Source organism: Tautonia sp. JC769 (genome assembly GCF_040717455.1).
Taxonomy (GTDB): Bacteria; Planctomycetota; Planctomycetia; order Isosphaerales; family Isosphaeraceae; genus Tautonia.
In genome coordinates, this window is record NZ_JBFEFH010000016.1 from 115,343 (window position 1) to 159,165 (window position 43,823).

33 protein-coding genes and 1 pseudogene (1 of these 34 cut by a window edge) are annotated in these 43,823 nt (G+C 69.6%); 12 read left to right on the plus strand and 22 right to left on the minus strand.

All coding sequences use genetic code 11. The features are described from left to right. From AB1L88_RS16430 to AB1L88_RS16460, 7 genes are all read left to right on the plus strand, one after another. Positions 1-839 carry the 3' portion of a hypothetical protein gene (locus tag AB1L88_RS16430; protein ID WP_367097762.1) on the plus strand. It extends 391 nt beyond the left edge of the window, so the window shows 839 of its 1,230 coding nt (coding positions 392-1,230); its start codon lies off the left edge, out of view; the stop codon is at positions 837-839. A 152-nt stretch (positions 840-991) separates the two neighbouring features. Next, a complete protein-coding gene (locus AB1L88_RS16435) occupies positions 992-2,365 on the plus strand; it encodes a hypothetical protein (protein WP_367097763.1) in 1,374 nt (457 codons plus the stop codon). A 388-nt stretch (positions 2,366-2,753) separates the two neighbouring features. Continuing rightward, positions 2,754-3,182 (plus strand): hypothetical protein, encoded by a 429-nt coding sequence (locus tag AB1L88_RS16440; protein WP_367097764.1) that lies wholly within the window; start codon positions 2,754-2,756, stop codon positions 3,180-3,182. A gap of 93 nt (positions 3,183-3,275) precedes the next feature. Continuing rightward, entirely contained in the window at positions 3,276-4,646 is a 1,371-nt protein-coding gene (locus AB1L88_RS16445; protein WP_367097765.1) for a DUF1501 domain-containing protein, read from the plus strand. A gap of 76 nt (positions 4,647-4,722) precedes the next feature. Then, the gene (locus AB1L88_RS16450) at positions 4,723-4,953 is read left to right on the plus strand and encodes a hypothetical protein (protein WP_367097766.1); all 231 of its coding nucleotides are present in this window, start codon (positions 4,723-4,725) and stop codon (positions 4,951-4,953) included. A 121-nt stretch (positions 4,954-5,074) separates the two neighbouring features. After that, a complete protein-coding gene (locus AB1L88_RS16455; protein WP_367097767.1) occupies positions 5,075-5,896 on the plus strand; it encodes a restriction endonuclease in 822 nt (273 codons plus the stop codon). A gap of 140 nt (positions 5,897-6,036) precedes the next feature. Further along, entirely contained in the window at positions 6,037-6,549 is a 513-nt protein-coding gene (locus AB1L88_RS16460; RefSeq protein ID WP_367097768.1) for a cysteine hydrolase family protein, read from the plus strand. Between the two features lie 49 nt (positions 6,550-6,598). Here AB1L88_RS16460 and AB1L88_RS16465 read toward each other — a convergent pair whose 3' ends face one another. The 11 genes from AB1L88_RS16465 to AB1L88_RS16515 all read right to left on the minus strand — a co-directional run bounded on the left by AB1L88_RS16465 (position 6,599) and on the right by AB1L88_RS16515 (position 19,554). Then, the gene (locus tag AB1L88_RS16465) at positions 6,599-8,293 is read right to left on the minus strand and encodes a porin (protein ID WP_367097769.1); all 1,695 of its coding nucleotides are present in this window, start codon (positions 8,291-8,293) and stop codon (positions 6,599-6,601) included. A gap of 587 nt (positions 8,294-8,880) precedes the next feature. Then, on the minus strand, positions 8,881-10,026 hold the full coding sequence (locus AB1L88_RS16470) for a TlpA disulfide reductase family protein (RefSeq protein ID WP_367097770.1): 1,146 nt from the start codon (positions 10,024-10,026) through the stop codon (positions 8,881-8,883). 118 nt (positions 10,027-10,144) lie between these two features. Then, positions 10,145-10,585: a hypothetical protein gene (locus AB1L88_RS16475; protein WP_367097771.1), complete on the minus strand. Its 441-nt coding sequence runs from the start codon at positions 10,583-10,585 to the stop codon at positions 10,145-10,147. 115 nt (positions 10,586-10,700) lie between these two features. Further along, positions 10,701-11,234, minus strand: a complete 534-nt coding sequence (locus AB1L88_RS16480; RefSeq protein ID WP_367097772.1) for a J domain-containing protein — start codon at positions 11,232-11,234, stop codon at positions 10,701-10,703. A 931-nt stretch (positions 11,235-12,165) separates the two neighbouring features. Beyond that, positions 12,166-12,516, minus strand: a complete 351-nt coding sequence (locus tag AB1L88_RS16485; protein ID WP_367097773.1) for a hypothetical protein — start codon at positions 12,514-12,516, stop codon at positions 12,166-12,168. A 226-nt stretch (positions 12,517-12,742) separates the two neighbouring features. Then, entirely contained in the window at positions 12,743-13,255 is a 513-nt protein-coding gene (locus AB1L88_RS16490) for a DUF5946 family protein (RefSeq protein ID WP_367097774.1), read from the minus strand. 543 nt (positions 13,256-13,798) lie between these two features. Next, positions 13,799-14,197 (minus strand): hypothetical protein, encoded by a 399-nt coding sequence (locus tag AB1L88_RS16495; protein ID WP_367097775.1) that lies wholly within the window; start codon positions 14,195-14,197, stop codon positions 13,799-13,801. A gap of 44 nt (positions 14,198-14,241) precedes the next feature. Next, positions 14,242-14,796 (minus strand): hypothetical protein, encoded by a 555-nt coding sequence (locus AB1L88_RS16500; RefSeq protein ID WP_367097776.1) that lies wholly within the window; start codon positions 14,794-14,796, stop codon positions 14,242-14,244. A gap of 29 nt (positions 14,797-14,825) precedes the next feature. Further along, the gene (locus AB1L88_RS16505; RefSeq protein ID WP_367097777.1) at positions 14,826-15,323 is read right to left on the minus strand and encodes a hypothetical protein; all 498 of its coding nucleotides are present in this window, start codon (positions 15,321-15,323) and stop codon (positions 14,826-14,828) included. A 1,146-nt stretch (positions 15,324-16,469) separates the two neighbouring features. Further along, positions 16,470-17,900, minus strand: a complete 1,431-nt coding sequence (gene purB, locus AB1L88_RS16510) for an adenylosuccinate lyase (RefSeq protein WP_367097778.1) — start codon at positions 17,898-17,900, stop codon at positions 16,470-16,472. Positions 17,901-18,060: 160 nt separating this feature from the next. Next, the gene (locus tag AB1L88_RS16515; RefSeq protein WP_367097779.1) at positions 18,061-19,554 is read right to left on the minus strand and encodes a GspE/PulE family protein; all 1,494 of its coding nucleotides are present in this window, start codon (positions 19,552-19,554) and stop codon (positions 18,061-18,063) included. An 819-nt stretch (positions 19,555-20,373) separates the two neighbouring features. On the opposite strand from AB1L88_RS16515, the gene AB1L88_RS16520 reads away from it, so the two are divergent. After that, entirely contained in the window at positions 20,374-21,084 is a 711-nt protein-coding gene (locus tag AB1L88_RS16520; protein WP_367097780.1) for a hypothetical protein, read from the plus strand. Between the two features lie 65 nt (positions 21,085-21,149). Here the strand turns inward: AB1L88_RS16520 and AB1L88_RS16525 are convergent, their stop codons facing one another. The 3 genes from AB1L88_RS16525 to AB1L88_RS16535 form a co-directional block, all read right to left on the minus strand. Further along, positions 21,150-23,072: a cation acetate symporter gene (locus AB1L88_RS16525; RefSeq protein ID WP_367097781.1), complete on the minus strand. Its 1,923-nt coding sequence runs from the start codon at positions 23,070-23,072 to the stop codon at positions 21,150-21,152. After that, a complete protein-coding gene (locus AB1L88_RS16530) occupies positions 23,069-23,431 on the minus strand; it encodes a DUF485 domain-containing protein (RefSeq protein WP_367097782.1) in 363 nt (120 codons plus the stop codon). The genes AB1L88_RS16525 and AB1L88_RS16530 overlap by 4 nt, the downstream gene beginning before the upstream one ends. A gap of 121 nt (positions 23,432-23,552) precedes the next feature. Continuing rightward, positions 23,553-24,614, minus strand: coding sequence for a dienelactone hydrolase family protein (locus AB1L88_RS16535; protein ID WP_367097783.1), 1,062 nt, complete (start codon positions 24,612-24,614; stop codon positions 23,553-23,555). 367 nt (positions 24,615-24,981) lie between these two features. Here AB1L88_RS16535 and AB1L88_RS16540 point away from each other — a divergent pair, with 367 nt between their 5' ends. Further along, entirely contained in the window at positions 24,982-25,959 is a 978-nt protein-coding gene (locus AB1L88_RS16540; protein ID WP_367097784.1) for a PDZ domain-containing protein, read from the plus strand. A gap of 557 nt (positions 25,960-26,516) precedes the next feature. On the opposite strand, the pseudogene rplS reads toward AB1L88_RS16540, so the two are convergent. From rplS to AB1L88_RS16580, 8 genes and pseudogenes are all read right to left on the minus strand, one after another. Next, a pseudogene (rplS, locus tag AB1L88_RS16545) lies at positions 26,517-26,864 on the minus strand (50S ribosomal protein L19); the annotation flags it as partial. 106 nt (positions 26,865-26,970) lie between these two features. Continuing rightward, on the minus strand, positions 26,971-27,633 hold the full coding sequence (trmD, locus tag AB1L88_RS16550) for a tRNA (guanosine(37)-N1)-methyltransferase TrmD (protein WP_367097795.1): 663 nt from the start codon (positions 27,631-27,633) through the stop codon (positions 26,971-26,973). Positions 27,634-27,819: 186 nt separating this feature from the next. Continuing rightward, positions 27,820-28,278 (minus strand): 30S ribosomal protein S16, encoded by a 459-nt coding sequence (gene rpsP, locus AB1L88_RS16555; protein ID WP_367097785.1) that lies wholly within the window; start codon positions 28,276-28,278, stop codon positions 27,820-27,822. Between the two features lie 380 nt (positions 28,279-28,658). Beyond that, positions 28,659-30,161 (minus strand): signal recognition particle protein, encoded by a 1,503-nt coding sequence (gene ffh / locus AB1L88_RS16560; protein WP_367097786.1) that lies wholly within the window; start codon positions 30,159-30,161, stop codon positions 28,659-28,661. Between the two features lie 176 nt (positions 30,162-30,337). Beyond that, positions 30,338-32,980 carry a choice-of-anchor Q domain-containing protein gene (locus tag AB1L88_RS16565; protein WP_367097787.1) on the minus strand — a complete coding sequence of 881 codons (2,643 nt, stop codon included), beginning with the start codon at positions 32,978-32,980 and terminating at the stop codon, positions 30,338-30,340. A 168-nt stretch (positions 32,981-33,148) separates the two neighbouring features. Then, the gene (locus AB1L88_RS16570) at positions 33,149-34,060 is read right to left on the minus strand and encodes a LamG domain-containing protein (protein ID WP_367097788.1); all 912 of its coding nucleotides are present in this window, start codon (positions 34,058-34,060) and stop codon (positions 33,149-33,151) included. Between the two features lie 196 nt (positions 34,061-34,256). Beyond that, on the minus strand, positions 34,257-34,460 hold the full coding sequence (locus tag AB1L88_RS16575) for a hypothetical protein (RefSeq protein WP_367097789.1): 204 nt from the start codon (positions 34,458-34,460) through the stop codon (positions 34,257-34,259). A gap of 217 nt (positions 34,461-34,677) precedes the next feature. After that, positions 34,678-35,772 carry a DUF1559 domain-containing protein gene (locus tag AB1L88_RS16580; protein WP_367097790.1) on the minus strand — a complete coding sequence of 365 codons (1,095 nt, stop codon included), beginning with the start codon at positions 35,770-35,772 and terminating at the stop codon, positions 34,678-34,680. Between the two features lie 1,619 nt (positions 35,773-37,391). Between AB1L88_RS16580 and AB1L88_RS16585 the strand changes: the two genes are divergently transcribed. From AB1L88_RS16585 to AB1L88_RS16595, 3 genes are all read left to right on the plus strand, one after another. Beyond that, entirely contained in the window at positions 37,392-38,153 is a 762-nt protein-coding gene (locus tag AB1L88_RS16585) for a PEP-CTERM sorting domain-containing protein (RefSeq protein ID WP_367097791.1), read from the plus strand. Positions 38,154-38,696: 543 nt separating this feature from the next. After that, positions 38,697-39,392 carry a sigma-70 family RNA polymerase sigma factor gene (locus AB1L88_RS16590; RefSeq protein ID WP_367097792.1) on the plus strand — a complete coding sequence of 232 codons (696 nt, stop codon included), beginning with the start codon at positions 38,697-38,699 and terminating at the stop codon, positions 39,390-39,392. A gap of 132 nt (positions 39,393-39,524) precedes the next feature. Then, positions 39,525-43,424 carry a protein kinase gene (locus AB1L88_RS16595; protein ID WP_367097793.1) on the plus strand — a complete coding sequence of 1,300 codons (3,900 nt, stop codon included), beginning with the start codon at positions 39,525-39,527 and terminating at the stop codon, positions 43,422-43,424. Positions 43,425-43,823 lie beyond the last annotated feature (399 nt).

Here is a 43,823-nt window from a genome sequence, read left to right on the forward strand (position 1 = left end):
CCTTGCTCCTCGTCGCCGCGTTCATCACCCCCCTCTGGTCGTTCGACGGCAGCCGGCAGACGGAGTACACCCCCCCGATCGTGCCGGCCCCCTGGCCGCTCGTCGTCCTGCTCGGCATGGCCCTGCTCCTGCCGATCCTGGCCTTCGCCCTGGTCGTGCGAGACGCCGAGGGGCGGCTCGGCATCGATCAGGCGATGACCACCGCCTGGAAACGCCGGGGGACGATGATCGGCGCCTTGCTGCTGCCGCTGGTCGTCTTCGTCGTGGTCGAATCGGCCCTCATCGGCGCGCTGTACGCCTCCGAGGGCCTCAGGACCGTCCTCCTCGACTTGTTCCCCCTGCCCGAGGGGCACGAGATCGAGCGAAGGCGCGTGCTGCAGGGCCAGCGGGTTGCCGATTTCAGCCCGACCGAGACAATCAGCGTCTACAACGCGGGCCTCCTGCGCGGCGCCTCGCTGCTCAGCTCGGTCCCGCTCTCGTTCCTCCGGGGGCCGGAACCCCGGATCATCCTCATCGCCTATGGCCCCCTCCGAAGTGAGGGCTACCTGCTGGCCCGGCTGGGCATCACCGCGCTGGCCTTGATCGCACTCTTCGGGTCGCTGGCGGCCCAGGCCCACCTGTTCGGCAGCATCGGGCTCTCGTCGTCCCGAAGCGACGACGAGGACGACGACGAGGATGAATCCGCCTCGCCTCCCCGCTCGGCCCGGGCCACCAGCCCGGTCAACGGCCCCCGATCCGCCATCCCGAGCGAGCCGCTCGTGGCCTCGCACGCCGGCAGCCAATCCCGGTCCAATTCCTCCTCCGCCGCCTTGCCCGCGACGACACCTTCCGCCGAGTAGCCGCCGCCTCGAACCCATTGACGCGTGCTCATCCCCGGTGGACGCCAGGCCAAGGCCGGCAGGACACCCCTCGCCGGCCGGCCATCCCCGGTTCGACCGAGCAGCGGCAATCGGTTCTCGCCCCCCCTCCCCGAACCCCGGAGCACCCCTCGATGGTCCGCCCCCTGCTCGCCCTGGTCTTGCTGGCGTCCTCCGGCCTGACCGCCTTCGCCGACGAACCGCTCCGGATCGGCACGTTCGACATCGACGCCTCCCCCCCCGTCGGCACCCCGATGGCCTACGACCCGACCGACGGCGTCCAGGACCCGCTCCACTGCAAGGGGGTCGTCCTGCTCGGCGACGGCGAGCCGATCGTCCTGCTCGCGATCGACTGGATCGGCGTCGGCAACGGCGGCCAGGCCGCCTTCAAGGAGGCGATCGCCGGGGCCGTCGGCACCTCGACCGACCGCGTCGCCGTCCACGCCCTGCACCAGCACGACGCCCCCCGGTGCGACTTCTCCGCGGCCGAACTCCTGATCGAGCACGGCGTCGACCCCTCCGAATCCTTCTTCGACCTCGACTTCGCCCGCGACGTGATCGCCCGGGCCGCCGACGCCGCCCGGCAGGCCAAAGCCGACGCCCGGCCCGTCACCCACATCGGCACGGCCGACGCCCTGGTCGAAGGCGTCGCCTCGAACCGCCGCATCCTCGGCCCCGATGGCACCGTCCGCGCCACCCGATACACCGCCTGCGCCGACGAGGCCCTCCGCGCCGAGCCCGAAGGCATCATCGACCCGAACCTCAAGCTCCTCACCTTCTTCGACGGCGACGAGCCGATCGCCTGCCTCTCCTACTACGCCTGCCACCCGCAGAGCTATTACCGCACCGGCCTGGCCAGTTGCGACTTCCCCGGCCTCGCCCGCCAGGCCCGCGAGGCCGCCACCGGCGTCCCCCACATCCACTTCGACGGCGCCGGCGGCAACATCGGCGCGGGCAAGTTCAACGACGGCGCCCCCGAGAACCGCCAGGTCCTCGCCGACCGCGTCGCCGACGCCATGCGCCGCGCCTTCGACACCGCCTCCGAGGCCGACGCCCGATCGGCCGTCTCCGCCTCCTCGATCGGCTGGGAGGTCGTCCCCGTCGTCCTCCCCGCCGCGCCCCACCTCGACGAGGAGACCCTCACCGCCACCCTGGCCGACCCCGATTCCGAGGCCCGCATCTCCGCCGCGCTCGGCCTCGTCTGGCTCCGCCGCTGCACCTCGGGAGACGACCCGATCCCCGTCTCCTGCCTCACCCTCGGCCCCGTGCGTTTGCTCCACCTGCCCGGCGAGCTGTTTGTCGAGTACCAGCTCGCCGCCCAGGCCATGCGCCCCGACCTGTTCGTCTGCATGGCCGCTTATGGCGACTACGCCCCCGGCTACATCGGCACCGCCGCCGCCTACTACCAGGGCGGCTACGAGGCCAGCCCCCGCGCCTCGAAGGTCGCCCCCACCGTCGAGATCGTCCTGCTCGACGCCATCGCCCGCCTGCTCGGGGCCCCTCGCTGAGTCGCGACGGCCACAACGTCGACCTCTTTTGACGGTTGCCGTCGCTCCCTCGATGCTCCCCCTCCGCGCCTCAATGGCCTTGAAGAACGCGCGTAGGGTGCCGTCGAGTCTTCGAAGACGCACCCCCCGCCTTCGAACCCAATGTCGGGCCTCGCGTCGCGTTGTCCGGTGCGTCTTCGCGGACTCGACGGCACCCTACACGAGGGACGTTGCCACCGTCCTGCCAGGAGTCGCCGGGATCGTTCCGCTTCCCATCGGATGCCGAAGGTCCGGAGAAACGCTGTCGATCGCACGACCGCCCGGCCGATATTCACACGGATCTGTCCGATTGCGCCCGGCGGCGATCACGCTCGCCACGATTGCTTCGGCTGGCACGGAGGCCCTCGCGATGCTCGGAACGCTCCTCGAAGCCTTCAAACTGGTCCGCGACTGCTGGCCGAAGCGCTGGTCGAACGTCCATGTGAGTTTCCCCGTCAAGGAGATGGGGGGGTGGACCGTCTCCTGCCGGGCGACACGATCCGACCAGCTCCTCGTCACCGTCACCGACGCGTCCGGCCAGTTGATCGCCTCGATGGAAGGCCCGAACACGCTCGACGGCGAGGTCCGCCAGGGCTGCAACCTGGAAGGCATGTCGCCCGGCTGGTTCGTCGACTGTTTCCGCATGGCCCGCTGCTACCGCGAGTTCGAACGCACCGGCGACCTGGAACCTTCGGGATACTTCAACTACTTCCGCAGTCGAACCGTCTATCGCTGGGAATGCCTCGAAGAAGACGAGCGATTGGCCCGCGAAGCGGCCGACGAAGCCGAGGCGGCCTGATCCCCCGCCCGCTCATTGCCCCGCCATGCCCGCCGGCAGTATGATCCTCCAACCGTTGTCAAACATCGTTGCGCAACGAACGGGAGGCTCTGAATGCCCGCCTCGTCTTGCACCGGCCCCCTCCGTCGCCGCGAGTTCCTCCGCCTCGGCTCGCTCGCCCTGGGCGGGCTCGGCCTCTCCGACCTGCTCGCCGCCCGATCCTCCGCGAACGACGGGCTCCCTCAACCCGACCCCGACACCTCCGTCATCCTCTTCTGGATGTGGGGCGGCCCCAGCCAGTTCGAGACCTGGGACCCGAAGCCCGACGCCCCCGCCGAGTACCGCGGCCCCTTCAACCCCATCGCCACCAGCGTCCCCGGCATGGACTTCTGCGAGGTCTTCCCGCTCCAGGCGAAGCTCGGCGACAAGGTCTCGATCGTCCGATCGCTCCACCACACCATGTCGGCCCACAACGACGGCTCGATCGAGCTGCTGACCGGCAAGACGCCCAGCCCCCCCGACCCCACCTCCACCTCGAAGTCCGAGCACCCCGACTTCGGCATGGTCGCCAGCCACGTCCGCGGCCTCCGCCCCGACGGCCTGCCGCGCTACGTCGGCATCCCGAAGCAGCCGTTCATGACCCGGCCGACCTACCTCGGCGTCACGCACTCCGCCTTCGCCACCGGCGACCCCTCGGCCCCCGACTTCCGCCCCCCTGCCCTCGGGCTGGTCGGTGGGATCAACGCGAGCCGCCTCGACGACCGCCGCGGCCTCCTCTCCCAGTTCGACGGCTTCCGCCGCGGCCTCGACGCCCGCCCCGACGCCGACGCCGACCCCTTCCGCGAGGCCGCGCTCCAGATGCTCACCAACCCGGGCGTCGCCTCCGCCTTCGACCTCTCCCGCGAAGATCCCCGCCTCCGCGACCGCTACGGCCGCCACCTCTGGGGCCAGTCCTGCCTGCTCGCCCGCCGCCTGGCCGAGGCCGGCTCGACCGTCATCACCATCGACGCCCTCGCCCCCACGCTCTCCGACCGCTATTTCTCCTGGGATGATCACATCAACGTCCAGACCCGCTGGGACCTCGGCGACGCCACCCGCTACCGCTCCCCCTTCATGGACCAGGCCCTCTCCGCCCTGATCGAGGACGTCTACGCCCGCGGCCTCGACCGCAAGATCCTCATCGTCGCCTGCGGCGAGTTCGGCCGCACCCCCCGGCTCGCCCACGCCGACGGCCTCATCGGCCGCGACCACTGGCCCGACGCCATGTCCGCCCTCCTCAGCGGCGGCGGCCTGGCCACCGGCCAGGTCATCGGCGCCACCAACTCCCGGGGCGAATACCCGACCGAACGCCCCCTCTCCCCCCAGGACCTCCTCGCCACCCTCTACCACCACCTCGGCATCCCCCCCCACGCCGAGTTCCTCGACTTCACCGGCCGCCCCCACCCCCTCCTCCCCCACGGCGAGCCCATCCGCGAGCTGATCTGACCCCGGGCCAATCGCCTCGACACAAGCCGCCACAACTCCCGAGACACCGCTCACGTCGATCCCATCGAGGCCCCTCATGGACATCCCGGAAGAACGAATCAAACGAACCCGTTTCATTCAAACAGACAAATACGTCATTGCCGTCGATGTCGAAATGGTCATCCCCGCCGACGATCCCGGAGAGCCCTGCTACGAACCCGAGACCGTCCGCCTCCTCCGCGACATCCACGAGCACGCCGACCGCGGCGACCTCGCCTGGCTCTCCAAACACGGCAAGGTCTACGCCACAGTCGAATTCGTTCCATGACTCCGAGCAAGCGGCCTCGCTCCTCGCATTCGACAACCTCATCGCTTAGACTCATCCGGCTTGGATGCGCCCGATCGCTCGGAGTCCCACACGTCCTCACCGCAGCCGACTTGCCGTTCCGATGATCCCGACGCAGGCAGAAATCGAACTTCCCTTGCTTGAGGCCCTCGGCTCCCTTGGCGGGGTTGCCCGCCCGAAAGACGTCTACCCGTTGGTCACGGCCAGGTTCCCCCAACTGACCCCGGAAGACCTGACGGCAACCCTCAAGCATGGCGAGCGAAGATGGATCAACAAGATTCAGTGGACACGGCAGTCCCTCGTCACGTCCGGAGACATGGCAAGCCCAGGGTGGGGCCTCTGGGCGATCACCGAGCAAGGGAAGAAACGACTTCATCAGGACTCGCAGAACGAGATCGAAACCGCAAAGCGAGTGGCGACCGCGAGTGTCAGCCTTGTCGACTTGTTCGAGACATACGACACCCAGTTTCGCTCCAAATTGCTTGAACGATTGTTCGAATTCTCACCGATCCAGTTCGAGCACTTTGCCAAGCAGTTGCTCGCCGCGTATGGCTTCGCCCAGATGACCGTGACCCAGGTTTCCAAGGATGGTGGGATCGACGGGCATGGCTTGCTCAAGGTGGGCCTCGCTCGCATGGCCGTCGCCTTCCAATGCAAGCGTTGGGAAGGAAATGTCCCCCGACCCGAGGTGGATAGATTCCGAGGAGCGATCCAGGGGGAGTTTGAACAGGGCCTCTTCTTCACCACCGCTGATTTCACGAAGGGGGCCAAGGACGCTTCGATCAAGAAAGGAGCGGTGCCCATCATCCTCCTCAACGGCGAGAGCATCGTTGACCTGATGATCGAGAAAGAATTCGGCATCCAGAAGAAGCCGCTCCAGATCTACGAGGATCTCCTGGACACGATCCTTGGGGATCTTCCGTAAAGGCACCATGAGGCTCGCTATAATCGCCCCTTGACCCATGCGACCGGATCCCCCGATCGGTCATGCCCCGACATCCGACATGTCGTGCCCTACGCTCCCTCTCCAACCACCCCGTCCTCCCCAGCAAGCAAGCCAAACCTATGAAAACCGCATTACTCGTCATCGACGTCCAGAACGACTACTTCCCCGGCGGCAAGTTCCCCCTCTGGAAGCCGGAGACGACCCTCGAATCGATCGAGCGGGCCATCGCCAAGGCGCAATCGGTCGGCATGCCGGTCATCTGCGTCCAGCACGTCGTCACGCCCGCCGCCGAGGCCCCCTTCTTCGGCGAGGGGACCGAAGGGGCCGCCATCCATCCCAAGATCAAGGCCGCCGCGCCCGACGCCCCGATCGTCGTCAAGCAATCGGCCGACAGCTTCCGCGACACCACCCTCGACGACACACTCCAGCGGCTCGGCGTCACCGACCTGCTCGTCTGCGGCATGATGACCCACAACTGCGTCACCCACACCGCCCTCTCCCGGGCCGCCGAGAAGTACAACGTCCGCATCCTCCCCGACTGCTGCACCACCGTCGACGAGATGATCCACGCCCTCGCCCTCTCCGCCCTCTCCGACCGCCTCACCCTCGTCCCCTCCGACAAGGCCCTCTGAGGCGCACAGTCATGTGCTCGTCTTCTCGTGACCGATGCCCCGCACCGGCTCAGAACGCCAGTTGCAACTGCGAGCGGAACATGATGCCCGAGTCGCCCGCCCGATAATTCGGACCGCTGTTCTGGGCGGGGATCGCGTCGAGCCAGGTCGCGTCGAACGTGAATTTCAGGTAGTGCGTGCGGTTGATGAACCAGTTCAGGCCGAGCGCGTACTCCGCCCCGCTGCCGAACGGCCCGTTGACCTGCGAGTGCCGCGCGATCAGCTCCACCCGCTCCCGCATCACGAAATACCCGCCCTGCACGTAGTAGCCGTGGTCGAACAGCCGGGTGATCGGCAGCGGGCCATCCCCCTGGATGTCGTCGAGCCAGCGGAGGTAGTACTCGGCGTTGATGCTCAGGCCGCGGTACTTCAGGGCCGCGTCGATGGCATACAGGGTGATGTCGAAGTCGTTGACCGTCACCCCCGGGGCGAGCGCCCCGGGCTCGAACAGGGGAGTGCCGTCCGACAGGCGGACGAAGTTCTGCTCGCTCACCGGCTCGAACAGGATCCCGGCCTCCGACCCGGGCGCGTACGTCAGGCTGTTGCCCAGCCGGACGGCGAGCCGCTCGTGCCATTCCAGGTCCGAGAAGCCCCGGCCGAAGTCGCCGATGACCTCCGACCACAGCGACCCGGAGTAGGCCAGCTGCTGGTTGATCTCCTCGAAGGTCAGGTCGGTCGTGTTGAACCCGTTGGCGAGCATTGCGCGGTAGAAGACCTTCTCGACCGGCTCGCCGAGCGCCCAGATCCCCACGCTGCGGTCGGGCCGGAAGAAGGTCGTGGCCATCGATCGGTCGGCGAACTGGGTCCGCGTCGAGCCCTCCAGCCACGACCGGCTCCCCGGCACGAACGCCTTGCCGATGTAGACGTCCAGCGCCCTGTTGAACCGGTAATTGATCCAGAAGTCGTGCGCGATCGCCACGTGCTGGTCGTCGGTGTCGAAGTCGAGGTTCAGGTAGTACTGCAGGTCCGGATCATAGAAGAACCCCTCGAACGACAGCCGGCCCCGCTCGATCTCGAAGTCCTGCCGATTCCGGATCGGCCGCACGATCCCCGCCGAGTCGATCCAGAACAGCCGCGACCGGCGGAACCCCGTGTGCCGGAACTGCATCCGGATGTTCGACTTCAGCAGGTACGGGACGTCCTCGTCGTCCGAGCCGATGACGAACCCCTCGTCGTAGAAGGCCTCCAGCGGGAACTTCCCCCCCTCCTCGGGCGGCTCGATCGGCGCGTCCCGGGTGTCCGTCTGGGTGGCCGGCTCGCCCCGGGAACCGAGGATCTCGGTCTGATACGCCTGGAAGGCCCCTCCGCCTCCCCGGACCGGGCCCGGGGTCGGCAGGCCCGGGGTCGGCGTCCCCACGACCCCGGGGGCGGCCTCCGGCGAGACCGGGGTCGCCGGCTCCCCCATCGGGCCGATCGGGCTCGGCCCCGGGACCGGCGGCAAGCCCGCTTCCTGCGCCGGCGCGACGGCCGGGTCCAGGCTCGGCCCGACCACCCGCATCACCTCGTCGTACTTCGTCGAGAGCGAATCGAGCCGCTCCAGGAGCATCCGATTCTGCTCCATCAGGCTCGTGTTCATCTCCTCCAAGCGGCGCAGACGCTCCTCGACCGTCGGCTCCTGGCCGATCCCCCTCCCGGGACAGGCCAGCAGCGCAGCGGCAATCACCCCGACGACGCGTCGTCTCCGCCTGCTTCGGAAATCCGTCATGCGTTCCCGTCCGGGCCCCCTCCATCGAACGATCAACATCCGCCCCGCTTTGATGATGCCGATCCTTCGTTGTCCGACCCAGACGTGCGAAGAAGAAATGTGAAGACGCCCTCTTTACCCCGGATCCGCGAACCGCTCAAGCCCGATCGCCCCCGTTGCGGTCCCGGATCCACTCCGCAATTCGCTCCCCCTCCAGCACCACCCGGCAGCACGTCGAACGTCATCCCCAATCGCCTTCGTCGGGCACCCCCGATTGCCCGTCAACCGGCGTCAGGACGGGGACATCCTCCGCTTGCACGAGCCGATCGCGGGTGGCCCGGACAGCGGCCCGCTGTCCGGGCGGCGAAGCCGCACGAGGCCGGAGACGCACCCTCGCCCCTCATGCAAGCGCGGCTTCACCTGAACACCTCGTATCGCTTCGCGCCCCGGACCACGCGGGGCGTTGTCCGGGCCACCCAGCGGTGTGGCCGGGGCAAAGCGAAGCGTGCCCCGGCGGTGTGCTCTTGACAGCAAAGGCCATGAGAGCAGTTAGGCGGTTTCCCGACCAGAGCACGAAGTCATTGTTCAGAACACTTGCCCCTGCCACTTCAAGGGTTAGGCTGACGCAACAGTTCCTCCACCTGCTGGTAGCTCGGCAGATCATGCTCGAAGCCCCAGGCGACTTTGCCCGACTTGTCGATCAAGAAGTAAGTCGGCCATGCCTCGATTGCGTAACGTTGAGCCGTCTCACCTGTATCGACCCCCACGGCGAAGGTGAACTCCTTGGCTTTCAGGAATTCTTCGACCCCTTCGGCATTGTGCTCCGAGTGGACACCGATGACAACCAAGCCCCGATCCTTGAATTCCTGGTGCAATGCCTCGGTCCTCGGCATCTTTTCGACGCAAGGGGAGCACCAGGTACCCCAGAAATCGATCAGGACGACTTTGCCTCGCAACTCCACCAGGGACAATGCGCTCGGCGTGTTGAACCAGTCGCCGACGGCCAGGTCAGGGGCTGGCCCGTCCCCCATTTCCCGGCGTAACTTCTTGGCAATCAGGGCCCGATCGACGTAGTCCGAGATCGCCCGCTCGGCGACGAGCAGGTCTCCCTCGTCCTGAAGGCGGGCGTCGCCGTAGAAGAAACAGCCAACGGGTGCCCGCCCCGTGAAGCCGTTGCCATTACCTTGGAGTTCCTTGTGCTCGAGACGGAGCCAGACGTCACCCGGCGCTTCCGCCGGGCCGCACGACACCCAGCACCAATCGCCGCTCTCTTGGGCCGCCAAGCAGACGCCGGCGCTGACGCTGCCCAGGTCCTTGTCCTTAGGCCCGGGTGACCAGGCAGGCCACGGGGGCGAATCCGCAGACTTCGGTTCGCGGAGAATGCGAAGTGCGCCCAAGGAGTCTCGCACGAAGTACCCGCGGTATCCCAGTCGAAGGCCGCCGAGGCGTCGATCCAACTCCACCGAGGGTGGCCGGGCGTCCGACGCCCTTGCCAGGACTACCCGCCACTCGACCGCGCCCGCGGTGGTTTCCCGCTTCGCAATCAACCACCCCTGCTCGACTGAGAGTCCAAGCGTTGCCCCCGCTAAAATCGTCACTCCAGCGTCATCCTTGACCGCCGGCACCTCGATCTCGCGCGTCCAGCCGTCGGGCAAGCCGACCACCGGATCGTCGGGAGCTTCAGCTCGCGTTGCAGGGGCGACGAGGAGGCAGCACAAAAGGACAAGGCAGGCTCGGCCCGCGAGCACGTTCATACTGGAACCTCCGTATCTTGCGAGGTAGCTTTCCCCGGGTGCCCCGGGTTCCGCGCCAGCGGACCCCGGGCGAGGGGTCGGCTGGCCCAGGCGGCTCCACCCGGCGGCGAGGCAAGGCTTATCTCCCGCGAAGGAGGCGACGGGGAAGCGCGACAACGCTCCCGCGATGCTCGCCCTCTGCGATCTCGACAGCAATGGGCCGGTCGGGCCAGCAGGAATCATCGTCCCACGCCGGATCGAGCTCGACGACTCCCCGCGTCCCTCTCGCGATGGCGAGTTGGCCTTCCGGTGTGGTAACGGACCAATCATACCTGACTTCCTTGAAATCGGTATGGCCGGTCGGCTTGAGCACCCGACTCGAAGGTGCCGCTCGAAACTCGGCGGCCAGCACCACGGCCCGGCCCGGTTCCAGGATGTCGGTGTTCGGGCCATGGTAGGTCCCATCGCCCATGCCCAGAAGCCAGAGGATCGGCAACAGGGCGAGCACCCCGAACAGGCCGAAGGCGACCACAGCGACGCCGACCAGGGAGGCACGCAACGAGATTCGGGGGAGTGTCATTCGAATTCCAATACTCGCAAGTATTTAAACTCTGTGAAACGAACGGGCGTTTCCGGCGCGAGCCCTGGCAGCGGGCAACCACCGACGCCCTTGACCCCGGCCTCGGCCCCGGTCCTCAGCCGAGGTCGCGGCACCGCGACATCGCCGTCGCATAGGCCTCCTTGAGCCGGACGAAGCGCTCGGTGGTTCCGCCCTGATCGGGATGGTCGCGCAGGGCGAGCGTGTGGAAGGCCCGCCGCACCTCGTCCGCCGAGCAGGGCCATTTCAGGCCCAGCAGCTCGATCGCCTCGGTCCCGGGGGCGTCTGTCGGCCTCCGCGACCGCAGGGTGACCGCGTCCAGGAAGGCCTCGGTCGCCGAGGTGTCCCGGAAGACCAGGCGGAGCCGGTGCGGCCCCCTCGGGCGTCGGAAGACCGGGCGCACCGCGGTCTCGATCCAGCCCCCCGCATCGTCCAGGACCGAGCATATCCACGCCGACACGTCCTCCGGCACCAGGCCGTCGGCCTCCACCGTGGCCCCTCCCCGACCCACGTCCCTCAGCCGGGCCGTCGTGGTCCGAAACGTCTCGCCCTGCCACCATCCCAGGTACACGCGGCGCTCCCTCGGCTCATGGCGAAGCCACTTCCGCCGCTCGCCCGTCATGCCGCCCATGGCCATCCGCCCCCCCCGCCCCCGCGACCCGATCCGCCCGATCGGCCACTCGATCCCAACCACCTCATGACGGGACGCCCCGATCCGTCACCCGACGACACGACGCGCGGGGATCGGTGCCGCGGGCCCCAGGCCTCCCCGTCGTCTCGAATCCAGGCATCCCCCCATCAGATCCTCTACGCCCCACCCCTCGACGCCGGCCGTCATGTAGCCAGGAACCCACATCGACGCGGATCCCGGCCCGGTCTCCCGCTCGACCGTCCGGGAACGGCCCAGGGCGCACGCCCCGGCAGACGGCGATCCCCTCGGCCCGCGTGTGTCCCAAACCGCCGCACGCCGGGTGCCACTGGCTCTGCCAGTGCCGGGCCGAACCGGAGCACTGGCAGAGCCAGTGGCACCCAGACATCAGCACCTTTCATCCGCCAGTGCCACCCCGCCCGCCGTGGTCCGGGCCACACGGCGATCAGGCGTCGGTCGCTTCGGGTGGCCACCAGCGGCTTTCTGGAGGCACCTCGACATCCCGAGGACCATGATACTTCCAGTGGACAGCTTCATCGAGGGAGAGCTTTCGCAAGCCGCAGTTCCAGATGCAACAGCCGCACGGAGAACCATCGACGAGAGAGATACCCCAGACGCCGGAGGGGTCATCAGGGCCCCCCACCTCGATGCAGATGCAGGGGTGGTACCGACAGTCTTCGAACAAATCGCCGGCCCAAAGATCCCCCGGCTCGTTCGCTTGCGATGGCATGTCTCGGTTCCCCAGGCAACCACTCCCGCCACTTCACCATTCGCCGCCGAACGAATGACCGTGTTCAAACATTCCTGTTCGCGGGTGGCCCGGACAGAGCGGCACGCAGTCCGGGCGGCGAAGCCGCACGAGGCCGACGACCCACCCTCGCCCCTCATGAAAGCCCGGCTTCCCCTGAATACCTCATGGCGCTTCGAGCCCCGGACTCCTCGGGGCGTGGTCCGGGCCACCCAACGGTGATGTGGTGGCCCCTACGTCGGTACGGACCACATAGGTGATGTATTTTGGCTCGTGGAGTGTGCCGCCTTTCCACAGCCAAGTGACTCGGCAGTGTCCGATCGGCAGCATCTCCACGGGCTCAGTGCCGCCGCTCACCCTGAGCAACCACTCCAACTCATCGTCGAACGGCCCAGTTCCGTCGTCGTAGGGCAGTGCCGCGACGTGGTCGCGGAGTGCGGCTTCCGGCGTGGCCGAGGTATGCTGGGACAGGTGGAACGACTCGCGTACCTCGGTGATGCAGGTGAAGATCGCCAACCGTCAGAACCCTCCGCAGCCTCACGCCGAGGTTCAGCGGCCCGAGTCGCGGGTCCGCTGAAACCGTGGGTCAGGCCCATCCTATGCTCGGCCAATCAAATGAGTGGTTTTGTGTGGCCGGGGCAAAGCGAAGCGTGCCCCGGTGTTGAGAGTTGGCTCACCCGGGGCACACTTCGCTTTGCCCCGGCCACCCGTCGCGCGGGGCGTTGGCCGGGCCACCCAGCGGTCAGACGCCGGCCCGGGATCCCTCCAGTGCCTCCACCACCCACGCCCTGGCTTGACTCCAGTGGCCGGCCCACGCCGACCAAGCCGACCGGGCCCACGCTTCCACGCGCCGCTCGTGCTCTGCCGCATCCTCGGCATCGAGCACGTCAATGACGGTGACCGTGCCCCGGGCCCGAGGCGGCGGCGGCGTGAGGCGGGCATAGTTCTTGCGGCCGTCGACCCACCGCTTCAGGGGCGCCGGCAGGTGGGTCGATCGCCCCCGCTCCATCGACCAGCACATCCCCGCCAGGTGGGCGGCGGCGGACTTCGACGATTTCATGAACTGCTCTGGGTGCTGAAGCGAGTAGGCGTCCACGGTCAGGCGGTGAGCCCGGAAAAACTCCGGGTCCGAGAACTCACGCTCCCCCAGCCGGTCGAACAGGGCTCGGCACCCGTCCAGCCCACCTACCCGCGGCGCGCCACAAGACGGGCAATCGGCTGCCTCTTCGAGCTCCCACGTGGCTTCGTGATCCATCTCGCCCTCCGCCTCCTCACGAATCCATATCGGCCGTGGGCCCGCCCCGAGGGGAACCCTGAGGCGACAAGACATACCCCCCGGGCACCGCATCGAGGAGCCCCACGACCATGGCCTCCATCATCGGCATCGACCTCGGCACGTTCAAGGGGCTCCCTGCGTCGACGACCCCGAGACCACTAGGCGACCTTCGTCCCTGGCGGGTGGCCCGGACAGCGCCCCGCTGTCCGGGCGGCGAAGCCGCACGAGGCCGGAGCCGCACCCTCGCCCCTCATGCAAGCCCGGCTTCCCCTGAATACCTCGTGTCGCTTCGCGACCCGGACCACGCGGGGCGTTGTCCGGGCCACCCAGCGGCTGCGCCGCCCCGGTTGACGACCAACCAGGGCCACCCGCCTTGGGTGCCACTGGCTCTGCCAGTGCCAGGCCGAACCGGAGCACTGGCAGAGCCAGTGGTACCCAGACATCAGCACATTTCATCCTCCAGTGCCACCCCGCCGAGGCGTTGTTCGGACCACCCGGCCAATCGGATGACAGTTCTTGGCATCATCCAGTCACTCGCACGTGCTGTTTGGCAGCTTCGATGATTCGCTCCATGACAGCCACTGGGATTCGGTAGTTTCCCTCCGATCGAAAGAATAAGAATTGAGATTCGCCATTCTCGTCGACCACCACATGTAATAGCTCATCGCCATGAATGGTCGCGATTTCCAGTGCGGTGCCATCGTAGTCGAGATCACCAGTCGTAGTCGTACTCTCGATCTCTCTGACGAGCGGCGTACTCGCGATCAGTGTTTTGTAATCGCTCATCGTCCGCGCCCCAAGAAGCCAACAAACTCGTTTGTCACCGCGTTCGAATCGTGCGCCCAGCCCGTCGTGCAGCTTGAATTCGGCGGTGTGGCCGGGGCAAAGCGAAGCGTGCCCCGGCGTTGAGTGTTGGCTCACCCGCGGGACGCTTCGCTTTGCCCCGGCCACCCGTCGCCGTGAAGTCATCCCACCAATTGAGTGAGCCAATGCGGCCAACCCAAGCCGACAAGCCACAATCCGGCGATTATGGGACACCCGAGAATCATGACCGGCACTGTACACCAGAGATAAAAACTCAGGGGAATCGGCGAATGAGGTTCCAATGGCTCGCCCGTCTGCTCGGGAGCAAGCCCACGCACGATACCGCGAGCGAGGTCGCTTACCGTTGGCGTGCGCGGAAGGTTCGGGCCGAGAGGAGGAGTGTTTGTGGGACCGAACTGCGCGTGCAGGACCTTCGTCACCCGGTCCTGGATCTGGACGAATCGCATCGAGATCAATAGACAGAAGCCGGTGCCTAGCAGATCGAAGAAGGCGATCGCTGGAGCTACGCCTTTATGCACGTCAGGTGTCGCGAGAACCGCTCCAAGGGCCGCGATATTCGTAGTGCAAACGAAAGTCCACCAAGTAACGAAGATGGAAAAGAGTCTGCGGGAATACTCGATGTGGTTTTTCAACTCCTCCGCGAGCGCGCCTCGTTTATCCGAAGATAGATCCCGGGGAGATTCACACTGATTCATATATCACTCCGCCGCCTAAAGAATTCATGTCAGCCGTGGGTCCGTGGGTGGCCCATCGGTCGCTCACGTGAGCGCCACACCCAGACGATCAACACAACGCCGCCGACGAACCCAACGATGTACCCTACCGCACTCCCGGCGAGGTCGGCCAGGAAGAATGCGGAACGATCCGGTGGCACCCGCGATGCCAGCCGATCGGGGAGGAACGCCATGGCATGATCGCCGAGGACGAACCCGGCGGTGGAGGCGAAGAACGCGGAGGTGTAGGTCACCAAGAGCACACCAACGATGGGACGGACGAGCGACCGGACATCGCGCTTCGGGCGGTGGCCGACGCGAGCGGAGAAGGCCAAGGAGACTCCCAGCAGCAGGCCGACCCACCAACTGGCGAGCAAGCCTCGGCCGACGCCCGAGAGGGTCGCCGGCTCGGAGGAGAGCAGAGGGAGGTGGCCGAGCGCGACATGAGAGACCGCGCCGTAGGTTGCAGCAGCGAGGATGCACAGAAGTACGATGGCAACGCCTTGCATGCCGCCCCTGCCGCCCCTGCCGCCTCACCTGTTGGAGACGGATGGATGTCCGTGTTCAAACACGCCCATCCGTCCGCATCAATCCACCCGGCATCCCGATCATGGCGTATTGACCGGGGTCTTTCAAGCAAACCCCTCGGAGCAATGCGGACGGGAACGGATGACCATTGCGGACGGGTCTCCCTCCGGATTCGGCGGGGCGTCGGAGATCGTTCCGACCCCCGTCGGACACCCGGCAAGCCGTCCGGACTCGTCCGCAGGGTCGTCCCGCCCCACGCCGCCCCGCCGAAGCGACCCTCGCCCCCACGCCGCACAATCACGCATGATCGCCCGCAGAAATTGCCCATGATTCGCAGGTTTTTGTGAATCTGAACCGCTCAAATCCTGATGATCTCAGAGAGGGGAACTCCTGAATAGCGGTCCCCCTCGGCCGTCCTTCGGGCCTCCCGCCTGCCTCGATGCCCGCGCGGAGCCCCTGAGCCTGCCGTCGCCCGAATCTTTGGCAACTCGACATCGGTCTTCCATCCCCCGCGACCCGCCGAGACGCGGGCCGTCCCTCCGGGATCGCCCCTCGGCCGGCGGCCCTCGACTCCGCCGGACGAAACGAGCCAATCGCACCGGTCAATTCCCGAAACGAACCTCCCCCGATGAACGGAACCCCTTGCCACGCCAGCGATATCGCCCCGCCGCCCCCGGCGTCCCCGGGGCGCACCGAACGGCGCACCGGGCATCTCGCGCCCGCGTCGCCGCGGTCGGACCTGCCGAAATCCCAGACCGTCCCCGCGACCACTCCTCCTCCCCACCGGGACGGCACGTGAAGCGAGACGATCCCGCCCCCCTCTCCCCGAAACGAATCGGCCGCGGACGGCGCAAATCCTTCGCAGAAGAAGACAAGCGTCGCATCACGCGAGTCGCACCGGGGCGCACCGAGCCCGCAATCCGGGGCGCCTCCGGCCGAAGATCGCGGGAGGCGGGGAGAGACGGCACGGTCGACTCCCCGCCCTCGACCCTCCCGACGAAACGAAGCCATTCGAGCCGGCAACGATTGCCGAAACGAACCGGGGCCGACGAACGCAACCCGTTGCAGGATCAGCGAGATCGTCCCGAGCCCCCGGCGCATCGAAGGCACACCACGGGGCGCACCGCTCAGACGTGGACCTCGTCGGTCTGCCCCAGCAGGTCCGGGTAGCGATCGCGGACGGGGGCGACCTCCGAAGCCAGGAAGGCGGTCACCTGCTCCGGGCACCGGCCGATGAACCGGCGAGGCTCCAGGGCGGCGTCGAGGTCGATCGCGGCGAAGGCGGGGTCGGCCTTCATCCGGTCGATCAGGTCGTTCCGCTCGGCCCCGTCCTTCAGGGCGTCGGCAGCGGCGATCGAGTGGACCCGGACCCGCTCGTGGAGTTCCTGCCGGTCCCCCCCGGCGCGGACGCCGGCCATCAAGACGGCCTCGGTCGCCATGAACGGCAGCTCCCGCTCGACGTTCCGGGCCACCACCTTCGGCCGGACGATCAGGCCGGGCACCACGTTCAGGTACAGCGAAAGCAACGCATCGGCCGCGAGGAACGACTGCGGCAGGGTCATCCGCCGCACGGCCGAATCGTCCAATGTCCGTTCCAGCCATTGCGTTGCGGCGGTCTGGCCGACGGCGGCCTGCTGGGCCATCAGGAAGCGGGCGATCGAGCACATCCGCTCGGCCCGCATCGGGTTCCGCTTGTAGGCCATCGCCGACGAGCCGATCTGGTTCGCCTCGAATGGCTCCTCCAGCTCCTTCTCGTGGGCCAGCAGCCGCAGGTCGTTGCCGAACCGGTGGGCACTCTCGGCCAGGGCGACCAGGGCCGAGACGACCAGCGAGTCGAGCTTCCTCGGGTACGTCTGCCCGGTGACCGGGAACGACCCCTCGAACCCGAAGGCGGCCGCCACCCGGCGGTCCAGCTCCTCCACCTTGGCATGATCGCCGTCGAACAGGTCGAGGAAGCTCGCCTGCGTGCCGGTCGTCCCCTTCACCCCCAGGAACCTGACGTCAGCAATCCGCCGCTCGACCTCCGTCAGGTCCATCAACAGGTCCTGGCACCAGAGGGTCGCCCGCTTGCCGACGGTCACGAGCTGGGCCGGCTGATAGTGGGTGTACCCCAAGCAGGGCTCGTCCTTCCAGCGGTCGGCGAAGCTCGCCAACGCGTCGATCGCCCCGACCAGGCGGTCGCGGACCATCGCCAGGCCGTCCCGCAAGAGGATCGCGTCGGTATTGTCGGTGACGTAACAGCTGGTGGCGCCGAGGTGGATGATCGCCTTCGCCTCGGGCACGGCGTCGCCGAAGGTGTGGACGTGGGCCATCACGTCGTGGCGGAGCTTCTTCTCATAAGACCGGGCCAGGTCGAAGTCGATCTGATCGACCTTCGCCTCCATCGCGGCGATCTGGGCGTCGCTGATCGGCAGGCCCAGCCCCTGCTCGGCCCTCGCCAATGCCACCCAGAGCCGCCTCCAGGTCGAGAACTTCCGGTCCGACGACCACAGCCCGGCCATCGGCCGCGTCGCGTAGCGGGAAATCAAGGGATTTTCATACGTCTGATGGCGATCCATGGCGGGCAGGCTCTGCGCAACGGGGGAGGATGGGGCGAGGCGGGTTCGGCGGGGGGAGCAAGGGGGGGCTGCGGGCGGCCGGCCGGTGCCGAGTCGGCCGCCCTGCCAGGGGGAGACGCGAGCGACGGGGGCGGACCGTGCCGCACCGGGGCCCGATCAGTCAGATCGTCACCCGGTACATCTCCTCGACGGTCGTCACCCCTTCGATGACCTTCGAGATGGCGGCCTCGCGGAGGGTCTTCATCCCTTCGTCCCGGGCGACCTGATTGATGACCTCTCGGGTCGTCTGGGTCAGGATCAGCTCGCGGATCAGCTCCGAGACCTCCAGGACCTCGAAGATGCCGACCCGCCCATGATACCCGGTGTGGAAGCAGCTCGGGCAGCCTTCGCCCCGGTGGAGGGTCAGGTCGCGGTGCTCCTCGGGGTCGAGCTTCAACGCCTTCAGGACGGTGGCGTCGGGCTTGTAGCCGACCCGGCATTCCGAGCAGATCGCCCGGACGAGCCGCTGGCTGACGACCCCCTGCAACGCCCCCGAGAGAGTGTATCCGGGGATGCCGTAATTGAACAGGGAGGCGATCGTCCCGGCCGCGTCGGAGGCGTGGATCGTGCTGAAGACGAGCACGCCGGTCAGCGCCGCCCGGATGCCGATCCCGGCGGTCTCCTCGTCCCGGATCTCGCCGATCATCAACACGTCGGGGTCCTGGCGGAGGATCGCCCGCAGGCCCTGGGCGAACCCGAGGCCGATCTGCGTGTTGATCTCCACCTGGTTGACCCCGCTGAAGCGGTACTCGACCGGGTCCTCAATCGTCAGGACGTTCCGGTTCGGGTGCGAGACCCGGTGCAGGCAGCTATACAGGGTCGTCGTCTTGCCCGCACCGACCGGCCCGCCGACGAGCACCGCCCCGTAGGGCCGGGCCAGCAGGTTCGAGATCCGGGCCGCCTGATGCGGCTCCAGCCCCAGCCGGTTCAGGTCGAACTGCACGTCGGGCGGCTCGAGCACCCGGAGCACGACCTTCTCCCCCCTCGTCGTCGGCAGGGTCGAGGACCGGAGGTTGTACGACCGGCCTTGATCCATGACCGTCAGGGATCCGTCCTGCGGGTGGCGCGACTCGACCAGGTTCATCTCCGAGAGGATCTTGATCCCCCGGACCACCGCCTGCCCGATCTCGGCGTCGAGGCCGACCATCGGGTGCAACTGGCCGTCGATCCGGAAGCGGATCAGGTAGCGGTCCTCCTGGGGGTCGAGGTGGATGTCGGTCGCCCGGGCCTTGATGGCCCGGATCATCACCTGCTCGATCAGGTCGGAGGGCACGGCCGTCTCGGCGATCGCGTGCAGCTCGGCCCGCAGGTCGCGTTCGTCGCGTTCGCTGTCGACGGCGGTCTGAGCCCCCGAGGCCCGGGCCGTCGCCTCCGCCGGCTCGGATCGCGCGTCGGCCTGCCGAGCGTCGCGATCGGCGACCGCCCGATCCAGGTCCTCGGGCGTGACCATCCGGAGGTCCTGGATCGCCCGCATCAGGGCGATCTCCTGCTCCTGGGCGTGCCGCTGGGCGACCAGCAGCCGCTCGGCCGACAGCACCTGAGCCTCCGCAAGCGCCCGGGCCAGCGTCTCGTCGTCGAGTTCCGGCCCGGACCCCGTCGCCACGTTCTCGGCCATCTCTCGTGCCTCCGGAAGAGGAAAAATGCCGATCGGGATGCCCCGGACCAGGCGGAGCCGATCGATCACATCCCGGCCGCAGCGTCCCTCGGCTCGATCACGACGAGGGGCAAGGCCCTGAGCCGTTCCTGATCTTCATGAAAATCGGTTCGATGTCCCCATCAGCGTTCGACGTTCGCGGGGCGTCGGCCGAGGCCCCGGCCTCGGCCCCGACGGGCCCCCGGCGTTGCCGCCTCGCCCCTCGGGAGGGGTGCCGACCGCCCCCCCTCCGAGACGACCGGGGAGGGAGCGACACGTCTCATCCTTCAAGATATAAAGCGCACGCCGGCCGAAAGATACGGGGAACCCCTTCCGATTCCCCGCGATCGGTCGTCCGTCCCGAGGGCCGAACCGGCCTCGGGCCCCGGGCCCGATGTCCCCCGGATCGCCCCCCGGGCGGACGGGGGTCGGCCCGACGTCTCGACCCGGCCCGCCGCCCGGTCGGCCGACCGCCCCTCGATGGCGATGGCGGAGTTGGCCTTGCCGCCCTGATCGATCTGGACTAGGGTAACGTCCCACATCGCCGACCCCCCGCGCCGGGTGCCGGATCAATTGAGTCCGGGCCCGGGTCGCCGTCCATCGCTCCCCCCTTGCCCTGGATAGTCCCCGGGCGAGGGGCACCGACTCCCACCCTCTTGAACCTGCCCCCCGCGATCGAAGGCGTACGGAGGCCCGGAGACCGAGCCCCTGGCTCGATTGCTCCGCCGCCTCGGGGCGAAAGGGCCGGCGTTCGTAACGATACGGACCACTCTCGGCAGGAACTCAAGGGAGGGGACACGGATGACCCTTCGGCCATTCGATCGAACACGGCGGTCCCTGGTGCTCGGGACGCTGGGCCTGGGGACAGTCGCCCTGGCCGCCGGGTGCGACCCCCGCGCCCTGGCCTATTTCCTCCAGCCGTTCGAGCCCACGATCGACGCGCCCGGCCCGTCGCTCAAGGGCAAGAAGGTCGTCATCCTTTGCCACGCGACGACCGGCACCATGTCCGACTTCCCCGACCTGGAGGACGACCTGGCCAAGGGGCTCGGGCGGACCCTGGCCGGCTCCGTCAAGAAGATCGAGCTGGTGCCGCACCAGAAGGTGAAGGTCTGGGTCGACGGCCACCCCGGCTACACCGACCCCTCCGCCGCCGGCCGCGACTTCGAGGCCGACTGCGTCGTCTTCCTCGAAGTCGAGGCCATCCAGCTCGAAGACTACCGCAGCCCCGGCCTCTTCCAGGGGGCGTCTCGGATCCACGTCAAGCTCTTCGAGCTGATCGAGCCGACCGACGACAAGGGCAAGCCCATCCCCGGCCGCGACCGCGAGATCATCGTCTCGCACGACGAGGTCGTCGAGACCTCGTTCCCGAGGACCCAGGGTGCCATGCCCGTCAGCGCGACGGTCAACCGCTCCGCCTTCCGCAAGAAGTTCCTGGAGATCGTCATCGCCGAGCTCGCCTGGCAGTTCATCCCCCGGGCCTCCGGCGACATGATCCAGGACACGAGCTTCTGAGCCGACCAACCCCCGGGCCGAGGGCCGGAGCATGATTGCTCGGCCCTCGGGCCTTACGTTCGGCGTCACGCGGCCCCCGGCTTCGGTTTCGGTTGGGTCGCGAGCGAGACCAAAACCAGCACCAGGAACCCGAGCGGGATCGTCACCAGCCCCGGCTGGCTGAACGGGATGATCGACTCCTCGGCGGGCAACCCATAGACGTCTCGATACGCCTGGGCACTCAACAGGATCCAGGCCAACGACGTGATCATGCCCACGAAGATCGCCGCCGAGATGCCCCACTTGGTCGTCTTCCGCCAGAACAGCAGCATCACCAGCGCCGGCAGGTTCGCCGAGGCCGCCACGTTGAACGCCCAGCCGACCAGGAAGCTGACATTCAGCTTCTCGAACGCGATCCCCAGCGCCATGGCCACCACGCCGATCACCACGGCAGACCCCTTGGCGATCCGGACCTTCCGCAGGTCGGTCATCGGCCAGCGGAGGACGTTCTCGATCAGGTCGTGCGCGATGGCCCCGCTGGCGGCCATGATCAGGCCGGAGACGGTCCCCAGCACGGTCGTGAACGCCACGGCCGAGATGATCGCGAACGGCAGCTCGCCGAAACTCCGCGCCAGCAGCGGCGCGGCCATGTTCGAGTTCGTCGGGTCGAGCACCCCGCCGGTCATCGCGCCGAGGCCGAGGTAGAGCGTCAGGACGTAGAACGCCCCGATCGCCGCGATGCCGACCACCGTGCTCCGCCGCGCCGCCTTCTGGTCCTTCACCGTGTAGTAGCGGATCAGGATATGGGGCAACGACGCCGTGCCGCCGAACAGGGCGAGCATCAAGGAGATGAAGTCGAGCTTGTCGACCAGCCGATCGCTCCGAATCCCCTTGAAGGTCGAGCTGCCGCCGGGGACCATCAGGTCGTTCCCCTCGGTCGGCACGGGATAGTAGACGGTCGTGACCGAGCCGTCGCTTCCTCGGATGATCCGGTTGCTCCAGGTGGCAATGGTGCTGTCCTGCACGGCGGTCAGGAAGTCGATCGGGCCGAGCGGGCCGGTTTCGGTCTGATCGCCGGGCAGGCGGATCACCTGGCCGACCGCCTTCAAGTCTCCCTGGCCTTCCCCCTTGCCCTGCGGCAGGCCGTTGGCCAGCCGGGAGCCGTCGGGCAAGGCGGTGAGCGTCTGCCCCCGGGCCAGTTCATCGCCTTCGGGGTCGAGGCGATACCAGACAGTGACGATCCCGGTGGCCACGTCCTCGGCCCTGACGAACGGCTCGTCGCGCCAGGCGTCGGACTCGGGGAGGATGCGGAGGCCCGGATCGCTGCCCAGTGCATCGACGGTCGTCGTCTCGAACGGCTGGAACCGGCCGTCGGGCACGGCCGGCTCGGTCGTCAGGCCGCGCCGGAGGATGAACACGGCCAGGACCGCGCAGAAGAGGACGAGCAATGCCCCCTTGATGAATTGCACATACGAGGTGGAGACCATCCCCGCCGTCACGACGATCAGGACCACCACCGCGCCGACGGTGATCACCCCGGCCTCGTGCGGCAGTCCGAGCAAGGGCCGGACCAGGGTCCCCGCGCCGACCATCTGGGGGATCAGGTAGAAGATGCTCACCACCAGGGTGCTCGCCGCCGCCGCCAGGGTGATCCCCCTCGAATCGAACTGACTGTTCAGGGCATCGGCGAACGTGAACTTGCCGAGCCGCTTCAAGGGCTCGGCCACCACGAACAGGGCGACCACCCAGCCGGCCAGGTAGCCGATCGAGTAGAGGAAGCCGTCGTAGCCGGCGAACGCGATCATCCCGCAGATGCCCAGGAACGACGCGGCCGACAGGTAATCGCCCGCGAAGGCGATCCCGTTGACGAACCAGTGGATCTGCCCGTGCGCCGCGAAGTACCCGCCCGGCTCCCGGGCCTTCCGCCCCAGGTAGAAGCTCAAACCGAGCACCGTGCCGACGAAGGCGGCGAAGACGACCACGGCGATGGTCGAGGGTTCGTAGATCATCGCCCGGCCCCTCGCGCTCGATCACCGTCACGCCCCGGCCTCGTCCCCGAGGCGGCCCAGTACCGATCGGCCACCCGCTTGCAGATGGCCATGTACACCAGCGAGAGGACGATCGCCGCGACGATCAGGCCCAGGCCGGTCGAGACCGCCAGATTCAGGCCCTCGGCGGGCCGCGTCGCCATGATGTCCGGGGCGAACGCATTGACCCCCACGAAGGCCGCGTACAGGGCCAGATACACGCCGAACAACCAGAGTCCGACCCTCGCATAGGCAATCGTCAGGGCCGGCGGCTCGTCGACGTCGTGGGCGGGAGGGCCGCCACGACTGCTGGCGGCCGGTCGTTCGTGAATCGGGGGCACAATCGCACCGAGGGTTCAGTGACCCGGCCACGCCGCGCGGGAATCGCCGGGACCAAAGGGGGGATGACGGATCGGCGTAGCGTAGCCGAACCGGAGCCGATCGCAAGCCCCTGCCGGGGGTTCATCCCAGGCCGAGCGACCAGTCGAGCCACTCATACGCCCGATCCTGCGCGACCCGAGGATAGGCGTGCCCCTCGCCGTGGTTGAACAGGCCAAGCGCCTGCCCCGCCCGGAGCAACTTCCAGACGGGCAAGCACGCTTCGATGTACGGCCAGCTCTGCGCCCCGTCGGCCGAGTCGCCGCCGATCAGCAGGAACGACCGCGGCGCGACCAGGGCGAGCACCTGGGCGTGATCGAGCGAGAAGTCCGGCCGACTCGCCGCCTCGCCGTGGTACCACGGGGCATCCCAGTTCGAGTAGCCGATGCCGATTCCCCCTTCGCTCGACACGGTGGCGCGGACCCTCGGGTCGAAGGCCGCCAGGAACAGGACCTCCTTGGCCCCGAGCGAGTGGCCGATACTGGCGATCCGCCCGGCATCGACATCGGGTTGCGCCTCGAGCAGATCCAGCGCCCGCTGCGCGTCGTAGAGCATCGCGGCCGTGCCGGTCGCCCCCGGGTGCCGATCCCGCTGCCGGGCGACGGCCTTCACATAGCGGTTCGGCTCGTCCGGCCCGTCCCAGAGGAAACACGGGGGGCAGATCGCCACGTACCCCCGGCGGGCCAGGTGCAGGCCGATGAACTTGTCGCTCGGGCCGTCCAGCCCGGCCGGCTGGCGGATGGTGGCGTCGGTCGTCGAGTGCAGGACGACCGCCCCGGGCCTCCCCATCGCGGGGGCCGGCTCGGCCGGACGCAGCAGATAGGCCTCGACCGTCCGGCCCGGCTCGGGATCGTACGCGATGAGCAGGCGATCGACCGCCCGCTGGCCGCTGACCTCGGGCTCGACCCGGTCCTGTTCCAGCACCCGGATCGCCGGCACGTTGCGGGGCCGCGGAATGACCCCGAGGAACGATCGCCAGGCCTCCATCAGTTCGGCCCGGCGTGCGGCCCAGGCTTCGGGGGTCGTGATCGGCCGGTGCTCGGCGTCGAACAGGAGCGGCGCGGGCCGGTCGGCCTCGGGCGGGATCACGTCGGGAGGGGTCTGGACCTGGGGAAGCCACGAGGGGGGTGAGCCTCGATCTTGCATTGGGCACGACTCCGCAATCAACACTCAATCAACCGAGCAGGCCGGAGAACCGAACATTTCTGTCGGGTCCTTGTCCCCGGATGCGATACGATGGAACGACGACGGGCGCCGGGCGAGGCGTGGCGTCGCGTCGCGTGGTGCGACGCGACCGGCCCGCCGGTGACCTATGCTAACGACGTCGCCGGCCGTCGGGCAGCCGGTCGAGCCGATGATCCCCGAGCCGGCCTCGCCCCGACCTCGCCGGCACGCCCGTCGGTCCGGGGCCGTCCGGAGGGTCGGCACCCGCGACCCCGGGGGACGGATCGGGGCCGGGGGGAGGGGCGTCGTCTCGTGCAGGATGGTTCCTTTGAGAACGGAGGATGCAGCGATGAGGACACACCACCACCGATCGAACCGGATGCTCGGACTCGCGGGGGTGATCCTCGCCGCGACCCTGGTCCCGATCGGGTCGACCGAGGTCCACGCGCAACAGCAATTGCGGGCCCCCGTGCCGTCGGCGCCGTATTACGCGCCGCCCCCGACCAACCAATATGCCGCGAACCTGGGCATCACCTACCGGCTCGAGCGGTACGGCAATGCCCAGGGGGCCCGCCTGACGCAGTATCCGGTCGCCGGGTCGCCCGCCGGCCAGATCCAACTGGAACCGGGCGACATGATCATCGCGCTCGACGGCCAGCCGATCTACGGGCCGAACGACCTCTTGAACCACTCGGCGCAGACGTCGGTGCAGTTCGTCAACATCCGCACCGGCCGGCCGCAAACGAACTGGGTGTACATTCCGCCGGTCAATCCCGGTCCCGCACCGGGTCCTGCCCCGGCTCCGGGGCCGTTCCCGCCGCCGGTGCCGCCGCAGCCCCCGTTCCCCGATCCGGGGTTCGGCCCCTTGCCCTATACGCTCGGCGTGGCCACGCAGTTGACGGCGGTGGCGAACACGAACCAGGTCTATGCCGCCCCGGCTCCCGGCGAGTCGTCGCCGCGATTGGCGATGCGGCCGACCTATGGCCTGCGCGTGACCCAGGTGGTCCCCGGCGGCGCCGCGCAGCGGTCGGGCATCGAGCTGGGCGACACGATCATGTCGGCCAACGGCGTCCCCATGAGCGATTCGAACGCCCTGAGACGCGTCATCGCCAGTTCCGGAGGGGCGCTCAACCTGATCGTCCGCGACGTGAGGAGACCCGGCGTCGATGTGCCCGTGTACGTCGTGCTCGATGCCTCGGGCGGCCAGGTCTACGCCAGCCCCGCTCCTGCCCAGGCCCCGACGCCCACTCCAGCTCCAACTCCTATTCCCACTCCGTATCCGTCGTCGATCCCCCTGCCGCTTCCCGTGCCCAATCCGACGCCCTGAGACGGGCACGCCGAAGGGGCTGCCCCCCGCTTAACCCCCGCCCCGCTTGGGTGAGAGGGTGGCCGCCAGGCCGGGTGAGGGGGCGTTTGCCGACTCGCCCCGCTCTGCGATTCGAACCCAGACTCCTCACCCCGCCCTCGGGGAGTCGGAGCCAATTCAACCCTCGCCCCCCTTGGGGGAGAGGGTGGCCGAAGGCCGGGTGAGGGGGAGCCTGACGGACGCGCCGAGCACTGCGAACCGGACGGCGACCCCTCACCCCGGCCCTCTCCCCGCGAGCGGGGAGAGGGAGACGGAGCTGATCAGCCGGCAGGCAGCCGAGAACGGGTCCAGGCGCATCGAATCGCCCGGAGTCCGTCCGGGCGATCTTGCGATTACTCGGCCCCTTCGGCGGGAGCGGCATCCCCCTCGGAGGCGGGGGCAGCGTCGGTCTTGGGGGCCTTGACCTTCGGCTCGGCGGCGCGCTGGGCGCGGGCCTCGGCCTTGGCGGCCTTCTTGGCCTTGCGGGCCTCGCGCTTCTGGGTGCGGACGGCGGCGGCCTCGGCCTCGTTGGCCTTGCCCCGGATGCGTTCCTTGAGGCGGACGGCCTTGCCGATGCGGTCGCGGAGGAAGTACAGCTTGGCGCGACGGACCTTGCCCGATCGCTTCACGACGACGTCGGCGATCCGAGGGGAGTGGACCGGGAAGGCCCGCTCGACCCCCTCGCCGGCGACGATCCGGCGGACGATGAACATCTCGCGGACGCCGGCCCCGGATCGGGAGATGACGACGCCGTTGAAGATCTGGATGCGTTCCTTGTCCCCTTCGAGGATCCGGACGTGCACGTCGACCGTGTCGCCGATCTCGAAGTGAGGGACCTTCTCGCGCAAACCGGTCTTCTCGACCAGTTCCATCAGGGCGTTCTGCATGGGAGGGGTCCTTGTGTGCCTGTCTGTCTTGAAACCGGATGAATCAAAGGAGAACGGTATTCTGAGTGGACGCCCGAGGCGCCCGACCGTGGCCGTTGGGCCTGGGTCAGCCCGTCCCTGCCTCGCGTCGCTGCTGGCGTCGCCAGCGGTCGATGGCGGCGTGGTCGCCGCTCAGCAGGACGTCGGGCACGGTCAGGCCGCGGTACGATCGGGGTCGGGTGTAGTGCGGATATTCGAGGCCGCCGTCGGGCCCGAACGACTCGTCGACCGCGCTCCGTTCGTCGCCGAGGACGCCGGGGACCAGCCGCATGACCGCGTCGATGACCACCATGGCCGGGACTTCCCCCCCGGAGAGGACGTAGTCGCCGATCGAGAGCGCCTCGGGCCGCAGCACGTCGAGAATCCGCTGGTCGAACCCCTCATAACGCCCGCAGAGCAGGGTGATTCGGGGTTCCCGGGCCAATTCGGCGACGAACGGTTGATCGAGGCGTCGGCCGGAGGGGGTCAGGGCGATCAGGCGTCCGGGTCGGTCGCCGAAGCTTGCCTGGACCGCCTCGACCGCCGAGACGACCGGGGGGGCCATCATCAGCATGCCGGGGCCGCCGCCGAAGGGGGTGTCGTCGACGCTCCGGTGCCGGTCGAGGGCCCACCGGCGGATGTCCCAGAGGTTGACCGAGATCAAGCCTCGGCGGATCGCCCGCTTCAGGATGCTCTCGGACAAAAACCCCCCGAACAGGCCGGGGAAGAGCGTCAGGACGTCAAATCGCAGCGGAGGCGGTCGCATCGTCGGGTGGCCCGTTGCTCGTCGGCCGGCCGGTGCCGGAACAGGGCGTGGGTCTGGCGGTCAAGCGCGATCGGAAAGGAGAACGGCGAGGCGCCGTCTGGGTCCTGTCCGGTCGCGGGCTGTCGGCCGATCACGCCCAGGAACGTCCCTTTTGGCTGGCGGCCGGGCCGGTCAGGATTGCGATTCCTCGGCCTTCGGCTCCTCGGCGGCCGGGGCGGCGGCGTCGGCCGGGGCCTCGGCGGCGGGGGCCTCGGCCTCGGCCTCGGGGGCCGGCGGGGCGGCCTTCGGCTTGGGGGCGGGGCCGCCGGTCAGGTGGGTCGTCTTGGCGCCGGGCGCGGGACGCTCCTCGGCCGGGACGTCATCCCAGGCCTCGCCGTTGGCGGGCTTGGTGATGCCGTGCCGCTTGAGCATCGCGGCCACCTTCTCGGTCGGCTGGGCGCCGACGGAGAGCCAGTAGCGGACGCGGGGGGTGTTGAACCACTCGCGGGCCGATTCGTTCCGGACGAGCGGATCGTACCAGCCGAGTTCCTCGATGGCGCGGCCGTCCCGGGGGGTCCGGGCGTCCATCACGCAGATCCGGTAGAACGGGCGGTGCCGTCGGCCGAACGACTTCATGCGAATCTTGACCATCTCGATCGATCACTCCCAGGCAATCGGAAGCGCGGCTCGGACGCATGTTCTTGAGTCCCAAACGTGTCGGGTGCTCCCCTCGTCGCTCCGGCCGAACGAACGGGTCGTTCAGGCAGAGCAATCGGGAAACGGGGCCGGTTCCCGAGCCATCGGCGGCCCCGCGGCCGGCAGATCGACCCCAAAAGGTCGCAAGCCGGCTCATCCCCTCTCATTCGGCGAATCGGTGCGGCGAGACGTTCGTTCCATCCATCCGGTCAGGACAAGCGGCCTGGCCCCGTTCGTCGTCTCGCCCGGACGAAAGGAAGGCTGGGCCGTGGTTCGAGGCAGGGTCACCGCCAACCGGCGAGGGGCGGGATCCTGCCGTGTGCGGCATCAACGGCTCAGGGGTTGGGCCCCCCTTTGCGTTTCTCGCGCTGCTCGCGCTGGAGGCGGCGGGCCTCCTTCTCGCGGAGCTTCTTCTGCTTCTCGCGTTCCTTGGCGCTGAGGCGCTTGCCGGTGCTCTGCTTGGAGGTCTTCAGCATGGCGCCGGGGTTGAAGGCGCCGGCCTTGCCGAGGCCCGAGAGGGTCTTCACCCGGTCGAGCATCGACATCTGCGACATCTGCTTGACCATCGCGGCCATGGCGTCGAACTGCTTGACCAGGCCGGAGACGTCCTGAGGCTCACACCCGGCCCCGGCGGCGATCCGGCGGCGTCGGCTGATGTCGATCCGGTCCGGGTCGCGGCGTTCTTCGGGAGTCATGCTGTCGATGATCCCCTGGATCCGCTTGACCTCGGCGTCGGCGTCGACCCCTTCGAGCATCGAACCCATCTGGTTCATGCCCGGGATCTTGCCCATGAGGTCCTTGACCGACCCCATCTTCTTCATCGTGACGATCTGCTTGCGGAAGTCGTCGAGGTCGAACTTCCCCTTGGCCATCCGCTCCTGCTGGCGCCTGGCCTCTTCCTCGTCGACGGCGTCCTTGGCCGCCTCGACCAGGCCGACGATGTCGCCCATGCCGAGCATCTGGCCGACGATCCGCTGGGGGTCGAACACGTCGAGCCGTTCGAGCTTCTCCCCCATGCCGACGAACTTGATCGGCACGCCCGTGACCTGCCGGACCGACAGGGCGGCGCCGCCGCGGGCGTCGCCGTCGAGCTTCGTCAGGATCACGCCGTCGAGCTCGAGCGCCTCGTTGAACGATCCGGCCGAGGCCACGGCGTCTTGCCCCGTGAGGGCGTCGCAGACGAAGTAGACCTGATGGGGGCGGACCTTCTTCTCGATCCGCTTGAGCTGGCCCATCAGCTCGTCGTCGACGTGCAGGCGGCCGGCGGTGTCGAGGATCACCGTGTCGCGGCCCAGGCGGTCGGCCTCGGCCACCCCCTTGCGGCAGACCTCGACCGGATCGGCCTTCGACGGATCCTCGGTGTAGACCGGAACATCAAGCTGCTGGCCGAGGACCTTGAGCTGCTCGATGGCCGCCGGGCGTTGCAGGTCGGCGGCCACGAGCAAGGGCTTGCGGCCGAGGCCGAGCATCCGGCGGGCGAGCTTGCCGGCGGTCGTCGTCTTGCCCGAGCCTTGCAGGCCGCAGAGCATCAAGACCGTCGGCCCGGACTTCTCGAAGCGGATGTGCGGGTCGCCCTCCCCCATCAGGTCGATCAGCTCGTCGTGGACGATCTTGACGATCTGCTGGTCGGGGCGGACGCTCTTGATCAGCTCCTGGCCGGCGGCCTTCTCGGTCACGCGCTTCATGAAGCGCTGGACGACCTCGTAGTTGACGTCGGCTTCCAGCAAGGCGGTCCGGACGGCCTTCAGGCCCTCCTGCATGTTGGCCTCGGTCAGCTTACCACGGACCTTGAACCGGCCGAGGGCGTCTGACAGGCGGTGCTGGATGTCGTCGAACATGGGAGGCGTACCGTGATCGCCACGTTGAGGGATTGCGAATCGCCAATTGTAACGATCGGGCCGCCCCCGAGCAATGCCGGCGCCCGGAAGCGGGCCGGATGTCCCGATTCGTCGCCGGGCCCTCCCCGCGGCTGGACCGCGTCCCGGCCCTCACGCCCCCTCGATCCCGGGCCCGATCACGCTCGCGGGGGACGCGAGTGCCGACCCGCCAGGCCCGCCCTCGTCGGCCGATCGAGCACCTCGGGGCCGAAGGTCGTGACGAAGTCCGAGCCGGGCCGGCCGGTCCCCGAGCCGTCGAGGAAGGCCCCCGAAGCGGAGGTCAAGCCCTCGGGCGGGGTCCCGATCACGGTCAGCCGGTAGGCCCGATGCAGCGGCAGGCGAAGGCCGGGGACGAGCGTCACCGTCGTCCCCGACGGGTCGGGGACCGCCGAGGCGATCGGGACGGCCCGGTCGTCCGCCGTCCCGAGCCGACCATCGCGGCCGGGGGCGACCAGGCGGTACCCGTCGGGACTGCCTGCCCGGTGCGGGTCCATCGGCTCGCTGAAGGAGAGGAGAAGCCGGGTCGGCCGGGCGTGGAACCCCTGGCGATGCAGGCCGGTGACGACCGGCGGGAGCGCCGGCCAGGAGACCGACGCCGGAGTCGAGACGACGGTCGAGCCCCCGGGCTGGATGGCCGAGGCGATCACCGCGTCGGTCCCCAGCCCGCCCTCGCCCTCGTAGGAGAAGACGAGGCGGCCGTCGAGGTCGGTCAACGCGATCGGCCCGGCGATCCCGGCGTTCGGGCCGGAGACGACCTGGATCGCCGCCGGGACACCGGCCAGGGGCAGGCCGTCGGCGTCCGTCAGGGTCAGCCTGACCGTCACCGGCTGGCCGGGGGAGGGCATGGGGGGGTCCGGGGTCGCGACGATCTCCGCAGACACCTCGGCCTCGAACGCGCCGGAGTCGGGGGCGGAGGCCGAGGGCCGGGGGATGCCCCGCTGGTCGGCCGTCACCCCGAGGACCGGCACCGCCGCGTCGATGGCCGGGCTCCCCGGCAGCAACGCCCGGGTCGGGGTCGGGCCGCCGTTGTCACCCAGGGGACCGAGGCGGGGATCGACCTCGGCGCGATCCGAGGGGGCCAGTTCCAGGCCCGGCGCGTCGGCGAAGACGTTGCCGCCCATCGACACCACCTCCGCGCCGTCGTTCACGATCGAGCCGCCCGGATTGCTCCCGAAGAGGCTCGACACGACCGCCACCCGACGGGGCGTCAGCGGCGGGATCGTGAACGCGACGACGCCGCCCCCCTCGTTGTCGGCGATCGTCGCGTGGGCGAGGATCACGTCGCCGTCGGTCGAGATGCCGCCCCCGGACAACGCCCGGTTCCCGCTGATCGTCGTGTTCACGACCGTCGCCGACCCCGACTGCCCCTGCACCAATGCCCCGCCGCTCCCCGAGGGCCCGAACCCTCCCCGGCCCTCCGCCGCGTTGCCGACCAGGGTCGACGCCGAGAGGGCCAGCGGGCCGTTGCTGGCAATCGCCCCCCCCAGGGCGATGCCGCCCCGAATGCCCTGGGAGTCAACCCGGTTCTCCTCGAACACCGACTCCGTGATCGACAGCGGCTCGGAGCTGGAGACGGCCCCCCCGCGGGCATCGGCCGTGATCCCGTCGGTCGCCCGCACGCGGTTCCGGGCGAAGGAGGACCCGATGATCGTCATCGGCCCGGCATTCCGGACGGCCCCGCCTTCGGCCGATGCGAAGCTCGTCGGCCCCCCCGGCGCCTGCGAGTCGGCCCGATTGTCCTCGAACGCCGACCCGAGAATCGCCGCCGTCCCGACGTTCGCCAGCGCCCCGCCCGAGGCCGCGGCGCCGAGGAAACCGGACGACCGGGCTTCATTCCGGGAGAAGGAGGAATCGACCACCCGGAGCAGCCCGGAGTTCACGATGCCGCCCCCCTGCGCCCAGGCCCCGAGCACGGCCGACCGCAAGCCCCCCGTGGCCGCATTATCGACCACCATCGAGCCGTCGAGCGTCAGGGTGCCGTCGTTGTCGATCCCCCCGCCCGCATCCGCAACATTGCCGTCCAGGGTCGAGGCGGTGACCGTCAGCGAGCCGGAGTTGAGGATGCCGCCGCCCCGGCCGGTCCCCGGGTTGAGCGAGCCGATCGTTTGCATCCCGCCGGCGGCCGCATTGCCGACGATCGTGGTCCGGACGAGTTCCATCGTCCCCGCATTGTGGATCGCCCCCCCGAACCCGTCGCCGCCGCCGCCGACGGCGTTCAATCCCCGGGCCTCGTTCTCCCGGAGGATCGCGTCGACGATCGTCATGACGCCGGTGTTCGAGACGCCCCCGCCCCGCGCGTCGGCCAGTTCGAACCCGGCCCGGTTGTCGCGGATCTCGACCTCGGAGAGGACCAGCGTCCCCGCGTTGGCCACGCCGCCGCCGGCCGTCGCCAGGCCCCCGGCCAGGGTCAGCCCCGCAAGCGAGACCGTCACCCCCTCGCCGACGGTGATGATCCGGAAGGCGGGGGCCTCGTCGTCCTGCGACCGCTCCAGGGTCAGGACTTCGGAACCCGGCCCGACCATCGCCAGGTCGGTCGTCAGGTCGGGCAGCTTCGTTTGCAGCGTGATCGTGCCCGTCAGGCCCGGTTCGAAGCGGATGATGTCGTGGTCGGGATCGGCGTTCGCCTGCTCGATCGCCCCGCGCAACGATCCGGGGCCGTCGTCGTCGAGCACGCAGACGGTGAACGTCGCCAGCAGGCACCGGGGCTCCAGCCCCTCCAAGCGAGGCCGGACGCCGTCGCGGCGGCCCCGGCCGCCTCGCCGATTCGGATCGAGGGACATGGCTCGGCCTCCGGTCGCCTTGAGCTGCGGGCATCCTCCCCGGTCCCGGGGCCCTTTTCTTTGCTCGCGAGGCAAAAAAACGAAAGGGTCCGGACCACCCCGGGTGGATGCGGTTCGCCTTCCAGCCTGACCCGCCGACCGCCCCGAGTCAAATCACCCCGGGGCCGATCAGGGGGCCAGCAGCGGCGAGCCGTCGCGGGCGGCCTCGGTCAGCCGGGCGACCTCGTCGGCCGAGAGCGGCCGGTCGAAAATCATCAGGTCGTCGAGCAACCCCGCGTAGTTCAGGCCGAGGAAGATGACCGCCCGGCCCGGGTCCCACGAGTAGCGCTGATCCCATCCCGAGACGGTCCCGCGCAGCTCGCCGTCGAGGTAGAGCCGGGCCTCGCCATCCGGTCGGCCGGTGTTGAAGCGATCGAAGGTGATGACGACGTGGGTCCAGCGCCCGGAGGCGAAAGGCGGCTCGGCCACGGCGACGACCGGCTTCTCGGCGTCGGGCAGGGCCTCGAAGTCCTTGTCCTCCGGGTTCCAGACGGCCAGGTCGGCCAGCACGCCGAGCCGGAAGGCCCGGGGGCGGTCGTCTCGGGTGAAGTCGTTCCAGATGGCCGCGTCGTTCCAGGCGTTCTGGGTGATCTGGATCGGGTCCACGTACGACGGCGGCAGCTCCGGCTCAGGGTCGAGGCTCAAAAAGTACGAGATCGTGCCCGACCAGCCGTCGCCGCCGGGCCCCTCGAACGGCAGGTTCTCGGCGACCCGGAAGAAGTGGACCCGCTGATTCTCCTTCGAGAAGCGCAGGGCCCCGCCCGACCGCCCCCCCTCGGCCGGCCGATCGACGCCGGGGCCGTCCGGCCCGGCCACCGGATTCGCCCGCGCCGCCGTCTCGGCCGAATAGAAGGTCGGGTCCCCCCCGGCCACCTCGGCGTCGAACCCGTCGTCGAACGTCGCCGCGAAGGAGAGCGACGCGGCCAGCTCGGCCGGCATCGCGGCGTCGGGCTCCTGTGCCCTTGCCCGGAGACCCTGCGAGGCGCTCACGACCACCAGCACGATGGCGAAGGTCGGGGCAGTTCGGCATCGTCCGATCATCGGCTCAATCCTCCCGGTCGATCGTCGAAAGCAACCAGTGTTTCAGGATCGAGCGTAGCGAGGCCGCCCCCGATCGGGAACCGGCAAGCGGCCCGGTCGTCCGAACAGAGGCGAACCCGCCGAATCGGGCGATGCCGTCCAACGCGTTTCGGGATCGGTTCCATCAACCAACCCCGAGGGGCGGTCCGACCCGATCTCAAGGGGTGCCGGCCGCCCCTCGAGGGCCCTTGCCGCCGGGGGTCATGGCATTGAGCTCGGGCCCGGACGACGGCCCGTCTCCGTCGGAAGGGATTTCGACCAGCCCGGCATCGTTCCCCTCGACCGGAGTCGGGGCGGCATCCTCTCCCCCCGAGCACCCGGCCGCCAGCAGGCAGGCCGCCATGCCCAGGGTTCCGAACATCCCGGCAAGGGTCCGACGCGGTTCCATGGCGGATCGAACTCGATCGTTGCAACAAAACACAGGGACTCTCCTCTCGATCATGGAAGGCGAGCCCGCCGCCCGGCGGCGGGGCCTCGCCCGGGAATCAGCGAACCCCGCCCGGGCCGGCCCATCGGGCCGATCCGGGCGGGGCGTGAGCCGCCGGCAACGCGACGGAAGGCGAACGCGAACGCCGCCGTCAGAACTGGTCGGCGCTGATGACCTCGCCCTTGTTCTTGGTCGCGAGCGCTTGGTAGACGCCCGACCGGAAGACGGCCGGGTCACCGACCTCGTAGGTCGTCGCCCAGAAGGCCGAGCCGTTGGTCTGGGTCGTCAGGCCGACGGGCAATTCGGTGGCCGGGTCGATCTGCCAGGTGTCGATCGTCTCCTTGATGAACTTCACCGAGCCGTCGGCCATGGCGAAGTTCGCGCCTCCGGGGTGGAAGCTGCTGGCGGCCATGATGTGGGAGTCGGCCCAGGCGTTCGCCGGGGCGTAGCGCGGCATCTTCTTGTGGGCGTTGATCGGGTACATCGCGGTGATCTGGGTGTCGCCGTAGGCCCCCGAGGTCCACCAGCCCCAGTCGGCCGTCTCCGAAGGGTTGCGGTCGGCCAGGATGCCGTTGGCGTGCTCCATGAACATGATGGTGTTGCTCAGGCCGTCCTTGATCTCGGCGAAGGTCGTCTCGCTGTGCACGGCGAAGACCCCCAGCGAGTTGGCCCGCACCCGGCCGTACTGCGAGTGCACCAGGCCGCCCGGGCGCCCCTCGGTCGGCGGCAGCGAGTAGGTGTTGCTCGGCCACAGGCCGCCGTTGCCGGCGTAGCTGGTGTGGGCCATCCGCGGGTAGGCGGTCGAGCTGTGGGTGCTCAGCTCGGTGGCCGTCGGGTCGCTCGGGCAGGCGAAGGTCGAGACGCTGGTGCCGTGGATGGTGATGTTCTGGTGCATGAACATATTCACGTCGTAGTTGATCGCGTTGGCCAGCGCCGTCTGCTCGATGTACGGCAGGAAGCCCGGGAACGGCCCGTGGAGCGACGTGACCGAGGTGTTCGAGCCGGGGACCCACCCCCAGCGCAGGCCCGACGGCAGCCGCTGCCACGAGTCCACGTAGTTGTGGGCGGCCAGCGCCATCTGCTTCATGTTGTTGGTGCACTGCGCCCGCCGGGCCGCCTCGCGGGCGCTCTGGACGGCCGGCAGCAGCAGGGCGATCAGGACGCCGATGATGGCGATCACGACGAGCAGTTCGATCAGCGTGAAGCCGCGCGCCGGGCCGCGGCGGGATCGGGGAGGACGATTCATCGCGAGACGCTCCGAAGAAATCGAGATGTGAGTGTCGGTCGAGGTGAATAAAAAAAGATCGAAACGCTGTCGGCCCGGTCGCACCCGCTGCGAAGAGTCAAGTGCGGGCCGGCCGACGGGCGGAAAGGCAAGCAACGGGCGTGCGGTCCGAAGCATTTCGCAGGTCGAGCGGGACTGGCCCCCCGACGCGGCGAAGGACAACCACGCGTACGAATCACGAACCAACGCAATCGAACGATGCAGATCGCTCCGCCCGGCAAGCACCGGGCGGGGTCGAGACGAGACGAGACGAGACGAAACCGCGGATCGGAAACGAGGCTTCGGCCGAGAAACCGAGGGAAAGGAAGATTTTCAAGAACGAACGATCGGTCTCCGCCCGGTCCCGGTCCGAACCGATGCCGCTCGGCAAGGCAGGCCACCCCTCCTGTCGAGCACCCCACCCGGGCCCCGCCCCCCCCCAACCGAAGCCGATTGGGCCGGGCGAAGCGGCGGCATGCCAGGATCAGGGGACGGACCATCCTCGCCCGAGCATGACGGAACCTCCCACGCAGGGCGACACGGCCGGCCTCGGCCGCGGCGTTGAGGCGCGAGGGAGCTCGGCTCAACCGGAACGAGATGCGATTCGTCTCACTGCAAGAACGCGACCACGAGCAGTCGAGAGAGGTGGCCGCTCGTGGCCCAAACGTGCTGTCGAGTGAAGCACTGCATGCAGTTACATGAAGAGACTTGATGTCACTCAACGGTCATCAGTCATAGCGATTCTGCCGCTCCCGAATCAAGGGGGCAGTGAACGATTCGAGAAGAAAATCGGAGCAAGGCCACCGATTTCCAAATGCCTCGCCCCCGTCGACGCCCCCTTCCCGATTCCCTCCATCGGGAATCAGGCCCCCGATCGGCCGCCACGGCCCGGCCGGTCGGCGGGCCCGAGCGGGCGGAGTGGGGCCCTCCCTCCGGCCCCGAGGCGGGGGAGAATCACCCCCCGGCGGGGGCATTCTCGCGGGATTCCCGCCGCCCGATGCCGCCCGGCCCCCCCGCAAGACCGCGGGATTCCACCGCCTCGGGTCGGCGTTTCGGCGAGTCCCGGGAAGAACTTCAGCCGAATCGGCGAGAATTCGGAAACTTGAGGTGGACAGTCTCGGGGGCCTCCAGTATTCTCCGCCCCGGTTTCGGAACTCCACCTTCTCGGAGCGTCGCGAACGGATTCGACGACCCATCATCTCGGGCCGGCAGGGAGGCCGGTGAAGATGGCTCGATCTCGACTGCTGTCACATCACACTCGATTGACCCGCCGTGAATTCGCAACCGATGCGGCACGGTCGCCGTCGCTCGCAATGAGAGGCTCTGGTCCGATCGTTCCCCCACCGACCATCGGTCAGGGGGGCGAGGACGTGACCCGGGCCCGGGGGATGTCCCCGGGGCTCCGGTTCGCGGGCCAACGGTTTTGCCCCGATCGCTCCGGCCGAGGCGGCCGCGTTGGCGGTCGTCTGCGGGGCGGATCGGGCCGGGGGTCCCGGAGGTCTGGCCACGATTCCGAGGCCGGGGCAGCCACCGATTTTCGGCGGCGGCCCGGTCCCGATGCCCTGGAAGGGCGTCGATCTTCGATGATTCAGGAGGGAAGGATGCACACGATTCAAGGCTGGGCCGGGCTGCGACTGGCGGGTATGGCCCTTGCTCTCGGCTTCCTGGGTTTGGGCCCCGTCGTCTCGGCCGACGAGATCGACACGGCCGCCGACACCACGGCCGCCGATGACCTGATCAGCACCACCGGCGTCGCCGACGACGCCGCCGCCGAAACCGTCTCGGCCCCGGTCTCGACGACCCCGGCCAGCCCGCTGGTGCGCTTCAGCACCTCCGGGACCTTCGGCGACACGTCGACCATCTCGGCCGGCAACCTGATGAACTACAACGGGATCGTCCAGCAGACCGTCCGGACCCCGTCGAACGTCAGCTTCGGCGAGTTCCAGGTCCTGCCCGACCTGGGCGCCAATGTCTCGACGACCTACGACAACACCCCGTTCACCGTGGCGTTGACGGTCGGTGAGGTCAACGGCTCCGTGCCGAACCTCAACCAGACCCCGATCTTCATCGACGCCTTCCTCAACGGCACGATCACCGGCGAGACCCAGTCGAACGTCACCGCGACCTTCGACCTCGACCCGGAGAACCTGCCGACCTTCCAGGTGGACGACTTCATCTTCACCATCACCAAGATCGACCCGGTCGACATCGCCCCGTTCACCACCAACGGTGGCCGGACGAGCATCCAGGGCCGCATCGAGGCGGTGCAGATTCCTGAGCCGGCCTCGATCGCCGTGTTCCTCGTCGCCCTGGCCGGCGGCCTGGGCCTGCGTCGCCGGGCCCTCGCCCGCAAGGACGCCTGAGCCGATCGCCCGCGATCGCTCCCGCTCCTGATGAAGAACACCCCCGACGCCCCTCGCCGGCCCGTTCCGGCGAGGGGCGTTTCGCGTTGCGCCCCGGCCCGAATCCCGCCGGCCGGGGTTCCATCCCCGGGGAGGGCCCCCCACCGCCCCGCCGCTTGGGCTTGCCGAGCGGCGGCCCAGGCCCGATCATTGTTGTAAGGAGAAGGGCAACGAGCGTCACCCCCTCCTCCGGAGCGGGGAGCAGCCTCCGACCCTCGCCTCGCCCCCCGGGGAAAGGGTGGTCGGAGGCCGGGCGAGCGGGCTCCCTGTCCGAACGCCTCGCCTCGCGATCCGGGCCCAGACCCCTCACCCCGGCCGCGGGGAGCAGGGTGAAACACCCGACCCTCGCCCCCTTCGGGGCAGAGGGTGCCCGAAGGCCGGGTGAGGGCCCCCGCCGCCACGACCGACACGCAAACCCCGCCCGAAGCACTGCCGAGGTTCCCCGACCGAGCCGCCCCGATCACTCCCGACCCGGCCGGGGACCCCGCGCGGAGGCCGTTGCCCATGACTTCCGGACCGACCGAACTGATGGCCGAGGCCCGATCCGGACGGACCGAAGCGCTGGGGGAGCTGTGCAACCTCTACCGGAACTACCTCCGCATGGTGGTCCGATCGGGCATGGGCCCCCGGCTCCGCGAGCGGGTCGAGCTGTCCGACGTGGTCCAGGAGACCCTGGTCGAGGTCGTCCGCCAGTTCCCCTCCTTCACCGGCCAGAACGAGGCGGCCCTGGTCGGCTGGCTGCGTCGGCTGGTCGGGCAGAAGCTGGCCGACCTGGGCCGCTACCACAGCCGGGCCAAGCGGGTCGGCGACGTGAAGGCCCTGCCGCTCGACGCCCCCTGGGACGCCGACGGCGGCGGCCTGCCCGCCGGCGGGGGCGGCGACGGCGGCCGCTTGCTCGACGTGCTCGCCCTCAGCCAGACCAGCCCCAGCGAGCAGGCCAGCCGCCGCGAGCTGATCGTCCTGCTCGCCGACGCCCTGACCGACCTGCCCGAGGCCGAGGCCGAGGTCCTCTGGCGCTATCACGCCGAGAACCAATCCTTCGAGGCCATCGGCGACCAGATGGGCGTCGGCCGCAAGGTCGTCCGCGGCCTCTGGGCCAAGGGGCTCAAGCGCCTGAAGCAGACCCTCGAAGGCCCGCCCGGCGGTTCCTTGCGGTTCGAGGGAGATGAGCGGGCCGACACACCTCCGGAAAACGCTTAAAGATATTGTAAGCCGGTTGCGTCTCCCCCGGCCCGATCGCCTCGCGGCCACCTCCCCGGGATGACCCGCCGCACGCCCCCCTTTTTTGCGTTCGCTTGCCCGATCGACTCACCTTCGAGGGCCCATCCCATCATGGCGCTCCAGCACGCGGGGACCGAAGCCAGTGACCGGGACGAACGCCTCGGCGAGGCGATCGAGGCCTATCTGGAGCTGGCCGAATCGGGCCGAGCCCCCGAGCCCGACGACTTCGCCCGCTCGTACCCCGACCTGGCCGACGAACTGCGCGAGGCGCTCGACGGCCTGGCCCTGGTCCAGGGGCTGGTCGGGTCGGGCACCGGCCCCGGCGGCGTCGGGTCGAGACGCCTGGCGGCCGGCTACCGGGTGGCCGGCTACCGGATCGTCCGCGAGCTGGGCCGCGGCGGCATGGGGGTCGTCTACGAGGCGGTCCACGTCGACCTCGACCGCCCCGTCGCCCTGAAGATCCTGGGAGGGCACGCCGCGCCCGGGTCGTCGGGCCGCCGGCGGTTCCTGAACGAGGCGAAGACGGCCGCGAGCCTGCACCATACCCACATCGTGCCGGTCTTCGACGTCGGGCAGGTCGGCGGCCTCTGCTACTACGCGATGCAGCGGATCGAGGGCAGCGGGCTGGACCGGGTCCTGCGCGTCCTGCGGCGCGACCGGCTGACCGCCTCCGGCTCCCCCACCGGCCGCAGCCCGATGCCGACCGACCGCGACGCCACCACGGCGATCCGGGACGACAGCCTCGGCTCGGCCCTGCTCTCGCTCCCCGGCCAGACCGCCGGCGACGAGACGCCCGGGTCGTGGACGAGGCGGGTCCGCCTGGCGACCGCCCCGGCCCGCGCCGACGACCGGCCCCCCGCCTTCGTCCCGCCGACCGGATCGGAGTACTACCGCTGGGTCGCCCGCGTCGGCAAGCAGGCGGCCGAGGCCCTGGCCTACGCCCACCGACGCGGGATCGTCCACCGCGACGTCAAGCCGTCGAACCTGCTGGTCGACGCCAGGGGGATCGTCTGGGTCGCCGATTTCGGCCTGGCCCGCCGCCTGGAAGACCCCGGCCAGACCCGAGGCGACGGCCCGGTCGGCACCCCTCGTTATATGAGCCCCGAGCAGGCCGACGGCCGGCCGATCGGCCCGGCCACCGACGTCTACAGCCTCGGGGCGACCCTCTACGAGCTCTTGACCCTCCGCCCGCCGTTCGACGGCCAGACCTCCGCCGAGCTGGTCCGCCAGATCGTCGACCGCGACCCGCCGCCGCTGCGACGCTTCGCCCGCCGCCTGCCCCGCGACCTGGAGACGATCGTCCTGAAGGCCATGGGCAAGCGCCCGGGCGACCGCTACGAGACGGCCGCCGAGCTGGCCGACGACCTCGGCCGCTTCCTCGACCTGGAGCCGGTGCAGGCCCGGCGGATCAGCCCGATCGGCCGGACCTGGCGGCTCGCCCAGCGGCACCCGACGGCCTCGATCATCACCACGGTCGCCGCCGCCGCCATCCTGATCACCGCCACCGTCGCCTACGTCCGGGTCGCCAACGAGAGGGACCGGGCGTTGGTCTTCCAGCGCGAGCTGGCCAACGCCCTGGAGAAGCAGCGCGAGGCGACGCGGTCCGAGCAGGTGGCCCGGGCCGGCGAGCTGCTCAGCCAGCTGCCGGTGCTGCGGGCCTCGACCATGCCCCGCCGCCGCGACGAGGGCCGGGCGAAGCTCCGCGAGGCCGCCTCGCTGGCCCCCGAGGAGTCGATGCGGGTGGCCCTGCGGGACGAGGCCCTGGAGCTGCTGGCCGTCCGCGACGTCGAGGACCGGCCGAGCCTGGCGACCGGCCGGGTCCGGGGCCTCGTCAGCCTCGACCAGTCCGGCGACGGGGACGACGGCCGCGACGACGGCGGGCCGAATCGCGTGGCCGTGCTGAGCGAGGACGGCGAGACCCTGACCGTCTGGGACCCCGACGACCGGATCGCCCTGCTGACCGTCCCGCTCCGCCCGCCGACGATCCGGGCTGAGCAGGAGGAGGGCAACGACGCGCCCAGGCAAACGTCCCGGAGGCGGGGGGCCTGGGGGCCGAGCCTGGCGGCGGTCGGCCCTTCGATCGCGGTGCTGAACCCCGAGGCGCCGGGCATCCTGCTGGTCGACCCGGGCAGCGGATCGGTCCGGCCGCTCGACCTCGACGGGGCCGAGGTGCTCGGCCTGCTCGCCTCGGACCAGGGGCATCGGCTCGTGACGATCGAGGCCATCCCCCGGCCCCCGGCCGAGGAGCCCGACGACGGGGAGGAGCCCGACGACGGCCCGGGCCGATCGGGCCGGGGGACGCGGGGGTCGATGGCCGGCCTCCGGGTCCGCCTCTGGGACTTCGACGCCTCCCCCGTGCCGCTGGCCACGCTCGACGAGATCACCTTCGAGTCGGCCTACCGCCCCTCCCCGTGGCCCCTGGTCGAGTTCGAGCCGGAGGGGAAGACCGTGGTCGTCGGCCGGACGGCGCCGGAGTCTCGCCTGGTGATCTTCGACGCCGAGGACGGCAAGCGGCTCTCCGGGTTCGACACCGGGATCGGCCTGACGGCGCTGACGGTCGGGCCGGGGGGCGTGATCGCCGCGGCCGGCGACGGCCGGGTCCAGCTCTGGGAGGTCGACGCCTGGTCCGGGACGCCCGCCGTCCCCCTGCCCGGGCTGAGCGAGGGGTTCGTCCGGATGCTCCGGTTCAGCCCGAGCGGCCGGCTGCTGGCCACGGCGAGCCGGAACACGGGGATCGAGATCTGGGACCCGGCGGCCAACGCGCCGGTCGCCTCGATCCCGACGGCGACCTGGGTGCAGGACGTGGCCTTCGTCGACGGGCGGACCCTGCTCGTGGCGTCGGGCCCGGCCTCGGAAGTCTGGTCGATCGTCGAGCCGATCGGCCGGATCGGCTTCGAGATCCCCGAGGGGGAGCCGGCCCGCCTGCCCACCTTCGGGCCCGAGGGCCTGATGGTCCTCCCCCTGCACCACGACGCCCCGCGCGTCTGGCATCCCGAGCACTGCCCGACCCGGGCCCGACCCTGGGAACGGGCCGAGGGCCAGGCCGCGGCCCTGGCGTTCGACCACGAGGGGCGGGTGCTCGCCTTCGGCCCCGAGGGCCTCGCCCGCTTCGCCTCGCTCGACGCGGACGAGCCGATCGACCTGACCCCCTGGCCCGATCTCGACGACCCCCCGGCGGCCCCGACCGACGGGCTCCGCCTGATGGCCCGGTCGGCCGACGGCCGATCGGCGCTCGTCCTCCGCGAGTTCGCCCCGCGCCCGGAGGAGGCGTCGCGACGCGACGGGGAACGCGAAGGGGAGCGATCCGGTGCGGGTCGGTATCGAGGGCCGCGGAGGTCGTCGCATGAATTCTGGCTCTGGAAGGCCGGCGAAGGGGACGGGGCGGGCAGCTTGAGCCGGCTCGTGTCGTCGGACCAGGACGAGCCGTTCCCGTTCTCGCCCGACGTCCCCCGGGACCCGTCCCAGCCGACGACCGTCCTGACCCCCGACGGCCGGACGCTCTACTTCGTGGACCAGGACCGCCTGCACGCCTGGTCGCTCGGGGATGGCCGGGCGATGCCCGAGCCGATCGACCTGCCCGAATTCAAGCCCTGCCGCAGCCTGGCCCTCAGCCCCGACGGCCGCCTGCTGACCGTCGGGGGGGAGAACGGCGATGCCCGGCTGATCGCGACGAGGACCTGGGAGGTCGTCGCCGAGCTGCCGCCGCCCGACCCGAGCGTGACCCGCTGGACCCTGGCCGTCGCCTTCAGCCCCGACGGCCGCCTGCTGGCCGTCGGCGACTTCGGCGGGTTCCTGAACCTCTGGACGATCGGGGAGGACGGGGCCAGGCCATCGCCCCGCCGCCTGCTGAGGCTCCCGAGGCGTCGCGACCCGATCTTCGGCCTGACCTTCAGCCGGGACGGCCGCCACCTGGCCAGCCTCGACTTCCGGTCGCCCGAGGACCGCGTCGTCGAGGTCTGGGACCTCAAGGCGATCCGGTCGGAACTGGCCGCACTGCATCTCGACTGGTGACGCCCCCCGGCCGGATCGCCCGGGATGCCGGGGGCCATCCCCCGGGCCCCGACCGTCGGAAGCCGGGCCGGTCGGATCGCCGGCCCTTCGCCTCGACATTTGAAGCGTCCGCATCGCATCACGATCGAGGGCCGATGGCCCGTGCTCGGTCCGACGGTTGCCACCTCGGGTTCCGCCCGCCGGTCGCCTCGTGCATGCTCGCGTCAATCGACCGGCGATAGGTTCACATTCGAAGGCTTCTGGTTGTCGAGGTGGGGGACCTCGGTTCGCCGGCGCCTGGCTCTCCCTGGGATCCTATACGACATCGGGGACGGGGAGGAGAACACTCAGACCGATTCGCCTGAATCCGTGTTCTCTCGTAGGGTCCGCGGTGCGGACCGATCCCGTGACGGCGTTCAG

Bases quoted from the DNA above. Each gene is read 5' to 3' on its own strand.
- AB1L88_RS16435 (WP_367097763.1), top strand. From the start codon at position 992: ATGGTCCGCCCCCTGCTCGCCCTGGTCTTGCTGGCGTCCTCCGGCCTG.
- AB1L88_RS16440 (WP_367097764.1), top strand. From the start codon at position 2,754: ATGCTCGGAACGCTCCTCGAAGCCTTCAAACTGGTCCGCGACTGCTGG.
- AB1L88_RS16445 (WP_367097765.1), top strand. From the start codon at position 3,276: ATGCCCGCCTCGTCTTGCACCGGCCCCCTCCGTCGCCGCGAGTTCCTC.
- AB1L88_RS16450 (WP_367097766.1), top strand. From the start codon at position 4,723: ATGGACATCCCGGAAGAACGAATCAAACGAACCCGTTTCATTCAAACA.
- AB1L88_RS16455 (WP_367097767.1), top strand. From the start codon at position 5,075: ATGATCCCGACGCAGGCAGAAATCGAACTTCCCTTGCTTGAGGCCCTC.
- AB1L88_RS16460 (WP_367097768.1), top strand. From the start codon at position 6,037: ATGAAAACCGCATTACTCGTCATCGACGTCCAGAACGACTACTTCCCC.
- AB1L88_RS16465 (WP_367097769.1), bottom strand. From the start codon at position 8,293: ATGACGGATTTCCGAAGCAGGCGGAGACGACGCGTCGTCGGGGTGATT.
- AB1L88_RS16470 (WP_367097770.1), bottom strand. From the start codon at position 10,026: ATGAACGTGCTCGCGGGCCGAGCCTGCCTTGTCCTTTTGTGCTGCCTC.
- AB1L88_RS16475 (WP_367097771.1), bottom strand. From the start codon at position 10,585: ATGACACTCCCCCGAATCTCGTTGCGTGCCTCCCTGGTCGGCGTCGCT.
- AB1L88_RS16480 (WP_367097772.1), bottom strand. From the start codon at position 11,234: ATGGGCGGCATGACGGGCGAGCGGCGGAAGTGGCTTCGCCATGAGCCG.
- AB1L88_RS16490 (WP_367097774.1), bottom strand. From the start codon at position 13,255: ATGGATCACGAAGCCACGTGGGAGCTCGAAGAGGCAGCCGATTGCCCG.
- AB1L88_RS16500 (WP_367097776.1), bottom strand. From the start codon at position 14,796: ATGAATCAGTGTGAATCTCCCCGGGATCTATCTTCGGATAAACGAGGC.
- AB1L88_RS16505 (WP_367097777.1), bottom strand. From the start codon at position 15,323: ATGCAAGGCGTTGCCATCGTACTTCTGTGCATCCTCGCTGCTGCAACC.
- purB (WP_367097778.1), bottom strand. From the start codon at position 17,900: ATGGATCGCCATCAGACGTATGAAAATCCCTTGATTTCCCGCTACGCG.
- AB1L88_RS16515 (WP_367097779.1), bottom strand. From the start codon at position 19,554: ATGGCCGAGAACGTGGCGACGGGGTCCGGGCCGGAACTCGACGACGAG.
- AB1L88_RS16520 (WP_367097780.1), top strand. From the start codon at position 20,374: ATGACCCTTCGGCCATTCGATCGAACACGGCGGTCCCTGGTGCTCGGG.
- AB1L88_RS16525 (WP_367097781.1), bottom strand. From the start codon at position 23,072: ATGATCTACGAACCCTCGACCATCGCCGTGGTCGTCTTCGCCGCCTTC.
- AB1L88_RS16535 (WP_367097783.1), bottom strand. From the start codon at position 24,614: ATGCAAGATCGAGGCTCACCCCCCTCGTGGCTTCCCCAGGTCCAGACC.
- AB1L88_RS16540 (WP_367097784.1), top strand. From the start codon at position 24,982: ATGAGGACACACCACCACCGATCGAACCGGATGCTCGGACTCGCGGGG.
- rpsP (WP_367097785.1), bottom strand. From the start codon at position 28,278: ATGGTCAAGATTCGCATGAAGTCGTTCGGCCGACGGCACCGCCCGTTC.
- ffh (WP_367097786.1), bottom strand. From the start codon at position 30,161: ATGTTCGACGACATCCAGCACCGCCTGTCAGACGCCCTCGGCCGGTTC.
- AB1L88_RS16565 (WP_367097787.1), bottom strand. From the start codon at position 32,980: ATGTCCCTCGATCCGAATCGGCGAGGCGGCCGGGGCCGCCGCGACGGC.
- AB1L88_RS16570 (WP_367097788.1), bottom strand. From the start codon at position 34,060: ATGATCGGACGATGCCGAACTGCCCCGACCTTCGCCATCGTGCTGGTG.
- AB1L88_RS16575 (WP_367097789.1), bottom strand. From the start codon at position 34,460: ATGTTCGGAACCCTGGGCATGGCGGCCTGCCTGCTGGCGGCCGGGTGC.
- AB1L88_RS16580 (WP_367097790.1), bottom strand. From the start codon at position 35,772: ATGAATCGTCCTCCCCGATCCCGCCGCGGCCCGGCGCGCGGCTTCACG.
- AB1L88_RS16585 (WP_367097791.1), top strand. From the start codon at position 37,392: ATGCACACGATTCAAGGCTGGGCCGGGCTGCGACTGGCGGGTATGGCC.
- AB1L88_RS16590 (WP_367097792.1), top strand. From the start codon at position 38,697: ATGACTTCCGGACCGACCGAACTGATGGCCGAGGCCCGATCCGGACGG.
- AB1L88_RS16595 (WP_367097793.1), top strand. From the start codon at position 39,525: ATGGCGCTCCAGCACGCGGGGACCGAAGCCAGTGACCGGGACGAACGC.